The sequence below is a fragment of the Streptomyces camelliae genome, from assembly GCF_027625935.1.
In the GTDB taxonomy this organism is placed as follows: domain Bacteria; phylum Actinomycetota; class Actinomycetes; order Streptomycetales; family Streptomycetaceae; genus Streptomyces; species Streptomyces camelliae.
This window is the reverse complement of the sequence record NZ_CP115300.1, coordinates 9154742-9210289: the sequence shown is the minus strand read 5'-3', so window position 1 is coordinate 9210289 and position 55548 is coordinate 9154742. Positions and strand designations below refer to the sequence as shown.

Below are 55548 nucleotides of genomic sequence, written 5' to 3'. Positions count from 1 at the left end.
CGAACGGGTGGGAAACGACGGAACCCGCCCGCCAGGAGGCCGGCCCGGGATCCAGGGCCCGTGCAGCCACGCCGGTGAGCCCGCCGACCGCCAGCCGACCCGGCCTGCCGGCCACGTCCGCAAACACGCCGGGTATCCGAGGGCGCCACCGGATCCATAGCCCCACCGCTGACCTGAGCTGACGGCGACCGGGGCACGGCCAGGCACACCTCCACGTCCCGGCCGACGGCGCGTTGACAGACGGCTCCGGTAGGTGCCTCCGGGTGCCGCATGGCCGAAGGCGGCTGTACCCCACACGCCGTCACCGCAGACGCGAGCTGCCAGCAGCCCGGGCATGGGCAGCGGCCTCCAGGCCGAGGACGGCTCTACCCGATCGGCCGGTGGCTTTGAGAGCCGGCCTGTCGTGATCGCCGCCGTCCAGGATCCGGTCGTGACAGAGGTCCCCTATGAATTGATCATGCCTGAACGTTCCGCCGAACAGGAGCGGGCGAAGCTCGCGAGCCTGGCCGGCGGCGACTACGACGCGCAGTGGGTCCGCTGGCGCGAAGTAGCCGAGGCCGCGCAGGCGGCCGTCACCGCACACGCCGCTGAAGCCGTCGGTTCCCTTGTAGGGAGGCGGGATGTAGGGGGCCGCCGTGGCGGAGACCGTGCCAGCAAAAGAGTGGGGCCTTCGCATCGGGTGCAAGGCGGAGGGGTGTCGAGTCGGAGGTGGAATCTCCTCGTTGCCGGCGTTCGGATCGGTCACGCGACTCCTTGCCATGCGTCGGGCCCGAATGATCCCTTGATGTCGGAGGCGATCGTGGTGGCATTCACGGTGGCCTGCAATCGGTAGACGATCGTCTTCTGTACTCCGCGAACGAAGAGGTGGACCGGGTTCTCGCCGGGGTGGGCCCCTACGATCCGGCTGAGTTCCTTGAGCGCGGGCTCGTTGATGCGGTGGTAGGGCAACGTGAGCACTACGGGTGCCGCTCCGGTGCGTTCTGCTGAGGTGACGTCGAGTACCTGCAGTTCCTGGCCGAAGATGCTGATCGATCCGTCGCGGTCGTTGATGCGGCCCTGGACGGACACCACGCTGTCTTCGACCAGGGCGCCTGCGACGAGCTGGTACGTGGCGGGGAAGAAGAGGACTTCGATCGTGCCGTCCCGGTCGGCGAGGTTGACGATCGCCCAGTTGTTGCCCTGCTTGGTGATCTTCAGCTGTACGCCGGTGATCAGGCCGGACAGGCGCACGATGCCCTCGGTGCGGCCGGAGGACAGCAGGTCGACGATCGTGGTGTCGCGGTTGGCCGCGAGGATGTTCTCGGTGCCGTCCAGTGGATGAGCGGAGACGTACAAGCCGAGCATCTCGCGCTCGATGGACAGCAGCTGCTTGCGCGGCCACTCCTCCTCACCGATCTTCATGTCGAGACCCAGCCCGGCGTCGCCGCCGCCATCTGCGCCACCCAGACCGGCGAACAGGTCATCCTGCCCGTACGCGGCGGCCTTCTTCAGCGGCACGACCGCGTCGACTGCCATCTCGTGCACAGTGGCCAGACCCTTGCGGGTGTGGCCAAGGGAGTCGAACGCGCCGGCCTTGATGAGCGAGTCGATGGCCCGCTTGTTCAACGCGGGCAGGTCGACCTTGTCGAGGAAGTCCTGGAACGAGGTGAACTTCCCCTTGGACTTCCGTGCCATGGTGATCGACTCGATCACGTTCTCGCCGACGTTGCGCACCGAGAGCAGGCCGAAGCGGACGTCGTCGCCGACGGCCGCGAACTCGGCCAGGGATTCGTTGACGTCGGGTGCAAGGACGGTGACGCCGAGCTTGCGGGCGTCGGCCAGGTAGACGCCGGCCTTGTCCTTGTCGTCGCCGACGGAGGTGAGCAGGGCGGCCATGTACTCGGCCGGGTAGTTGGCCTTCAGGTAGGCGGTCCAGTAGGAGACGAGCCCGTAGCCGGCGGTGTGGGACTTGTTGAAGGCGTAGCCGGAGAACGGGAGCATGACGTCCCAGATCGCCTTGGTGGCTTCTTCCGAGTAGCCGTTGCCCGTCATACCGGCATGGAAGTTCTTCCACTCCGCGGCCAGGACCTCGGGTTTCTTCTTGCCCATCGCGCGGCGCAGCATGTCGGCGCCGCCGAGGGTGTACCCGGCCAGCGTCCGGGCGATGGCCATGATCTGCTCCTGGAAGATGAGCAGGTGGTGGGTGGATCCGAGGATCGGGTCGAGGACGTCCTTCAGCTCCGGGTGGATGGGGTCGGGGTCCTGCTTGCCGTTCTGACGCAGCGCGTAGTTGGTGTGCGCGTTGGCCGCCATAGGGCCGGGCCGGTACAGCGCCAGGGCTGCCGCGATGTCCTCGAATCGGGATGGCTCCATCAGCTTCAGGAGCGCGCGCATACCGCCGCCGTCGAGCTGGAACACACCGAAGGTGTCGCCTCGGCCCAGCAGTTCGAAGGTCTTCCGGTCATCCAGGGGGATGACGACGGTGTCCTTGTCGCCGTTCATCGGATCGACGGTGGCGAGTTTGACGCCGCGGTTCTCCCTGATGTTCTGCAGCGCGTGGTCGATGACGCCCAGGTTCCGCAGCCCCAGGAAGTCCATCTTGATCAGACCCATGGCTTCGCACGACGGATAGTCGAAGCCGGTGATCTTCACGCCGTCGGAGGCCCGCATGTGCAGCGGGATGCGGTCCGTCAGCTTGGTCTTGGACAGAATGACCGCGGCCGCGTGGACGCCCGTGCCCCGGGTCAGGCCCTCGACACCTTTGGCGGTGTCCATGACCTTCTTCACGTCCGGCTCGTTCTCGTACATCTGCCGGATCTCGCCGGCCTCGCCGTAGCGCGGGTGCTCCGGGTCGAAGATGCCGGACAACGGGATCGACTTGCCCATGATGTCCGGCGGCAGCGCCTTCGTGATGCGCTCACCGTGGGAGAAGGGGTAGCCCAGGATCCGGGAGGAGTCCTTGATCGCGTTCTTGGCCTTGATCTTGCCGAACGTGTTCACCATGGCGGTGTACGCGTCGCCGTACTTCTCGGTGACGTAGCGCACCATCTTGTCGCGCTGGCGGTCGTCGAAGTCCAGGTCGACGTCCGGCGGGTTGATGCGCTCGGGGTTGAGGAACCGCTCGAACAGCAGGCCGTGCTCCAGCGGGCACAGCTCGGTGATCCGAGTCGCGTACGCGACGATCGAGCCGGTGGCCGAACCACGTCCCGGTCCCACAGGGACACCGTTGTCGCGGGCGTACTTGCAGATGTCGGCGACCACGAGGAAGTACGAGGAGAACCCCATGGGGCCGATGACCGACATCTCGGTCTCGAAGCGCTCCAGCACTTCCGCGGGGATCGGATCGCCGTAACGCATGGCGAGCCCCTTGCGCACCTCCTTGCGCAGCCAGGACTCCTGCGTCTCCCCCTCAGGCACATCAGGGAACTGGGGCATCTCGTCGACGTAGTCGAAGACCTCGTCATACGAACCGATCCGCTCGGCGATCAGCAACGTGTTCTCACACGCCTCCGGCAACTCGGCGAACAGAGACCGCATCTCCTCGGCGGTCTTCAGGTAGTAGCCGCTGCCCTGGAACCGGAACCGCTTCTCGTCGGCCTTGTTCTTGCCGACACCGATGCACAGCAGGTTGTCGTGCGCGTCGGCCTGGTCCTCGTGGACGTAGTGCGCGTCGTTCGTGGCCAGCACCGGGATGTCCAGCTCCTTGGCGAGCCGCAGCAGCCCGTCCCGGACCTCCCGCTCGATGGACAGCCCGTGGTCCATCAGCTCCAGGAAGTAGTTCTCCTTGCCGAAGATGTCCTGGTAGGCAGCGGCGACCCCGCGGGCCTCGTCGTACTGGTTCAGCCGCAGCCGGGTCTGAATCGCGCCGGACGGGCACCCGGTCGTCGCGATGATGCCCTCCGCGTGCTCACTGATCAGCTCCATGTCCATACGGGGCTTGCCCGCCGGGAACTGGCCGGTGTAGCTGGCCTCCGTCGAGAGGTAGAAGAGGTTGCGCAGACCCTGCGCGCCGGTCGCCCACATCGTCATATGGGTGAAGCGGCCACCGCCGGAGACATCCTTCGAGCCCTCACCGTCGTCCGACATGGCGCGCTGCCCGCCCGGCCCCCAGAACTCCTGCTTCCGGTTACGCCGCGACGAAGGAGCGACATACGCCTCGATCCCGATGATCGGCTTCACGCCGTCGAAGCCCTTGGCCACCTGGTGGAACTCGTACGCACCGAACATATTGCCGTGGTCACTCATCGCGACGGCCGGCATGCCTTGCTTCGCGACCTCGGCGAACATCGGCTTGAGCTTCTGAGCGCCGTCGAGCATCGAGTACTCGGTGTGGTTGTGCAGGTGAACAAAGGACCGGGACACCGGGTGCGCACCTCCGCGAGGGGTCAAGAGGAAGGCCTCAGGCTACCCCTCGCCCCCTCAGTTCCAAGTCCCCTCACTCCTGTGAACGAGCCTTGTTTTCAAGGGAGTTCATTGATCACATACCCGCCGTGCCAGGGCATTTCGGATCTGCCGAGGGGCAACCATTCGGCGTGTCGGAGCGCACCGACCGCGTCGTCATGGCGGTGGGCAAGAAGGGCACTGGCTACTGTGCGGACTTCCTCCTCGGCCCGTCCGGCAGATAGAAGGAGAACTCTCCGTGCACGGCAGGAGGACGTGGTGGCCGCACCGGGTGATCGCTCCGCGGTTGCAGTCAGTAGTCCTCAGGGGCGCGAGGGGCAGCGGTGCCGGCTCGGGCGTAGAGCTCGCGGATCGCGTCGACGAGGTCAGGGTGATCCGCCAAGTCGACGTTGTCACTGTCGATGGCGTAGCCGACGAGGCTGAACATCTGGTGGATCAGGCGGGCGTACTTGACCGGGGTCATCGGTGAGGGCGGCGGGGCCGTCGGATCCCGGTTGGGATCCGCAGCGTACTGTCGCTGAGCCGCTTCGGCCTCGCGGTGAGACTTCTCCATCGTCAGGACCTCGACGCCGTCACCGCCGGCCCCACCCTCCCTTGAAGTTCCGGGGTGGTCGAAGGACACGTGAACCGGGTGAAAACACTCAAGAGGGCGATGTATGGCCGGGCCTCGTTCGAACTTCTCCGGACGCGCATCCTCACCCAGCCGTGAAGCTCCGGGAATGATCGTGGTAAGCAAGGCGAATGCTTGGCCGACTTCCTCTCAGTGAGCAACTCGACGGCTTGCGATCCGTGCTTTCCCAGAACGAGATCTTGACTGACGTGATGACCAGGGCGGCAACACTGGAGTTGCCCGGCTGGTACGTGACGGCGGGCTGCCTGTTCCAGACGGTGTGGAACGTGGCCACCGGCAGGCCCCCGGCCAACGGCATCAAGGACTACGACGTCTTCTACTTCGACGACAGCGAACTCTCCTGGGAAGCGGAGGATGCCGTGATCAAGGCGGGTCAGGAAGTGTTCGCTGACCTGCCGGCCGAGGTGGAGATCCGCAACGAAGCCCGCGTGCATCTTTGGTATGAGCGGAAGTTCGGGGTGCCCTGTCCGCCGCACGAGTCCACCGAGGCCGCGATCGACTGCTTCGCTGCGACGACGTGCTGTCTGGGTGTCCGGCTGGAACCCGATGGAGAATGGCGTGTCTATGCGCCTCATGGGCTCTCCGACGTGTTCAACCTTCTCGTTCGACCCAACCCGGTCCTTGCCCCGCGGGAGGTCTATGAGACCAAGGCGGCCCGATGGAAGAATGAGTGGCCAGAGCTCACAGTCCTGCCATGGCCAAACTGATGGCCTTCACGGAACTGGAACTGCTGACAGAGCCATTTTCAAATAGCCCCATCACGGGTGCGGGAACAACTTGGTCTCTCCCTTGGTCTGGCGGAGCAGGAAAGAGCTACCCCCGCGGGTGCGGGGACGACGGTGAAGAAGCTCCCGATCGGGCTGACGACGTAGAGCTACCCCCGCGGGTGCGGGGACGACGCGGGCGTAGGCGCGCTCCACCAGTTCCACGAGGAGCTACCCCCGCAGGTGCGGGGACGAAAGCCGGACCGCGTCGTGTCGTGCCAGGTTGTTGCGAACCTCGGTCGCCCCGGAGCGTCATTCGCCGCAGCACGACGGTGATGCCCCTCTACACACTGATGCTCGGCCTGCTCGCCCTGCTCGGGTTCATGGCGATCGCGGCCGGAGTGAAGGTCACCAACGGGCAGTTGGCGATCCCTCAGCTGTTCGAGAACATGTTCCCGGACTGGTTCGCGGGCGTGGCCTTCGCAGCCATCGGCATCGGCGCGCTGGTCCCGGCGGCCATCATGTCGATCGCGGCGGCGAACCTCTTCACCCGCAACATCTACCGGGACTTCATCAAGCCGGACGCCACGCCGAAGCAGGAGGCCCAGGTCTCCAAGTTCGTGTCGCTCCTGGTGAAGGTCGGCGCCCTGGTCTTCGTCCTCACCATGGACAAGACGGTCGCCATCAACTTCCAGCTCCTGGGCGGCATCTGGATCCTGCAGACCTTCCCGGCCCTGGTCGGCGGCCTGTTCACCCGCTGGTTCCACCGCTGGGCCCTGCTCGCCGGCTGGGCGGCCGGCATGATCTACGGCACGTTCGCCGCGTACGGGGTCGCCTCCCCGGCCCAGAAGCACTTCGGCGGCTCGGCGAAGGAGATCCCCGGCATCGGCGAGATCGGCTACATCGGCATGACGGCGTTCGTGCTGAATGTCGCCGTCACCGTGGGGCTGACTCTCGTTCTGAAGGCGCTGAAGGCCCCGGAGGGCGTCGACGAGACCAGTCCGGAGGACTACACGGCCGACAGTCAGAACGCAGTTCCGCAAGAACGGGAGGGACTGTCCGGCGATTCGCTTGCGCCGGCCACCAGTTGATGAGGCGACGTCGTGGGAACAGGCCGTGACCGGTGCAGCTGCCCCCCCCCCGCCCCGGCCCCCCCCCCCCCCCCCCCCCCCCCCCCCACGACGGATCTCCCTCAGGCGGCGGCCGGTCGGCCGATTGATTCCAGCGCCGCGGACACCGTCCTGTGCAGTGCCTCGGCATCGGCGCCTGCGCGCGAGCGCAGGTTCACGCCATAGGCGAGCAAGGCCAGCAGGTCGGCTGCCGCCCCCGGGTCGGCCCCGGCGGCCAGCTGCCCCTCGGCCTCGGCCGTGACGAGCGCCGCGTACATCGCGTCCCGCAGCTCCTGATGGTGCCGGTCGAGGATGGCGCGGACGCCGGGATCGCTGTTCTCCGCTCCGGCGTGCGCGTTGGAGACCATGCAGCCCCAGCGGGCGTACTCGCCCGAACACCTTGCTTTGATCAGGCCGTCGAAGAACTCGGCGATGGCGGGCAGCCCGCGTTCGTCCTCCGTGAGCCGGCGGAACATCGGCTGGGACCGCTGTTCGAGGTAGCGGCGCAGCGCGGCAAGGTAGAGCTCCTGCTTGCCGCCGAAGGTGGCATACAAGCTGGACCGGTTGAGGCCGGTCGCGGTCACAATGTCCTGGACGCCAGTGGTGGCCACACCCCGCTGCCAGAACAGCCGCACCACAGTGTCCAGGGTCGCGTCCGGGTCGAAGTGCTTGATGTCCGGCATGTTTCACCCCGCCATCTTGAAATAATAGTTCCAAGATACTCCGCGTACACGGCACGGCAAGTCTTTCGCCTCTACTACCAGCTTTACGCCGACCACAGGGGGCAACCGCCGCGTCCAGGATCGTCCACGATGCGCCCGACCACGCCGCCCGGGCGCCATCCTGCGGCCATGAATCGCATACCAGCACTGTGGACGGCCGCATACGGCCCACAAGCGCCACCGACCCTTCGCTTCCTTGCCCGCAAGGCGGTACGCCTGGCCGACTTCGTGCGCATGCTCGCCCTGGCGGACCACCATCCCTTCACCACCCTCTGAAAGCCGATACCGCTCCTGGCCTGGCGCCGGCCGCACCCTGCCGCTATCTTGGAACGATCGTTTCATGAATTGGCCGGGCAACGACCCCGCGCCAGGCGTCATCAGGAGGAACGGCACCGTGACCAGCCTCAACGCTGAACTTCGCGTCTTCTACGAAGCCCGCCAACAGCAGATCCCCGCCGAAGTGCGGCAGGTCATGCAGCGGGCCGGCCAGGAACTCGCTGACTCCGGACAGGTCGACCGCGCCCTCACCGCCGGCGAACGAGCTCCCGGTTTCCGGCTGCCTTCAGTCACCGGACAGACGGTCGCGCTGGAGGGCCTGATCGCCGAAGGCCCGGTGGTGCTGACGTTCTACCGCGGCGCCTGGTGCCCGTACTGCAACATCGCCCTGCGCGCCCTCCAGCAGCACCACACCGACATCACCGCACGCGACGCCCGTCTGGTCGCCGTATCCCCGCAAATCCCCGACGAATCCCTCAGCCTCGCCGAGAAGCACAGCCTGACCTTCGACGTCCTCAGCGACATCGGCTCCGACACCGCCAAGCAGTACGGTCTGGCCTTCGACCTCCCTGACGACCTCGCCGCAGTCTACGAAAAGCTGGGCTTCGACCTCCAGCGCGTCAACGACGGCCATCCGCGCACACTGCCCCTACCCGCCACCTACGTCATCGATCGTGAGGGCGTGATCCGCTGGGCCTTCGTCAACAGCGACTACACCAAGCGCGCCGAACCGTCGGACATCATCGCCGCCCTCGACGCACTGAGCTGAGACGCAGCAAGGGCGCGTTGGCGATCCGGTCTCCAGCCGGACATAGACGGGTCATCGTCCCTGGGTCACTTGACGATGACCCGCTCCGCACAGTGGCCGATCGCGCACTCTGAGTGGGCGGTTCGTGGGTCTTTGAGCGGGCGGACGACAAGACCGCTGGCTGGGTCTTCAACGACCTCTACGACCTGTACGACCTGCACATCGAAGCGGACGCTGACCAGCCGCCGACCGAGCGCATCGCCGGACGTCGCCGCGCTTCTTGAACGGTGGTGTGACGCGACTGAGGACGAGAACGACGCCTCTCCCTGGTCTAGCGGCCCGTTGATCCGCGAGGCCAGGGGGCCGCTGATCTACTTCCCGATGAGCTGGAGGATGCCTGAGGAAGCCTCCGCTTTCGCCGCTTCCTTGGCCCGGTCCATGGAGCTGGTGTGCTTCGACCCTCAGCAGAACAGGCTCAGGCCCTGACGGTCTTCGTCAGGTGCCGGTACCCGATCAGGGACGCTGCAAGGCCAACGAAGCCGAGGAAGTGCTCCGCCTTGCGCTCGTAGCGGCGTGCAGTCGACGGCACCCGGTCAGCCAGGACACCGTGCGTTCGACCACCCAGCGGTGCCGACCAAGTCGTGCGGAGGTGTCGAGACCTTTGCGGACGAACCGACGGTGTCGGACGGCCTGCTGGGCGCTGTGGGCACCGGCCTGGGGATGATCGGGCTGTTCTTCATCCCCGCCGCCTGCTCACGCCAGCTGCTGGACGTCATTCGTCGACGCTCGGCCCAGGCGCCGGGAACCTGGGGCCGTAGTCCGTGCGGAGCGCGGGGCGCTGTCCCGCCGGCGGAACCACATCAGCCATGACCGTCTGTACCACCGGGCGGGAGGCACTGCTCGCCGCGCCGGCCGCGCACGCGAGCAACGCGATCAGCAAGGGCGTCGACGCGAAGCCCAGGGCTGCAGCCCGGCTGCTGCCAACTACGTGGTCAGCAGCGCGGCACGCCGCCCCACCCGGTCGGTCAGCATTCCGCCCACCAGCGAAGCCGCCGCGCCACCGGCGCCGAAGAGCGCCGCTACCATTCCCGCGAAGCTCGCCGAGTAGCCGCGTTCCGCCGTTAGATACAGGACCAGGAAAGGGGCGACGAAGGAGCCGAGGCGACTGATCAGAGTGCTCGTCCACAGCCACCGAAAGGGGCGCGGCAGCCCGGAAGCGGCCTGTCTCATCTGTCGGTGGCCCCGGCGAGGTGAGAGGCACCGGCCGCGGGGGGGTCCGCGTCTGTGGGTGACAGCTTGCTCGCCCCGATGCCGCCGCTGTCGAGGAGGTCTCGGCGCCATGCGGCTTCCTCGGCCAGAGTGCCGGCCTGCCGATACTGTCGGACCTGTGGCGCATCGGACAGAGCCTCGGCGGCTTCGGCGACCGGCACGGAGTGGAAGCCGAGCCGCTCCCACCAGGGTCCGGCGCCCGTGGAGAACACATACACCGAACGTCCTCCCCACGCGGCGGCTTCCGTGAGGACCCGCTCGACCAGCCGCCGGGCGGCTCCGAGTCCCCGAAGATCGGGACGGACCGCGACGCTGCGCAGCAGCACGCAGTGACCCTGCCGCTCCAGACCCACGGTCACAGCCGGGCCGGCCGCGTCCCTGGTGAGCCAGTACCGGGTGCCGGGCGCGAGGACGTCCTGGGGCGAGAGGCCCTGGCCCGCGAGGAAGGCCGCGAGCTCCTGCCGGTCCTGCGGCCGAGCCTCGGGCAGCGACAGGGGCTTGGCGTAGCAGCGGCTCAGCGTCTTGTCCTGGTACGGGGGATAGTTGGGGATCGGTGTGTAGCCGGCGCGCGTGTACAGCGCGATGGCTTCGGGCTGGTGAACGGCCGTCTCCAGACGTACCTCCGGGTGGCCGAGGGTGGCGGCAGTGTGTTCCGCCTCAGCCAGGAGACGAGCGGCGATTCCCTGGCCGCGGGCCTGCGGTACGACGTACATGCGCTTCAGTTCGGCGGCCGTGTCCGGGGACGGGAAGGGCTGTACGGCGCAGCAGCCGACCGGCCGGCCGTCAACTTCGGCGAGCAGGAAGCGGATCTCGGGGTGGATGTGGGCGCCGCCGGTGCACGGCTCGTCGGGATAACGGGCCGCGAGGTCGGCGTCGAGGTCGCGCACCAGTCGCAGGATCCTCGGGTCGTCGGCCGCTACGGCGGTGATGCTGGGGTCGGGCGAGGTCACAGGCTGCGGTTCCCTTCGAGGATCAGGTCGAGCTGGGTTTCCAGGACGCGCCGTTGGATGTCGGGGGGATAGGCGTCCGGGTCGGTCACGGCGTTCAGCGCGAGCCCGTCCAGACACGCCACGAGGCTGCGCACCCGGGTTTCGAGCTCCCCGCGTTCCAGGCGGTTCGGGCTGGCGGCCCGCACCAGAGCGGTCAGGCGGTCGATCCAGGAAGCGTGACTGCGGGTGTGCTCGGCGAGCAGGGCGGGGTCGTTGCGGGTGCTGAGGAGGAACTGGGACCAGACGACGGCCTCCAGGTACCGCTCGTCGTCCAGCGGCAGGGCCTGCTCGGCCACGATGTACAGGGCGTCGCGGGCGCTCTCGCCGGCGGGAAGGGTGTCGATCCGAGCCGCCATCCGACGGTGCATCTCGGTGCGGGCATGGGCCAGCAGCTCCTTCTTGCCGGCGAAGTAGTGCGTGACCATCCCCGTGGTGCAGCCGGCCGCGGTCGCGACCGCGCGAAGCGTCAGTCCCTCCAGGCCACTGTCCGAGACGACCTGCCACACAGCTTGCGAGATCGCCTCTCGCCGTTCTTCGTGGTCCACCTGTCGGGGCATCCGCCATCCTTTTGCATAACAACTGTTGCGTAACTGACGTTACGCTACCATGGGCTGCCTGCGGGTGGGCTTGACTGCCCTCAGTGGCCGTACTCACACCGTCTTCGTGTCGGGGTCGCGAGGCACGCTCGGCGAGAGGACGGGCTCCGCTACGGCGTCGACATGGGCGCGGTGGACTGGTTCGGCCCCGGTCATGGCGGCAGTGTTCCGCTTTACGCCGCTGCGGTGGGCGCGCTCGAAGGCCTGGCCCCAGTAGGTGCCGACCACCGAGGCTGAGCTCGTCGCAGGTCAGCGAGGCCACCTTGAGTGACGATCAGGCCGAGGGCAGCCGATCGCGGAGATGACATACCGGGCGAACGGCACAACCAGGAACGGCAGGGCGGAGGTGGCTGTCTTCGCCGAGAAGTAACTGGAACCCCAGGCGATCGCAACAAGGAGAAGTACCAGGTCGGCACGACGGGCAGGGCTTCGACGAAGTCGCGTGGCGTCAAGTTCCTGATGGCCCGTCAGGTCAGTGGCGCGCTCGGAACGTGACAGGCACGGCGTCCAAGATCATGGAGTTCTCGACGCCCCGTGATCCGAGTGGAAGACCGTGCCTGCCGACGCGTCATCGATGATCCCGCTTGCCCTTGACCAGATCCGCGAGCACCCCGAGGTCGTATGCGAGGAGGTCCCGAGCCTTCTGCAACGGTTGGCCGAGGTACCGGACCCGCGTGATCCACGCGGGGTGCGTCACCGGTGGCCGTCGTCCTGGCACTCACCGCGTGCGCGGTGCCGGCCGGTGCGACCTTGCTGCTGGCGGTCGGCGAGTGGATCGCCGACGCTCCGGCGCATGTGCTGGAACAAGTCGGCGCCCGCCCCGATCCGCTGCTGCCCAGGCGGGTCCTGCCCGCCGAGACAACAGTCCGTCGGCTGCGGGCCCGTATCGACGGCGACGCACTGGACCAGGCGGTCGGACGCTGGCTCGCGGACCGCAGACCGAAGGCGACCGGGACCGCCAGGCTCCGCGGCCTGGCCGTGGACGGCAAGAGCTTGCGCGGCGCGGCGAAGGCGAAGGGCCGGAAGATCCACCTGCTCGCCGCGCTGGAACACACCACCGGCCTGGTCCTCGCCAAGCTGGACGTCGGCGGGAAGGCGAACGAGACCGGCACCGGCTCCTACCGCCTGGCCGGCACCCGGGCGCGGGCCGAAGCCCCCGCCAAGACCGGCTGACCGCTGCATGGTTCAGCTTGACGGTTCTCCACCCCAAGGATCGTCAAGCACTGTTTCGGGGATGTTCGCCGTGAGCATTTCGTCGATGCAGCTGCGCAGCCCGGCGCCATTGTGGTCGACCCAGGTGAGCCATGGCACCGGCTGGAGCAGGTCGTCGTATTGACGGCTGCCGGGGTCGGTGAGGAGGGCGCGGAGCTCGTCGGGGGCGGGGTCGGTGGCCAGGCACAGCCAGGCCAGGCCGGCGCCGATGCGGACCTCGGGCGGTCGTCCGGGATCCGACCACAGATCGTGGGCCCATTTGGGAGCGTGTCCATCTTGGTGTTCGCGGGCGAGTTGGGCGATCGCCAGGATCAGGCTCACGCGGACTGCCGCATCGTCTTCCTTCGCCAGCCTGGTTTGCAGTGCAGAGGAGGCGTGTGAAAGCTCGCCGGTCGCCGCCGCCAGGACGTAGGCGCTCACGGAGCGGACCTCGGGGTCGGGGTCGGAGAGAAGCGGGAGCAGAAGGTGCAGGTCGTCCGTGACGGCTTGACGGGCGGCCTGGATCGTCCAGTCCACCGGGCACATCGTGCTGCCCTCGATCATCAACGGCTCCTCGGCGACCTGGAGCAGGCTTTCCCGTGATCCGTCCCCCATGTGCTGGCACCGGCCGATCTCGGCGATCAAGCGAAGGGTCTGGGCTCGGAGTTCGGGGCGCCCGGCCGCCGCGATCCGGAGCAGAAACGGCACCGCCAGTGCTCCCACCGCGATCGTGCCGCCCTGATGATGAAGATTCGTCCAAAGCTGCTGCAAGGCTCTGTCTGCAGCTTCGGCGTCCCCGGACGCGAGCGTGGCGAGCAGGCCGGGAATCTCCTCGCCCGGGCCGTAGAAGTGCCGGAACCGCTGCCAAGGGACCTCGTCATACCTGAACCCGTCCTTGACCTCCCGCGGGATCGCGCCCACGGCCGTCCGCACGTCGCAGTCCGTGCCGGTCCATCGTTCCGGCCAGCCGACCCAAAAGTCATCGTCCACGGCTTGGCCTTCCGGTCCACCGACAGCACCCGAACCCCCGGGAGTCTAACGACCGGTGATCAAGGGACGGCCTTTCTGCCGCACTCCGGTGGCACCGCACCACGGCGACGTCATTTCTCGTGAGCATCTGCAGCACTCAAGATCGCCAACTGCTGCCCAACCCGCTGATCAAACGCTGCTACTTCACGGGTTCTGGCTCAACTTCCGTGATCCGGTAACGCTGAGTCATCTCGTCAGAGATCGAACAGTGCGTCTCCCTGAAGACCAGACGGGGGTGCAAGGACGGCGCGAAGGCGTCTGATGCTCCGCCGCCACTGTGGGCCATCGGGTGTCTCGTCCCAGAGTTCGGCGAGTTCGGAATCCTCGGCGACCACTCGGTCGAGTGCGTCGACCGCAAGCGGCCGAAGATCTTCGGAGAAGGTCGGAAGGGCTTCGTTGGGCCCGTAGCTTGTTTTGATCGGTTCCCCGCGCGGGCATTGCGCCGCAATGAGGGCAGCGGCTGCGACAGTCTCTGCGCCTTCGGGGCTTTCGAGGTAGTCCTGAGTCTGGATGGTGCGGGTGAGCGTCGAACGCACGAGGTCCTCACGCTTGTCCTGGGCCGTCTCGTCCAGGGTGCAAGCGAAGTCCGCGGCCATGTCGTTCTCGAAGGGGCCGACATCCCAAGTGCCCATGATGATCTCCTCACGTCGATGTGTGGTGATCATCGCAGCGGCCACCGACATCGGCTGTCACGAAGAAGGCAGGACGCGTTTCCGTAGAAGCTCAAAGCCTGCACGGCCGAACATCTGGCGCTTGAGCATCTTGATCCGGTTGACATGGCCTTCGACGACGCCGGAGTTCCAGGGCAGGGTGAGTCCGGCGATCACGGCGTCGCGGTCGCGCTCGATACCTGCGGCGAGGGTGTGGAGGCTGGGGAGGTCGTCCTGCCGGACGGCCTCGAGCCAGTCCGGCAGCCGCTCTCCCTGCCGACCGGTCAGCATGGCCGCGAAGGACCGGACGTGGCGGGTGAGGGCGTCGAGTTCGGGGCAGTGCGTCCGGATGGCCTTGAGCTGGAGCTGCTCGGATTCGGTGAGGGTGTCCGGGTGCCGGAGAATCCAGCCGGCGACGGCCCGGGGCGAGGGTGGCCGTGCGGTCACCGGTCGTGGTGAGGTGCGCTTGTCGTGCAGGTAGGCGCGAACGCGCTGGTAGCTTCCCTTATAGCCGAGCGGCACGATCTCCTCCCACAGCTTCCACGCGTTGGTGAAGCCCTCGCTCCAGCGGCCGTCCAGGTAAGGCTTGTAGTCATCCAGGATCGAGGGCCTGTTCTGCCACTGGCCGGTGAACAGTTCCTCCGCCCTGGCAGCGTCGGCGAACCGTTTGACGGTGTGCCAGCTCATCCCGAGCTGCGTGCCGGGCTCGGGTCCGGTCGGCGAACCGGTGCCCTCGCGGCCAGGGCGAAGCGAACGGGTCTTGGGCCGCGACGGTCTCGGGTTCGGGCTGAGGTGCTGCTGGCGTCAGGACCCGCAGGCTGCGGCGGTGCTGGGCAACGGTCCGCTCAGCGGCCTCGCTCAGGTTGTGCCAGAGATGCCATCTGTCGGCGACCTGGACCGCCTGGGCGCTCCGGCGGTGGCGCCTTCTGCGAAGAACGGGGCGCGGTCCCGGCAGACGACCTCGGCGCCGGGCCGCTGGGCGAGCCACTCGGCCAGGCTGGACGCCTCCCGGTCTGAGAGCAGATCGACCGGGCGACGGGTTTCGACGTCCACCAGGATAGTGCCGTAATGGCGGCCCTTGCGGGTGGCGTACTCGTCGACGCCAACCACCCGCGGCGCCGGTACCTCCGGCTCGGGTAGAGCGTTGACCAGACGCAAGACCGTGCTCCGGCTCACGGACACGCCGAGGGCGGCAGCCGGCCGAGCACCGGCCCGGCCGGCCAGGGCGAGCCCGACTGCGGCCAGGGCCGAACGCAGCGCCTCGGTGCGCTGGCCATACCTGCGGGTCAGGCCAGCAATCTGCTCCACGAAGGTAAGGCGCGGGCACATGCTGTTCCCGCACCGGAACCGCCGTACCCGGAGCTGGAGTACGACTCTTCGTCCGGCGCTCGGTACGTCGGCGGGAAACCGTAGGTAGGAGCTGTGAACCCGGGTCGCCCAGGCTCCGCATCCCGGGCAGGCGGCGCCGACCGTGGTGCAATGTGCGTCAACGCGCACTATCTCGACATTCACGTCCACCGACAGCACCGCGATGTCCTCGATCGACGGGAACAACAGCTCCTTCAGCCGGAGCACGCCCTCATCCACGGCCCGGACTTTGAGCCCAACCGCCTTGCTGACGGCTCATTTTCGGGCGACTTCGGTACCGACCTGAGAGGCTCAATCGTCACTCAGAGTGGCCGCTGCACGGAGGCTGCGCCAGAGCCACTTCACGTGAACGAAGCCACGAGGTCGATGACCAAGTCGAGAATGCCCCGCTCGTGGCCGTCACGGTCCGACAGCACCCTGACCGCGTCGGCGTCGTCTGTCCCAGACGGCCTGGAGATATGCGACGGCAGTGAGGATCTCGTCATGCGTCATGTCGGCCGCCGTCATGAGCCAGCGGCCTTTTCGGCCGTGGCCGCGTCGTGGGCGGCCCGGGCCGCCCACGCAGTGCACACGTCGATGGCGGGCAGCGGTGACCCACGCCCGATGCCGCGAGGCAGTCCCCCGCCGTTGGCGGCCGACGATCCGGCGGGCCATCGCCGGGTCAGCCACGCCCACTCGGCTTGCGCATCCTCGGGTGCATCCTCGGTGTCCGGCCCGAGGCGTCGGCCCGACTCGTACAAGAAGTCGCACACCACCAGTGACACCATCAAGAGACGCGCCCGTGGCGTCTTCGCCCTGATCGAGCAGACCCTGACCGAGCAGCGCAACGGGCAGGCGATGGCCGGCGGAGTGCGGGTCGAAGTACTGCTCGACGAACCGGGTCACGTAAGGCTGCCCAACAAGGACGACGAGATCGTGGCCCGGGCCTGCCACCTGAAGCAGGCCATCATGCCCACCCCGGTCACCGTGCTCACCGGGGACAACGGCATGCGGGCCCGAGCGCTCGCCTGGGGCCTAGAGGCAGACCAACTGCCAGAGAAGTACCGAATTGAGCGAACCGGCTGTTGGCTGCCGTTCAAAATCGTGATGGCTTTGCCACTCACGATGGTGACGTGCGGGGATGAAGAGAGCCCGGTGGTGGCGTTCCAGCGGGCTGTTTGATCTTCATGGTGTCACTGGGATGTTGATGGTGCCCAGGGTGGGCGCGGTCGTCATTCGGCGTTGACTTCGGCGACGGCGGCGCGGGCGCTTGTCTCGTCGACGATGGGCTTGCCCTCGGCGTAGGCGGAGAGCAGGGCCTGGACGGCGAGGTTGTTGACGGCGCGGGGATAGCCGCGGGCGGTGTCGTGGATGAGGGTGATCGCGTCGTCGGTGAAGAGAGTGTCGGTTCGGCCGGCGAGCCCGAGGTGGTGGACCAGGTAGGAGGCCGTTTCCTCGCCGGTCATGGACGGTCATGTTGTAGCGGACCTGGATCCGTTGGTCGACGGCGGCCAGGACGCCGAGCTTGATCTTGTGTCGCAGGGTCGGCTGGCCGATCAGCAGGCAGGCCAGCGGGCTGTTGGAGTCCATCTCGTCGTTGGTCAGCATCCGGATTGCTTCCAGCTGCTCGTGGTCGAGCAGGTGGGCTTCCTCGATGATCAGGATGGGGACGCGGCCGCGTTCGTTGTTCTCGGTGGCCAGCAGGTCGGTGGCCTGCGGGATCAGCGTGGACTTGTGCGGGCGCGGGACGCCGCCGAGCGAGGTGACGATCGCGTGGTGGATCCCGGCGACGCCGACGGCTGGGTTGGCCAGGTAGATGACCTTGTGGGGGGGGTGGTCCAGCTGGGACAGCGACGCTCTGACCGCGACGGTCTTGCCCGCGCCGACCTCGCCGGTGATGACGCCGAGTGCGCGTTCGCCGATGCACCAGGTGATGCGGGCGACGGCCTGCGCGTGGGCGGAGTGCCGGTGCAGCATCGAGGGGGCCAGGGCCTTGCCGAACGGCATCCGTGTGAAGCCCCAGTGCGCCGTCAGTTTGTCTATCAACGTTCGTTGTTCCTCTCCAAGCAGGCGATCGTGTCGTCCCGTTCGGCCGCGGCGTGTCCGGCCCTCGGGTGGAAGCGGACCGCGAACCGCAGGCTGTGCGGCCGCAGCGACGACCAAGTAGCGTGTGCACTCATGACCGACCATCCGAAGACCGGCCTGGGTGACGTGCTGGCCCACGTGGTGAACTGCGACCACGATGGCGAAGAGCCCGACCTCAGCGGCGGTCGACGAGTCGAATACGTCGTGACCGGGATCCGTGGAGCGCTCGTCGACGCCCATGCCGTCGACGACCCGGCGAGGAAATACGTGAGCCCGGCCGCCGTTCTCGCGCAGAACCTCAAGACCGAGGTCGGTTCGTTGCTCGGGTGCCACTTCAGTTGCCGTGTCGTGCCTGGCAACCCCGGCACCTTTTTCGTCGATTTCCAGATGACCCCGGAGCCAGACGACCAAGCGCTCGCGTGATCAGCGCGTGAGACAACCCGGTCCTGGACCGGGCGGCCTCTGGTCACGCGTCATCGCCGCTCAGGTCGACGGCCGGGGTCGGCTGGTCCTGGCCGGGCAGGAACACCTCGTAGTTGATCCGCAGCCCGAGCTCCTTCGTGCGCTCGGTGTCGATGAGCCGCAGGTAGTCGATCCCGGTCGGCGCCGGCGGGGCCGCAACCGGAGTCTCCGGCTTCGCCTTCGGGTGCGCGTGCCGAGTGATCAGGTGCGGGATCGCCTTGCCGAACGAGCGGCCGCCGAAGCGGACGTCGATGTCGGTCAGGTCGAACGGGTCGAAGACCAGCTCGACCTGCCGGCCGACCAGCGACGCGTCGACGTTGTAGGTGTTGGACTGGAGCGAGACCGTGGCAGTCTTGGCGACCTTCCGCAGCTCGGACCAGCGAAAAGCCTCCCTCAGCGCGTCCGGCGTCGGGGTGGGGAACGGCGCCCCGGCCAGCCAGCGTTCCAGCGGCTGCTGGCCGGTCTCGGAGTGGACCCGCCGGTGATAGACCTGCTCGACCCATGCCGTGAAGAGCCTGTTCAGCGTGGCCAGGTCGGTGACCTTCTCCGTGTCGACCTCGACCAGAAACTGTTCCCGGACTGTTCGGAAGAACCGTTCGATTTTGCCTCTGCCCTGTGGGCGTCCCGGGGTGGAGTGGATCAGCTTGATCCCGAGCCTCGCGCATGCCCTGAGCAGGGCGGAGTCCACGAAAGCGGAGCCGTTGTCCACGTAGACGCCCTCGGGTGTCGGCGTACTCGCTTATGTGCATAGCCACGTACGGATGAACGTGCAGAGCAAGCGGCCGCTCGAAGAGCTCGCGTCGTGGTTCGAGATGATGGGGCGGTGTCTCTTCGCTACTTCAATCAGACCGGCTGGACTGCCATCTTCAACGGCACTGACACCGAGATCGGTCGCATGGTGCGCGTAGAAGGCTGGGACCAGGCGACTGGGACTGCACTGGTCGTCGATCCCAAGCGTGGTGCCCTGCGCCCGGTGACGGACTACGAAGACTTCTCTCATCTGGAGCGGGCCGAGCAGGTCGTGGCCGCGGTGCCTGGTGGAGGGTGGCGGGTGCACTGGAACGATGAGGGTCCAGGAGGAACACCGCTGACGGAACAGGTGCTGGCCTGGCTCATCACGTCGCAGGGGCGGGCGACGGCCATCACGGTCGACGCCCACGGGCATGTCGAGGATGCTGATAGCGCCGACGCCTTCATCCCGCCGGGCGAGGAGCCTGGGTAGGAACCGGAGCCGGGTCAGGCCACGTCGGTTTCTCGCTCGATGGCCTTGAGGCGGTTCTTCAGCCGGTAGCTGGGGCCGTTGATGGAGATGACCTCGCAGTGGTGGAGGAGGCGGTCGAGGATGGCGGTGGCGAGGACTTCATCGTGAGTTGCTGCTGCCACCTCAGATCTTCAAGGGGTTCCACCGGTTCCTGCAGGCCCGCAAGGCCGCCGAGATCGAGGCAGCGTTCGGTGTCCGGCTGGTCTGCCCGGTCGACGAGTTCAACGCCTCCCGGCGTGTCGGCGACGACTCCCCGGCCCTGGTGCCGCCGCCGGCACCGGAACGGGTAGCGAAGTTCTTCGACTTCATGAAGCAGCGGATTGCGACCGCGAGGAAGTACGGGCCCGCCGCCCGGGACTATGCGATGTTCCGAACCCTGTATCACGCCGGGCTCCGCTCGGAGGAGGCATCGTTGTTGGACAAGCCCGATGTGCACTTCACCCGCGGTCCGTTCGGCAAACTCCATGTCCGCTTCGGCAAAGGGGCTCACACCTCCGGGCCCCGGCCCCACTGGGTGCCCATGCTCGACGGCCTGGACCTGGTGCTGCGATGGTTCCTGGACGACGTACGCCCCAAGTTCCCCGATTCACCAGTGCTGTTCGCCGACGAGTCAGGCGAAGCCCTGCATCGCGGAACGATCCGCAACCGGCTGCGCTATCTCATGGAGCTCGAAGGGCGGCCGGCCTCGGAGCGGTTCAGCGCGCATGCCCTGCGGAGGGCCTGCGCGACCCACAACTACGAACGCGGCGTCGACCTGGTGGCGATCCAGCAGATGCTCGGTCACTGGACAGTCAGTTCAACCATGCCTTATGTCCGGCCCTCCGCGACGTTCATCGAGGACGCCTATCAGCGGGCGGTCGCCGGCACTCTGGCCGAGCTGACCGGGAAGGACACCACGGCATGAAGATCCGATGGCGGCTGCGGATGGCCGCCGCCCAGCGCGAGGTGTGGACCGGGACCGAGCTGCGACGGCTGCTGGCCGAGAAGGCCGGCCTGGAGCTCTCCTCGGCGTCGGTGTCCGCGCTGTTCACCAAGGAACCCTCGCAGGTGAAGATGACCACCCTGGCCGCGTTGTGCACCGCGCTGGAGTGCACCCCCAACGACCTGATCGAGATCGACACCACCCCGTCGAGCGGCCTGCGGCTCCTCCCCGGCCCATCGCCGACCTCCCGAAGGCCGTCGGTTCCGCCCGGGGCCGGTCGATGCCGCCTCTGTGACCTGCGGACATCTTCATGAGCAAGAAACAGCGGGACTGCGTCACCTGCGGCGGGCCGGTCGGCTATCGCGACCGCGAGCACTGCTGCCGGTGCTGGCACCGGATGAAAGAACAGGCAGCGAAGACGATGTGTCCGTCCTGCGGCAAGGCCGGGTCCTCCAGGAGGACACCGGCCGGTGCATCACCTGCTCGCGCGTCTGCGACCAGTGCGGCCAATCCGTCCGTGCGGCCCACAACCGGCTCTGCGGAGTCTGCCGGCGAAAGGCCGAGCGGCTCGCCGACCAGCAGCCCTGCCCTCGCTGCGGCAAGCAGGGATATCTCCGCGAGGAGACCGGCTGGTGCGGACACTGCTCCCGGCCCCGACAGGACAAGCAGCCCCCACGGACCTGCCGCGAGTGCGGGCAACTGCGACGGCATGCCGGCCTGGGCCTATGCCCAGCCTGCTGGCAGAAACATCCCGGCCGTCCCTTCATCCGCGGCGAACACCTCCACGACCAACTCGCCAACCCGCCGGCGTGGCTGGACGACTTCGTCGAACATGTCGCGTCCCGTTTCTGCGTCTCCCGGGCCTGCGGCCTGATCACCGGCCTCGGCCGCCTCCTACAGGACGAGCACCCCAACTCACCCCAGGCACTTCTGGAACGGTCCCGACGACCAGGACGATCGATGGGCACCTTCGCCCGCGCGCTTGAGGACTTCTTCACCCATCGTGGCCTGGCCCTGCCCACCGATCAGGCCGAACGGCTCGCCGCCGGGCGGCGCAAGCGCCGCATCGATGCCGTCCCCGGGCCCCTCAGGCCAGCCGTTACCACCTTCGACGCCTTCCGCATGCGAGCCCAGGACCGGCCCGCCGGGCCGGCACCCGCCCCCGCAGCAACCACACCCTGGAAACCGCCCTGTCCATCCTGCGGGATCTGGCTCGCTTCCTCACCGAGCATCGCGGCAAGGACGACTGGGCCCTGGTCGACGTGCACGACGTCGAAGCCTTCCTGGCCACCTCGCCCAAGGCCCGCAAGCGCCGACTGGTGGTGCTGCGGCAGTTCTTCCGCTTCGCCCGCTCCCAGCGCATCGTGCTGATCGACCCGACTCGCACTCTGATCGTGAAGGAACGCAACGGCTTCCGCGGCCGCACCCTCACCCTCGACCAGCAGCGCGAGCTCTTCCGTCGATGGACGACCGACGATCAGGTTCACCCCCACGAGGCTCTGCTCGGCATGCTCGCTCTGCTGCACAGAGCCTCCAGCACGGAGGTCCGGACATTGAAGATCACCGACATCGACGCTGCGGCCCAGAGCGTCCGGCTCGGCAAGCGACCCCATCCCGTCCCGCTGGATCCCGCCTCCTGGACCGTGCTGGAACGCGGCTTGAACCACCGCGCGGAGTGGCCGACGGCCAACCCGCATGTGATGGTCACCAAAGGAACCAAGGCCGGGCAGAGCCCGGCCTCAACCGCCTATCTCTCCCACGCCCTTGACGACTGCGGATACCCGCCCCGGATGATCCGCAGCACCCGCCTCGTCGACCTGGTGAACACCATGGACCCCAAGCTCGTCGCCGCCGCCTTCGGCATGGACCCGCAGGCCACCCTCATCTACCTTGCTGATCACATCGACCCAGGACGCCTGCCCGACCAGCATCAGTAGAGGAACTTGCATGCGGCACCTCATCCCCCCATTCGCTCTCTCTGCCCTCCAGCGCGGACGGCAGATCGAGCAGTTCCTCGGCAGGGTCGAACGCGACGGTCACCAAGGGCTTCGCTGGATCGCCCTCAGCCCCGGCCCTTCCGGCGTCACGATCTATTTGAGTGACGTCGAAGACGTTGGCACTGACAACTTCTTCGATATCACCGAGTTCCCGCCCCTGGACCCCGAGGAGGAGACGTGGGGACGGGAGATCGCGGTCCTGCCCACCCCCGAGGAAGCCTTGCACCTGGCCGAGCGTGACCTCGCCGCAGACCCCCAACGCTGGGTCAACCAGGGCATCGTCTGCGACGAGTACCAGGACTTCCGCAAGATGAACCCGTGATGTTTCGGCGCCGCCTGGCACGTGTTCGCCGGAACATGTGCGCTTTGCCAAAAGCCTCATTGGAGGCGATGGCGACACTGTTCTTCTCCTCACGCTCCGTCAGAACCTGGAAGAGCAATTCAGCACCGTGCTTGTCGAGCTCCATGTAGCCGAGTTCGTCAATGCACAAAAGATCGACACGGCCATAGCGGGCGATCGTCTTGGTCAGCCGAGTTGTGAGGACCGTGCGGTGTCGCTGCCGGGGTGGCGCGGTGGCCGGGACGGGAACGGGAACGGTACGGGAACCGGGGCGTGGACAGTGGTGGGCAGTCTGGGCCAGGTCTCTGTGTCCAGGCCCGCCGTCATGGCGATACGACCCGGCGCCGTCCGCCGCGCCCACGACCCTCAAAGGAGCGTCAACGTGCCTGTGATCACCGTTGATTGGTGGCAGGGGAACGACCGGGAACGCCGGGCGGACCTCGTGTCCGAGCTGGCCGCCACCGCCTCCCGGGTGACCGGGTGTCCGATCGACGACGTGACCGTCATCGTGCGGGACTGCGAGCCCGGCCATGCCTCCGGGCTGCGCGACGGCCGCTCCAGAACCGCGTGCCCCGGTGCGAACGGCTTCGGTGAGATGGGCCTGGGGCAGGGCAGTCCCTGCTGAGATGCGCCGCGGTACTGGTCTTCGGCGCCGATCGGCGTGGGCCCGGGGATCCGAGCGGTAACGAGCCCGGACTCGTTCGGGAACGGCTGACGGCAGGTTGATGCCTGTCGCAGTCATCCGAACGAGGGGGCACCCGATGAGCATCACTTGGTACCGGACGGCCGGGGTTCTGTCGGCGGTCGCGATTGCGGCGGCCGGGGGATTCGGGACGCAGGCGGGGCGGGGTCACCTGGCGACCGACGGCCGCACCGCGGCATACCAGGTGCTCGGCTCCGGGGAAGGACCGGCGAACGTGGTAACGGCTCCGAGCTCGGGCGAAGGACCGGCCCTCACGAGCTGACCCGGGCCGACCATCACGAGCCGAGCCGGCCGACCATCACGAGCCGAGCCGGCCGACCATCACAAGCTGAGCCGGGCCGCCGACTCGTTCATCGCATTCAGCAGCTCGGCCGCCTCGCTCCGGTGGGCCTCGGCGGCCACGGTGTCTCCCTGCGCCGCCAGCACATCGGCCAAGCCGCTCAGAGCTCGCACGACCTCGATACGGTAGCCCACAGCCGACGCGATCCGGTCGCGCCCTCGGGGGCGGTGCCAAGAAAGCCCAGCAAGATCGCCTCCCGGTGTTCTAGGCCGCTCGCCGCCAGATCGTTGAGGACAGCGTTGACGGTAGTCCAACAAAGGTCGGCGGTACCGAAGTCCGCACTGTGTTTGACTCGCTTCTCGGCAAGGGGATGGGCCGGGTTGCGGTAGGTCCGCAGCAGGTCCGAGGCCAGAGGAAGCTGTCCGCGTGGGGTGCGAGCATGCAGCGCCCCGAGACCGGACGGGTCGACCCCCATGAGGTCGAGGGCAATGAGACACCGTATAATTTGAGCCCGAACAACTCTCATGTCCCATGGCTTCTCAGGCGGCCCGAAGGAGCGTACTCGTGCCCGGCCATCGATCCATCGCCGAAGCCGAGAAACTGGCAGCGGCCAGGCTCGGCGGTATCCCCGTCCGGCATGACCAGATGGCAGTTGTCGCCAACATCTATCGCGCCGCCTCGGCGGTGCGCCAGCACCTGGAGAACTCCGTGCTGCGCGGCGTCGACCTGACCTGGACCGCCTTCGTGGTGCTCTGGGTCATCTGGATCTGGGGCGAGTCGGAGACGCGGCACGTGGCCGAAGAAGCCGGAATTTCCAAGGGCACGCTCACGGGGGTTGCCCGGACGTTGGAAAGACGAGGGCTTGTGCAGCGAGCAGACCATCCCACCGACGGGAGGCTGGTGCTCCTGAGCCTGACCGACGAAGGGGAGGAGTTGATGCAGCGCCTCTTTCCGGCGTTCAACGAGGAGGAATCCTTCGTCACCGGGCGGCTCAGCGACGCGGACTGCCGTACCGTCGCCGACGGACTGCGCCGGGTGGTGCTGCAGGTGGAGGAGAACGGCGAGGAGCGCCGCCAGGATCTGTTGGGCGGTGCTGCCCCCGCGCCACGCCGCAGCGGCCGCCGTAAGGCCTGAGCCGCGACAGTCCCGGACGAGGGAGCCCGGATCGCTACAGGTCGAATTGCTCGCCTGCGAAGGTCCCTGGCATCTGGGCTGGAACCAGCGGCACCTCGGTCCAGATGGTCTTGCCCGTTGGCGTGTATCGGGTTCCCCACCGCTGCGTGAGTTGCGCGACCAGGAACAGACCTCGGCCGCCCTCGTCCTCCATCGCGGCCCGCCGCAGGTGGGGCGAGGTGTGGCCGCCGTCGGAGACCTCGACAATGAGGCCACGTTCCCGGATGAGTCGTAGACACACCGGCGCGCCGCCGTAGCGGATCGCGTTGGTGACCAGCTCGCTGACGACGAGCTCGACAACGAACGACGCGGCTTCGTCGACTCCCCACGCGGCCAGCTGGTTGCAGGCCAGCGATCGCGCTCTTGCCACTTCTCCGGCGTCGGAGGCCACGTCCCATGTCACCACCAGATTCTCAGCCAGGGCGTGGACGCGGAGCAGGAGCAGTGCGGCGTCGTCCTCGGGGGCCTGGGGCAGGAGTCTGGTGATGACCCTGTCGCATGTCTTGTCCAGTTGGCCGTCCTCGGGCCCGGCGAGTGCGGTGCAGAGAGCGCGGACTCCGGCGTCGATGTCCGTGTGACGGTTTTCGACGAGTCCGTCGGTGTAGAGAGCGAGCATGGCGCCTTCCGGCAGCTCGATGTCGGCGCATTCGAACGGCAGGCCGCCAAGGCCGAGAGGCGGTCCGGCGGGAAGGTCCACAAGTTCGGCGTGTCCGTCGGGGGTAAGGAGCACGGGCGGCAGGTGGCCCGCCCGCGCCATGACGCAGTGCCGGGAGACCGGATCATAGATCGCGTACAGGCAGGTGACTCCCAGTGCCTGGTCCTCGGCCTCGGCGGGCCCGGAAGGCGGGGCGCCGGTGCGCGCCACGAGGTCGTCGAGCCGGGCGAGCAGTTCGTCCGGTGCGAGGTCGAGTGCGGCGAGCGCCGCGACGGTCGTGCGCACCCGGCCCATGGTGGCGGCCGCGCTCGTACCGTGTCCGGCGACGTCGCCCACCACCAGCCCGACGCGTGCCCCGGAGAGGGGGATGACGTCGTACCAGTCCCCTCCGACGCCGGCGGGCCCGGCCGCGGGCAGATAGCGGTGAGCGACCTCCACACCCGGTTGCTGGGGCAGGGTGCGCGGGAGTAGATCACGCTGGAGCGTGAGCGCGGTCGCGTGTTCTCGGGTGTAGCGGCGGGCGTTGTCCAGGCAGACCGCGGTGCGGGAGACGAGCTCTTCCGCGAGCTGGATCTCCTCGTGGTCGAAGGGGTCGGCGTGTCGGGAGCGTGCGAAGGCCACCGCGCCCAGGGTGGCGCCTCGGGCCTTGAGGGGAAGGGCGAGCGCATGGGTGGCCGTGTCGGTGGCCGGCGCGTTCTCGGCCAGGCACCGCAGGCGGACGGTGTCCAGTGCGCCGTACGCGGTGTCCTTGGCCGCGGCGTGATGGGTGCGGTGAGCCACCTGGCACAGGGTGGGGTGGGTGGCGAAGTGTTGTGGTTCCTGCCCACCCAGGACGGCTTCGACGATGTCCACGGTGACGGCGTCGGCGAACTCGGGGACCACGAGTTCCGCCAGATCTTGGGCCGTGCGCCGGATGTCCAGGGTCCTTCCGATACTGCCGCTGGCCCGGCTGAGCAAGGCGAGACGCTGGCGCGCCACATAGCGGTCGGTGATATCGAGGCCGGCCTCACAGACGCCGACCGCACGGCCGACGTCGTCCCGCAGCAGGAAGTAGGAGAGGGACCAGACGTGCTGGTGGTGGGGGTCGAGGCGGGTCGGGCTGCGGTAGCGGACGTCGATCACCGGCTCACCGGTGCGCACGACCTGGAGGATGGGCCTCTCGACGTCCTTCACCGCCCGACCGTCTTCGGTCAACAGCACCCCCTCCGGCAGAATGTCGCGCACGAACCGCCCAGCGGCTTCCTCCAGCGTCACACCGAACTGCTTCTCGATGGCCGTGTTGATCCACCGGACGCGGGCGTCGGTGTCGTAGACGACCAACTGGATCGGTGACTGGCGGTAGAGCCCGGCGAGCATGGCTCGGTCTATGGCGCGCTGCCGCAGCAACTCCACGCTCATCGCCACCACCAGCCAGGCAGCGCCGCTTGCGCCGTGTGCGAGCGGGTTGACGGCCAAGGCCACGGGCACCGGTCGGCCGTCGCCACGGCGCACCGACCGGATGTCGTATGTGCCGGGGCTGTCGGCGGTCGGGAGGAGTCCGGCGCCCGTCACGGTGTCGGTCAGGATCGCGTCGGCGGAGCGGCCCAGGACCTCGTCCGGCCGGTGTCCGAACAGTGCCTCTGCCTCGGGGCTCCAGCCGATGAACCGCATCCGCTCGTCCAGCACGGCGGTCGCACGCCCAGCCGTCAGCGAGCCGGGGCCGATGCCTTGGCCGGGTCGGGACCGTCCCTGTTCCGGTTGTTCCGGCCCCGCTTCGTGCGAGCGGGTGAGACCTGTCATGGCGCGCACCAGTCGTATGCATTCCCGATCAGTTCAATGTACCGCCGGACGGCGCCGACGGCGTCTGTGGGCGGTGCGCCGCAAGGAGCCGACGCAGCGCTTCGACACCCTCTTCGGTGTGCCGCGGATCACCCGAGGTGACCTGGTGGAAGACCAGGCCGTCCAGGGCCGCGAAGACGATCTCTGCCAGTTCCCGGGACACGTCGAAGCAGGCCAGTGCCTCTCGGACGGCATCGCGGTAGGCGTCGTAGAGGGCGTCGACATGCCGCTGCAGTTCGGGCCTGCGGCTCGCCTCCAGTTTCAGTTCGTACTGGAAGGCCTGCAGATCCGGATCGGCGGCGATGAACGCGGCCAGCGTCGCGGCGAAGTCCTCCAGCCGGCCACTGGTGGGCACCAGCGACGACGTCTCGATGCTGCGCCGCACAGCCCAGCCCAAAGCCTCTTCGAGCAAGGCGTCACGTGATCCGAAGTGGTGGACCACGAGGCCGTGGGTCACACCGGCCTCGGCAGCCACGGACCGGTACGTCAGCTTCCGCAGGCCCCCTCGCGCGACGACCTTGATGGCCGCGGCCATCAAAGCTTCCCGTCCCTGACCGTATCCCGGCCGATTGTCCTGGCCGCCGGTCCCCTCATCGACCACCGCCTCGGTCATGCACCCCCCTTCCTCTCCCCCTGCGCACCCTGACAAGCAAATCTATCCTATTGACAAGTTATCCGAATGGATAGATTCTCGGCGGTGCCTCACTTCCTCCGCCTCACTGGAGTTCCTATGGCCCTGCCCGAAGGACTGCGCAGCACCCCGTTCTCCCCGCGGTACGACGACCGCGTCGAGGAGTGGATGGACGTCTACGGCCATGCCGTGCCCCTGTTCATCACGGACCCGGCCGAGGAGTACGAGGCATTCCGCACCGCCGCCGGTGCGCTGGACTACTCGATGCTCTACAAGTGGCACGTCGAGGGCGAGGACGCCGTCGCCACCGTCGACGCCGTCTTCTCGCGGAGCGTCCACGGGCTCGGCGCCGGTCGTATCGCCTACGGCGTGGTCGTCGACACGGACGGCTTCATGATCGACGACGTGACTGTGGCCGTCCTCGCGCCCGGCCATGTGGTCGTCACCGGCGGCAACCCCGCCACCCAGCAATCGCTGACCGCGCACGCCCCCGACGGCACCACGGTCACCGAGCGTCGCGACGAGTTCGCCGTGCTGACCTTGCAGGGACCGCGCAGCCGCGAGGTTCTCCAGCGGCTCACGCACGTCGACGTCTCCAACTCCGCCTTCCCCTATTACACGTTCGTCCGGGACGTCCTGGTCGCGGGTATCGGTGCGCAGGTCAGCCGGATCGGGTTCACCGCCGAACTCGGTTACGAGATCCAGGTGCCGCGCGAGCGTGCGCTGGACCTGTGGGACGCGGTCCTCGAAGCGGGGGCTGACCTCGGGGTGAAGGCCGCCGGCGCGCTCGCCCTGCTGACGTGCCGCACCGAGGCCGGAATGATCATGGGTGAGCTGGAGTACGACCACACCGTCACCCCGTTCGAGTGCCGGATGGGCTGGGCGATCGACTTCGACAAGGGCCCCTTCCAGGGCCGCGACGCGCTGCTCGCCAAGAAGGGCACCGCGCCGGGGCGTGTGGTCAGCGTCGTCGTGGACGCCGCACCCGAGGCGGCCGAGGGCGCGCGGCTGGAGCTGGACGGACGGGACGTCGGCTACGTGACGATGGCCGTGCCCTCACCCGTACTCGACGCCGCCACCCTGGGGCTCGCCCGTGTGCACCGCGACGCGGTGAAGCCGGGGACCGCGCTGACCGCGGTCGCCGCCGACGGTTCCAAGGCCGACGCCACGGTGAAGCCCACCCCCGTGTACGACCCCGAGCGCACCCGCGTACGGGCCTGAGCCGGAAGGCACCGCAGCCATGCAGCGCTACATCCTGACCGTCAGCTGCCCCGACCAGCCGGGCATCGTGCACGCCCTGTCCGGTGGCATCACCGAGGCCAAGGGCAACATTCTGGAGAGCGCCCAGTTCTCCGATCCCGGCACCGGCACGTTCACCATCCGGGTGCTCCTGGAGACACCGCAGGCCGACGTCGAGAGCCTGCGGGACGAGCTCTCCCTGCGCCTGGCGCGCTTCGACCCCGTGCTGTCCCTGCGGCCGGAGCAGCAGCGGCGCCGGGTCCTGCTGATGGTGTCGAAGTTCGACCACTGCCTGGTCGACCTCCTCTACCGCTGGCACTTGGGCGAACTGCCCGTCGACATCCCGCTCATCGTTTCCAACCACCCCGACCTGGCGCCCGTCGCGCAGCGCTACGGCATCCCGTTCATCCACCTCCCTGTCACCCGCGACACCAAGCCGGAGGCGGAGGCCGAGCTGGTGCGGCTGGTCGCCGAGCACCGGGTCGACTTCGTGGTCCTCGCCCGCTACATGCAGGTTCTCTCCGACGACCTGTGCCGCAAGCTGTCGGGGCGGGTCATCAACATCCACCACTCGTTCCTGCCGGGCTTCAAGGGCGCCAAGCCGTACCACCAGGCCCACGACCGGGGCGTCAAACTCATCGGCGCCACCGCCCACTTCGTCACCGCCGACCTGGACGAGGGCCCGATCATCGAGCAGGACGTCGTGCGCGTCGGACACCGGCACACCGCGCCGGAGCTGGTCGCCATCGGCCGGGACGTCGAACGGGTCGTCCTGGCGCGGGCGGTGCGCCTGCACGCCGAGGACCGGGTCGTGCTGACCGGCTCCCGCACCGTCGTGTTCTCCTGACCCGAGAGGTTCGTACGACCATGACCACCGCGACGCTGCTCGACGGCAAGGCCGCGGCAGCCGAGATCAAGGCCGAACTCGCCGCCCGGGTCCAGGCGTTGAAGACACGGGGCGTCACCCCGGGCCTGGGGACCATCCTGGTCGGCGACGACCCGGCCAGCCACTCCTACGTCGGCGGCAAGCACCGCGACTGTGCCCAGGTCGGCATCGCGTCGATCCGGGTGGAGCTGCCCGCCACCGCCTCCCAGGCCGACGTCGAGGCCGCCGTGCTCCGGCTCAACGCGGACCCGGCCTGCGCCGGTTTCATCGTCCAGCTGCCGCTGCCGGCCCACATCGACACCCACGCCGTGCTGGAGCTCATCGATCCCACCAAGGACGCCGACGGGCTGCACCCGACGAACCTCGGGCGCCTCGTGCTCGGCATTCCCGGGCCGCTGCCCTGCACGCCCCGCGGCATCATCGACCTGCTCCGCCGCAACCAGGTGGCCATCACCGGCAGACAGTTCTGCGTGATCGGCTGCGGCATCACGGTGGGCCGTCCGCTGGGCCTGATGCTGACCCGAAGCACCGAATACGCAACAGTCACCCTGTGCCACGAGGCCACCCAGGACACCGCGGCCCACGCCCGGGTCGCCGACGTGGTCGTGGCCGCGGCAGGCGTGGCCCACCTCGTCGGGCCCGACTGGATCAAGCCGGGCGCCACGGTCCTGTCCGTGGGCATCACCCGGACCGTGGAGGGCATCCTCGGGGACGTCCACCCGGACGTCGACCAGGTCGCCGGCTCCCTGGCCCCACCGGTGGGCGGAGTGGGGCCGATGACCCGGGCCATGCTGCTGACCAACATCGTCGAAGCCGCCGAGCGCGGCCGGCCCTGACGGGGAAGCTGCGGGGCCGAGCCTGTTCGGGCTCGGCCCCACAGCCGTGTGCGCGCCGGCGGGAAAGGCACCGGCGGCGCCGGGGCCGGGCAGGCAGTACGCGCGCATGCTCGCCGTCTGCCCCAGCCCACAGGCCCGGCGAGCCGTACGCACGATCACAGGCGGCCGGCGTAGAAGGTGTAGCGCTCCAGCGGTTCTCCCTCGTGGCCCCATGGCCAGGGCGTCACCAGGCCGTCGATCGCGGTGAACACCGGGCGTGCGTCCCCGGTGCGGCCGGCGCGGACCAGACAGTAGGCAAGCAGCCCGAGGTCGGCGACGGCGGCGGCCTGGCGCAGGTGACCGGGGCTCAGCCAGGAGGTCAGAGCCTGATCCACCCATCGCGCGACGTGCGGTTGTGTCCAGTAGCGGCTCGCCCCCAGCGCCCGGACTCCTCCACCGTCCAGGTCGCGGTGGTACTGCCTCACGGCGGCCGTGGGCGGCGGGCATGCCGCCGGAGCGTCCGGCGGCATGACGGCGACGACGTCGTCGAGGAAGTCCCGCAACGCGCTCTGGCTCCCCTGCTCCTCCGGGGAGAGATAGCCCAGGATCTGCAGATGCGCCTCCCGGTGCCACGGATCACGCGCGCGGATCTCCTCCCAGAGCGGTGCGAGCTCGGCACGGGGCCGCCCCAGCGACCGCAGCGCCGCCAGCGCGGCCACCCAGGGCGTCGGATCGCCCGGACGCGCCTCGGCGGCGAGGCGGCAGAACGCCAGGGCACCCCAGGGATCCGTGGCCAGTTCGGCCCACCCGGCGAGAACCAGCGCGTCCGCATCGCGCGGCCGGAGCTTGTGCCACCCGCGGGCCAGCGCGGGAGCAGCCTGTGCGAGCACGGAGACACGGTGGCAACGGCGGTCCCAGTCGGGCCCGGTGTCCCGCAGGAGCTGCTCGATCCGGGTGATGGCGAGGTCCTGTGGGCCCGGGCCCCGGGAAGAGGCGATACCCCTGAGTACCCTGCCGAGGGCGGCGGCGTCGAGTTCCGGGGCCGGCCGGGGCTTTGGCCGCCTGGTGCTGCCGGAGAATGCCATGCCGGTGTCAGCGTCCGTGGTGGGCGGCTCGGACGAGGGCGTCGAACAGCCCCTGCTGGGCGGGGTCCTCGTGGGCGGTGTCCTCCGGGTGCCACTGGACAGCGGTGAACCATCCGTGGACTCCGGGGAGTTCGAGCCCCTCCACGGTGCCGTCGGCCGCGCGCGCGGTGACCGCGAGTCCCACGCCGGCACGGTGGACGCGCTGGTGGTGGTAGCAGGACGCCTCGACCTTCTGCGCGCCGGTGGCCTGCTCCAGCAAGGTGCCGGGCTGGATCGCCACAGGGTGGACGACATGCCGGTGCTCGCGTTCCGGGCCACCCATGTCCTGCTCCAGGGTGCCGCCGAGGGCGACGTTGACGACCTGGAGTCCTCGGCAGACCGCCAGCAGCGGCAGGCCCGAGCCGATGGCCTGGCGGGCGACCTCGATGTCGAAGTCGTCCTGGAGGTCGTCGACGTCGTAGACGCTCTCGTGAGTGTCGGTTGCGCCGTAGCGGTGCGGGGCGAGGTCTCCGCCGCCGGGGAGCAGGACGCCGTCGAAGCGGGCGAGACGCCCGGCCACGTCTCCGGAGGCGGGGTGGATGCTCGCCGGCTCGCCGCCCGCCCGCCACACCGCCTCGATCAGCGCGCGGGCGTTGACCTCGGCGGCGTAGCGCAGCGCGGAGGTGGTGGCGGAGAAGCGGGCGGGGACGGCGATCAGGGGGCGGACTGGGGTACGGCTCACAGCTGGATCCAGGTGGTCTTCAGTTCGGTGTACTTCTCGATGGCGTGGGCGGACTTGTCTCGGCCGTTGCCGGACTGCTTCATGCCGCCGAAGGGGACGGTCAGGTCGCCCTCCTCGTAGCAGTTGACCCAGACGGTTCCGGCCCTGAGCGTGCGGGCGACCTGGTGGGCGGTGGACAGGTCGGAGGTCCACAGGCCCGCGGCGAGGCCGTACTCCGTGTCGTTGGCCACCCGGACCGCCTCGTCCAGATCGTCGAACGTCAGCACTGACAGGACGGGGCCGAAGATCTCCTCGCGGGCCAGCCGCATGCCGGGGCGCACGTGGTCGAAGACGGTGGGGCGCAGGAAACTGCCGCCGGTCTCGGCCAGGGTGCGGCCGCCGCCGACGCGCAGGCGGGCGCCTTCCTCAAGGCCGGTCTCGATGTGGCCGAGGACCCGATCGAGGTGCCTCCCACCGGCCATCGCACCCATCTCGGTTGCCGGGTCGAGCGGATCCCCGACGATGAGTTCCCGGGCCCGCGCCACGATCGCGTCGGTGACCTGGCCGGCGATCGAGGAGTGCACCAGCAGCCGGGAGGGGGCGGTGCACATCTCGCCCTGGTTGAAGAAGATGCCCCAGGCGGCGGTGGCGGCGGCCTTCTCCAGGTCGGGCGCATCCGGGAAGATGATGTTGGGGGACTTGCCGCCGAGTTCGAGCCAGACCCGCTTGAGGTTGGAGTCGGCCGCGTAGTGCAGGAAGTGACGGCCCACGGCGGTCGAGCCGGTGAAGGCCAGGACGTCGACATCGGGGTGGAGACCGAGGGCTCGCCCGGCGACGGGGCCCTTGCCGTTGACCACGTTCAGCACACCCGGCGGCAGGCCGGCCTCGGTGGCGAGCCGGCCGAGCAGCAGGGCGGAGAGCGGGGAGTTCTCCGACGGCTTCAGTACGACGGTGCAGCCCGCCGCCAGTGCCGGGGCCACCTTCCAACCGGCCAGCGTCAGGGGGAAGTTCCACGGCACTACCGCGCCCACGACACCGGTCGGCTCCCGGGTGACCAGCGCCAGGGCATCGGGGGCGGTGTGGGGCGACTCGTCGGTGAGTTTGTCGGCCAGCTGCCCGTACCAGCGGAACGTGCTGATGACGGCGCGCAGTTCGATCTCGTACGCGTCCGTGATCGGCTTGCCCATCTCCAGGCTGACGGTCAACGCCAGTTCCTCGCGGTGCTCTTCGAGCAGGTCGGCGATGCGCAGCAGGATCCGGCCGCGGTCGGCCGGTGCGAGGCGGGGCCAGGGGCCGGAGTCGAAGGCCCGGCGGGCGGCGGCCACGGCCACGTCCACTTCCTCCGCGCCTCCGTCGGCAACCTGGGTCAGCACCTGGCCGTCGCGGGGCGAGACGGCGGCGAAGGTCGCCTCTCCCCCGCCCTCGTCGACGCCGTCGATGTGATGCGCGCCGACCAGGTCCAGTGCCTTGGCTCGGCGCAGCCATTCCTCGTGGGTGATGTCCAGCATGCGGAACCTCCGGATACTTTATTTGATTCCAAACGATATGGTGTGGGCTCAGCCGTCACAAGAGTTCACGGATCGATCCGACGGGTCCGTGAACCCGGGAGGGAGCCCACCGTGCGCGCGCTCGTCATCCAGCACGACCACGTGACCGACCCCGGTCCGGTCGGGGCCCGGCTCGTGCAGCGCGGATACGACCTGAGCGTCGTGACCGTCGTACCCGAACACCGCCACCACGCGCCGGACGTGGCCTTCGACTTCCCGGCCGCCGACGACTGGGACCTGATCGTGTCGCTCGGCGCGCCCTGGTCGGTGTACGACGAGACGGCCGTGGGTTCCTGGATCGGCGGAGAGCTGGCGCTGTTGCGCAAGGCCCATCACCTCGGCGTTCCGGTGCTCGGGGTCTGTTTCGGCGCTCAGGCACTGGCCACCGCGCTCGGGGGCTCGGTCGAGGCGTCGCCGCGCCCGGAGATCGGCTGGGTCGGGGTCGACACCGACGATCCCGAACTGATCGGCCCGGGCCCGTGGTTCCAGTGGCACTACGACCGCTGCCTCCTGCCCCCCGGAGCCGAGGAGGTGGCCCGCGACTCCGTGTGCACCCAGGCGTTCCGGCTCGGGCGGAGCCTGGGGGTGCAGTTCCATCCGGAGATCACGCCCACCACCGTGCGCCGGTACCTGGAGCTCGGCGGCGCCGAGCAGTGCCTGCACCACGGCGTGGACCCCGGTGAGCTGCTCACCCGGACAAGGGACCTGGCGACGACGACCCGCGCGAACGCCCGCCGCCTTGTCGACGGGTTTCTCGACCGGGTGGCGAACACGCCCGGCTGACCGTCTCATGCGGGCAGCACCAGCGCGGCGACCTCGTCGACCAGCGCCTTCTGGTACGGCGCGAGGTCGTGTCCCGTCATCCCGCCGACGTGCACGGAGAGGGTCAGGACGTCGGGCTCGTCCCAGAAGACGGACTGGGCGCCGTTGCCGTGGTGGACGCCCCCGTCGACCACCGCGGCCCGCCGCACGCCCAGGGCGGCACGGGTGTGCACGACCGCGTTCGCCACGTTGTTGAGCATGCAGAACCCCATGCCGGTGTGCGCCGGGGCGTGGTGCCCGCATGGGTGGACGAGCGCGTAACCTTTGTCCACCCGTCCGGTGACGACCGCTTCGACCAGTTCGATCGCAGTGCCGGCGGCGAGCGCGGCGATCTCGTAACCGCCCCTGGGCAGGGTGCTCTCACGCCGCAGTCGGCCGACGTGTTCGGGGGTGTGGACCCGCAGTACCTCTTCCTCCGTGGCGTGTCGAGCCTCGACTCGTTCCAGATGGTCGATCAGGCCGGACACGGTGACGAGCTCGTGCAGCCGCCGCTTGGTGTCGGCGTGTGCCACATGGTGGCCGATCGGCTGGAGTCCGGCGGCCGGATCGACGGGGAACAGCCCACCGCTGCCGCTGTCGGCCCAGCCGAACAGCTCGTGCCACACGTATCCCGTGCTCAATGAATCCTCCGTGCGCGGGTGGGAGCCGGACATGGCCGGCCCGGTCCCGGGGGGAGCGGGAACCGGACCGGTCACACCGTGAGAAGCGGCGTCCTCAGGCCTCGTCCGTCGCCCGGTCACGCGTCACGCGGGCGGCGACGACGCCGAGGACCAGGACCGCCGGGACGGCGAGTTCGAGCCAGGTCGCCGTGGTCGAGTCGCCGCCGATGAGGGTCGTGAAGTTGGCCATGATCAGCCAGATCGCACCGGCGATGCCGAGCGCGCCCAGGATGGGGGCGATCAGAGTGTTCCAGGGGCGGGCATCCAGCCGCTCGCGCCGGAAGAACACCACCACCGACACGGAGGTCAGCAGGTACAGGAGCATGATCCCCAGCACAGCCACCCCGCTGAACCACGAGAAGAGGGTCAGCACCGGGTCCTTGCCCAGCAGCGCGAAGGGCATGACGAGCAGCAGAGCGACCACGGTCTGCACGCTGCCCGCCACCCACGGCGAGTGACGCCGGTTGATCGCGGTCAGCCCGTGGGGCAGCAGGCCGTCGCGGCCCAGGGAGAAGAGGTAGCGGTTGGCGGAGTTGTGGAAGGCCAGGATGCCGGCGAAGAGGGAGGTCGCCAGGAGGATCGGCAGGACGTCGCCCACCCAGGCGCCGAACTGCGCGGTGATCGGTGCGAAGACCCATGCCGTGGCGTCACCGCTCGCCAGCGCCTTGCCCGCCTCGGCGGTGGCGCGGGAGGCACCGTGGGCGGAGACCAGCATCCACGAGGTGAAGGCGAAGAAGCCGGTGATCACGGCGACGGAGAGGTACGTCGCCCGGGGCACGGTCTTACGGGGCTCGCGCGCCTCCTCGCCGTAGATGGCGGTGGCCTCGAAGCCGAACATCGACGCCACGGCGAACATCAGGGCCACGCCGGGAGCACCCTGGAGCGCGGCGTGGGGCGAGAAGCTGTCGGTGAAGCCCAGCCCCTCGGGGCCGCCGCCCTTGAAGAGGGTGACCAGGGCGAAGACGAGCAGGATGCTGAACTCGGCCAGGACGAACACGGCCAGCACCCTGGCGCCCATCTCGATGCCCGCCGCACCGAGGGCCTGGACGATCGCCATGGTGACCAGGGCCCAGACCCACCAGGGGGCGTTCAGGCCGGTGTAGTGGTCGACCAGGCCGCTGACGATGGATCCGTACAGCCCGTACATGGCGGCCTGGACCGCGCAGTAGGCGAAGAGCGCGACACTCGCGCTGCCGGACCCGGTGGGACGGCCGAGCCCCTTGCCGATGTACGTGTAGAAGGCGCCGGCGTCCACGACGTGGCGTCCCATGGCGACGAAGCCGACAGAGAACAGCAGGATCACGACGCCGGCCCCGGCGTAGGCGGCGGGCGCCCCCGCGCCGTTGCCGATGGCCACGGCAATGGGCACGGCCCCGGCAATGCCGGTCAGGGGCGCCTGCGCGGAGAGGACGAAGAAGAGGATGCCGAGGACGCCGAGGGAGTTGGGCTTGAGTCGGCCAGCGGTGGGTTCGTCCTGCACGGTCTGGTTTCTCTGGACCGTTTGACTGTCCACGCGGATCACCTGCCTGGGGAGGGGAGCGAAGGAGGTTTATTTTGGAGCCAAACGAGTTGCCTCATAGTGGGGCTGAACTATCCATACGACAAGGGGTTGGGCGATGATTTTTCGCCACCGCCCCCGCTTCTTACGAAGCCGTAACCCGGCTACTCGTGGACCGTGATGGCCTGCAGTGGGCAGACTTCCGCAGCCTCGTGCACCTCGTCGGCGTTCGCCGCGTCCACCTCCGCCGCGTACAGTTCGGTGGCCTCGTTCCGCAGGGACAGGCGCCCCTGCTCGTCGAGGGCGAAGAGGCCGGGGGCGGCGTAGACGCACTGGCCGTGGTCCTGGCACTTCTTGAGGTCGACTTCGACGCGCATGGTGGCTCCTGAGTGTGGTGCTGTGCTGTGTGCTGGGGGAGGAACGGCCGGCGTGCGGTCAGCGCAGCCGGATCGGCAGGTGGGCGATGCTGCGCAGGAACTCGGTGTGGGTGAAGGTCGGCTCACCGGCGAGTTCGATCGTGCTGAAGCGGTTGACCAGCGTGGTGAAGACGACGTCGGCCTGTGCGCGGGCGAGCACCTGTCCCGCGCAGCCGTGCTGGCCGGAGCCGAAGGCCAGGTGCTGGCTCGCGGCGGCCGGACGGTTGTGGTCGAAGCGGTCCGGGTCGGGGAAGGCTTCCGGGTCGCGGTTGGCGGAGCCGATGAGCAGGACGAGGACCTCGCCGGCGGGCACGGTCGTGTCGCCGATGACCGTTTCCTGGGTGGTGAGGCGGGAGACCATCTGCTCGGGGGTCTCGATGCGCAGCACCTCGTTGATGAAGCCGGGCCGGATGTCCGGCTGGTCGCGGTAGATCCCGATGTACTCGGGGTGTTCGGCCATGTGCCGGATGCCCTGCACGATGAGGTGCTTGATGTCCAGGTGACCGACGGCGAAGAAGAGCAGGATCGAGAAGATGACCTCGTTCTCGGTCATGTTCCCCGCGTCCTGCTCGGCGAGGAAGTGGTCGATCAGTCCGCTGCCGGGGTGGGCGCGCTTGTGGTCGATGAGTGCGCGGTTGTGCTGCTCGTACCATTCGAAGGCCTCGCCGGTGACCCGCCAGTCGTCTTCGTCGGACCCGGGCCCGAGGCTGACGCCGATGTCGTAGGTGGCCTTCTGGATCTCCAGCATCTTCGTGGGCTCGACGCCGAAGATGTGACAGATGGTTTCGAAGGTGGAGCGCAGGGCGAGGTCGTCCACCGCGTCGAGCGTGCCGCCCGCCTCGACCGCCTTGTCGAGTACGGCGTCCACGGACGCCTGCATCACCTTGGACCACTCCTCGACCGCCTTGGGCGTGAACCAGCGGTTGGTGATGCGGCGCAGCCGGGTGTGGTCGGGGGCGTCCTGGCCGAGCACCGTGTCGTGCAGCGGGTCGGCCACGCCGAAATCGAGCTTGCGGACGCTGAGGGTGGGGTTGCGGATCAGCTTCGCGACGTCCTCGTAACGGGACACCACGTACACGCCGATCGGATGCCGGTAGACGGGCGCCTCCGCACGGAGCCGGGCGTAGTACGGAGCGGGGTCCGCCCGGTAGCCGGGGTCGCGGAACGGAAGCAGCTCGGCTGCGGGAGCCTCGATGGTCATGGGGATCTCCTAGGGATGCATGGCGGCCGCGGACGGGTCCCTGCCATGCAGGCGAGAATTATCCATCTGGAAAGCTGCGTCAATGTTTCCGGCGGCCGTAACCAACTCTTTACTCGTACGGAATCAAACGAGATCATGGCGCCGAACGGCGAAAGGCTCCGGACGCGGAACGTCCGGAGCCTTGGAACAAGCAGGTCAGAGGGGTTTTCAGCCGTCCTCGGCGGTACGGTCGCCAGCAGCGTCACCGTTGGCGTCGAGGAACCGCAGCAAGGAGCGCAGCTCTTCCAGTGCGGCATCCGTGACCTCGGGCTCACCGAGGACGAGCTGGTGCAGTACGAGGCCGTCGAGCGCGGCGAAGACCAGCCGGGTCAGTGCCTTGTCCGCGCCGCCGGGCAGCATGCGGGTCAGTTCGCGCTGGGTGGCGTCGAAGTACTCGTCGTACAACGCGCGGATCTGGGGCAGCAGCTCCGGGCGGCGGCGCGATTCGAGCAGCAGCTCGTACTGGAACGCCTGGACGTCCGGATCCGCCGTGACCATCTCCGACAGCCCCGCCGAGAAGTCCGCGACCCTGCCGGTGCCCGGTTCGAGCGCGCTGGTGTTCAGCGAGGTTCGGATGGTGTGGGCGAGGGTCTCCTCGATCAGCGCGTCGCGCGAACCGAAGTGGTGCACCACGAGGCCGTGCGTGACCCCGGCCTCCTCCGCGACGGCCCGGTAGGTGAGCCTGCGCAGGCCTCCCCGCGCCACCACACGGACGGCGGCGTTCAGCAGGGCTTCGCGGCCCTCGCCGTAGTGCAGGCGCTTGCGTGAGGGCCGGCTCTTGGGGGCGTCGGTGGACTCGGTCATGGGGGCGACCTTACCTGGGCGGGCGGCCGCACCGGACGCCTCGGTCGGCAGGTCCGGTGCGGCGCCGTCTCATGGGCGTCCGTCAGCGCCTGGGCGGGCGGATGCCGCGGAACTCCCAGTCGCCGCCGAGCGCGGTTGACAGGACCTCCTCGGACTCGGTGGGCTGGGCGCCGACGTCGGTACGGACCGGGGTCGGGCCGGTCACGATGTGGTTCGTCAGCCTGCCGAGCCCCTCCACCTCCACCTCGACCACATCCCCCGGCTGGACGGGCCGGGAGTTGGCGGGGGTGCCGGAGAGCAGGACGTCACCGGGGTAGAGGGTGATGGTGCGGGCGATGTCGGCGACGAGGTAGTGCATGTCCCACTTCATCTCGTCGGTCGAACCGTCCTGCACCACCTCACCGTTGACGTAGGTGCGCAGGCTCTTGCCGTGGAAGTCCCAGTCGGTGACGAGACCGGGGCCGAGGGGGCAGAGGGTGTCGGAGCCTTTGACGCGGAGCATGGACCCGGCGTCGGTGTCGCGGAAGTCGTGCAGGCCGTAGTCGTTGGCGATCGTGTAACCGGCGATGTACTCCCCCGCCTCGGCCGGGGAGATGTTCCGCGCGGTCTTGCCGATGACGATGGCGACCTCGCCCTCGTAGTTGAGCCACTTGCAGCCCTCGGGGCGGACGACGGCGCCCTTGTGGGAGTTGAGGGAGGAGGTCGGCTTGTGGAAGTACGTGGGAGTGTCGGGCAGGTCGATCCGGAACTCGTCGACGCGGCTGCGGTGGTTGAGGTGGACGGCGATCACTTTGGACGGCACGACCGGCGGCAGGTGCTGGGCCTCGTCGGTCTTGACGCGGCGGCCGTCCCCGGCGACCAGTTCGTCGCCGTCGACGGTGACCCGGACGGCGGCGCCGTCCAGCAGGATGCGGCGGTATTCGGGCATGGCGGGCCTTTCTAGATACGGCTGTGAGGGGTGCGCGGGGAGGGCAGGCCGGCGCCGGTCCAGCCGTCGGCCGGGCGGTCGAACCAGAGGTGGACCTGACCGGTGCCGATGGAGTTCTCGTACTCGCCGTACTGGCGGCCCTTGGCGACGCACGCCTGTTCGCCGAGGGCGCCGGCCATCATCAGGTAGTGGAAGAACTTCGCCTCCGGCTTGTACTTCCAGAAGGCGTCCATGGTGTCGAGGACCTTGTCGTGGCGGCCCTCCTTGAACCAGGCGATCCGCTCCTGGTCGGCCTCGCGTGCCTCGGGCGTGAAGATGTGCACCGGGTCGCTCGACTCGTGGTCGCGCAGCTCGCGCAGCGGCCAGAAGGTGTGTGACAGCGCACCGGAGGCGATGAGCAGGACCCGGCGGCCCGGGGTGGCGGCGATGCCGTCGGCCAGCGCCCGGCCGAGGCGCAGGTGGTCCTCCATGTCGCCGGTCTGGCACACCCCGATGGTCACCCATCGCTTGTCGGGCAGCCCCTCCCCGAGGAACTTCCAGAGGTTGATGGTGGCGTAGTAGATCGGCAGGTACTCGTCGTCGATCGCGGTGATCCAGGTGCCGTGCTTGTCCGCGAACTTCTCGATGTTGTGGGCGAGTTCGGGGTCGCCCGGGAAGTCGTACGGCATCCGGCACATGCCGCGCGGCAGCTCCTCGGAGGTGAACAGCCCCGCACGCCGCTGCTGGGCGGTGACGACGAACTCGACCGTCGTCGCCCAGTGGGAGTCCAGGACGACGACGGTGTCGTAGTCGTCGCGCTCGAAGACGTCCTTACGCAGCTGGTGCAGGCCGGTGACGAGGGTGATCTCCTTGCCCTCGTTGAGCTCCAGCCGGGTCTCCTGCGGAAGCACGATGGTGGGGACGTGGGCGAGCAGGCCCGCCCCGACGATCTCACCCATGGTTCCTCCACCCGTTCGGCGCGGTCACGGTGTTCTTCACGTCGCAGTAGAAGTCGAAGCTCCAGGTGCCGCCCTCGCGGCCGACTCCGGAGTGGCGGGAGCCACCGAAGGGCGCCTGCAGGTCGCGGACGAAGAAGCAGTTGGTCCAGACCGTGCCTGCGACCAGCTGGGCGGTGACGCGTTCGGCGCGCTCCGGGTCACCGGTGGCGAGCGTGGCGGCCAGCCCGAAGCGGGTGTCGTTGGCGAGGCGGACGGCCTCGTCCTCGGTGGCGAAGGTCTGCAGTGTCAGGACCGGGCCGAAGACCTCCTCCTGCACGATCTCCGAGTCCTGGGCGACGTCGGTGAGGAGGGTCGGCGCGTAGTACTGGCCGTCCTTGCGGTGGCCGCCGATGACCGCGCGGGCCCCGGCCGCGATTGCCCGCTGCACGAACCCGTCGATCTTCTCCAGCTGGCGCGGGTGGATGTTCGGCCCGATGTCGGTGGCCTCGTCACGCGGGTCGCCCTGGGTGAGCTGCCCGGCCTTCTCGACGAAGCGGCGGGTGAACTCCTCGGCGACCGACTCCTGGACCAGGAAGCGCGTTGCGGCCAGGCACACCTGCCCGGCGTTGTCGTACTGCTCCACCGCCAGGTCGACTGCGAGGTCCAGGTCGGCGTCGGCGAACACCAACAGGGGGGACTTGCCGCCGAGTTCGAGACTGAGCGGGGTCAGGTTCGCGGCAGCCGAGGCCGAGATCCGCTTCGCCGTCGGCACCGAACCGGTGAAGCTGATCCGCCGCACGTCAGGGTGCGAGGTCAGGGCGTCACCGATCTCCGAGCCGTACCCCTGCACGACGTTCAGCACCCCGGCCGGCAACCCGGCCTCGGCGGCGATGTCGGCCAGCAGGGAGGCGGTCAGCGGGGTCCACTCGGCGGGCTTGAGGATGACCGTGTTGCCGGCCGCGAGAGCCGGGGCGACCTTCCACGTGGCCAGCATCAGGGGGGCGTTCCAGGGGGTGATCAGAACGCAGGGGCCCGCCGGGTCCCAGCTGACGTGGTTGGTGTGCCCGCGCGTCTCGAAGTCCTCGTGCTCCAGCTTCAGCAGCCAGTCCGCGAAGAAGCGGAAGTTGTGGGCGACGCGGGGCATGACGCCCCGGCGGTGGGAGCGGAGCAGGGCGCCGTTGTCGCAGGTCTCGACGATGGCGAGCTCTTCCAGCCGCTTCTCGACGCCGTCGGCGACGGCGTGCAGGATACGGGCCCGTTCGGCGCGGGGGGTGGCGGCCCAGGCGGGGAAGGCGGCCTTCGCCGCGGCCACCGCGGCCGCAGCCTCCATCGCGGTCCCCCGGGAGATCTCCCCCAGAAGGCTGCCGTCGATCGGCGAGACATCGGTGAACGTTTCGGTGGAGGCGACGCGCTCGCCGCCGATCCAGTGCCGGGTGTCGACGGCGACCCCGGCCACCGTGAGGGTGTGCTCGGTCATGTCCGGTCTCCAAGTCCTGTGGTGCGTACGGGGTTACTCGGCGCCGGACGTGCCGGACTCCAGCAGCCGGCCGCCGTCCCAGACGACGCCGACCTGCCGGTAGTAGGCGGCGATCGGTTCGCGGATCTCCAGGCGTGCCAGTTCCTCGGTGGGCGCCTCGAACAGCTCCAGCTCGGCGTCACCGCGCCACGGCTGCCCGCCCTCGAAGGAGGCGGCGCCGGACTCGATCAGCTCGTCGAGCGCCAGGCCCTTGCCCTTCTCGATGGAGGGCAGCCAGCGGTGGTGGGCCATGGGGTGGGCGTTGACGAAACCGTTGGTCTCCGACGGCTCACGCAGGGTGACCACGGCCTGGGCGAGGCGCCGGTCGGCGGCGGCGAGGGTCGCCCCGAAGCGGGCGCCGGCCTCGATGCGCGGTGCGGGCCCGTAGGGGTGCGGGCGGGTCTGGTGGATCGAGCCGAGCTTCTTCGGATAGCCCTGGTGCAGCCCGCGCGCAATCGCGAAGTCCTTGTCGACCCAGATGTACACGCAGCGGGTGTAGGTCTGCCCCCGGTACTTGCAGCGCACGACCGCGAACGCCTCCTTGTACTGGGCCAGTACCGGGTCCAACAGCTCCTGACCAGAACCCGAGCAGGACTGCCAATCGGCCCAGATCAGCGCCACGGCGCCCGGGTCCTCGTCCGCCAACTCCAGCGGCTCGGGAAGCAGTTCACGCACCCGCGCGGGATCCGTGCGGTACTCGACGGTCAGCAGGTCGCCGGAGTAGCGCCACGGCGGGGACGGGATCAGCGAGGAGGCACCGCTCGCTGTCTTGGGGTGGAAGTAACCACGGACAGTGGACATGAAGGGATTCCTTACGCGGTGAGGGCGGGCTGCTTGAGCAACTGGGCGCGATAGCGGGCGGCGCCCATCGCGGCGGCCTGACCGCCGAGCGCGACGACGCCGACGAGCCGGCCACCGGTGTGATATCCGACCAGCACGTCACCGTCGGGGTCGCCGTCCAGGACCCGTACGTCGTCCTTGCCCAGGACGGGCGCGCCGAAGGACTGCAGCCGGAAGTCGTGCTGGTCGCTCCAGAACGTCTGCAGCGGGGCGAAGGGCGCCAACTCCGCGTCCGTACCGGTGAGATGGGCGACGAGGGCCTTCGCGGCGTGCTTGGCCGTGTCGGTGGGGATCGACCAGTGCTCGACACGCCGGGGTACGCCGTCGTAGCGGGCGTTGGGGAAGCGGGCGACGTCACCGACCGCGACGACCTCCGGCCGTCCCCCGACCCGCAGCTGCTCGCAGGTGAGGACGCCGTCACTGAGGTCGAGGCCGTTGCCCTCCAGCCACTCGACGTTGGCCACGGAGCCGACCGACTCCACGACCACATCGGCGGGCAGCACAGTGCCGTCGCTCAGCACGACCCTGGTGACCCGGTCCTCGCCCTCGAAACCGGACACTCCGGTGCCCAGCGCGAAGCGCACCCCGCGCTCCTCGTGCCGCTTCAGCAGCGCGCGACCCAGCAGTTCGCCGAGCGGGCCGACCATGGGCAGGGGGAACGGATCGACGACGGTCACCTCGCGGACGCCGAGGCCCACGGCGGTGGCGGCGACCTCGCAGCCGATGAAGCCGGCGCCGACCACGACCACGCGGGCACCAGGGCGGGTCAGCTCGTCGCGCAGGCCCTGGGCGTCGGCCAGGGTGCGGACGGTGTGGCGGCCGGTGAGCGGTCCGGGGCAGCGCAGGCGCCGGGGCCGCATGCCGGTGGCGACGACCAGTCCGTCGTACGAGATCGCCGCGCCGTCGTCGAGTTCGACGACGCGCCGGTCGAGGTCGGCCGCGACGACCCTCGTGCCCAGCCGCCACTCCACGTCGGCGGCGGCTGCCTTCGGCGTGAAGGCGAGCGACTCGAAGGGTGCCTTGCCGGCCAGCACCTCCTTGGACAGCGGGGGGCGGTTGTAGGGCATGTGGGGCTCGTCGCCGATGACGGTGATCGTCCCGGTCCAGCCCGCGGCGCGCAGTTGTTCGGCGGCGCGCAGGCCGCCCATGGAGGCGCCGGCGACGACGACACGTCCGGTCGTGGGTGCGGTCATGGCGGTCATCCCTCGATCCGGATGGCCTGCAACGGACACACGTCGGCGGCTTCTTCGACCTCGTCGCGCAGCGCGTCATCGGGGTCGGACACGTACACCAGGTGTCCGTCGTCGTCCATCGAGAAGACGTCGGGGGCGGCGAAGACGCACTGGCCGTGGTCCTGGCACTTGTTCATGTCGACGACGACCTTCATGGCGGTCCTCCTGAGGGGTGAGGCGTCGGAGCAAGGAAGAGGGGGAGGAAGAGACGAGCCCGGCCCGGGTTCAGCCGGGCCCGTCGGCCAAAGGGGGCGAAATCCAGCGGATGCCGCATCCCTTACTCGTTTGGCTTCAAACAAGATAGGAAGCCGCTCGACCCTGGTCAATACCTGTCCAGATGGATAACTTTTTTCTACCAGCCCCTTGCGGGGTGGCAACCCCCTTCATATCGTTCGGGATCAAATGATTAGTCCGGGGCGCGCTTCTCCCCCGCCCCGGCCTCCCTCCGCACCCCCTCCCCAGTGCCCCCGGCACGGGGAGTCCCTTCCTTCCGCCAAGGAGACACCGGTGAGCGCATCCGACACCCCAGACATCCGCCGGCACATGGAGCGGCTCGCCGCCGCGGGCGTCGACGTGGTCCGGGTGGTCTACCCCGACCTGATCGGCACGGACCGCGCCCGCGAGGTGCTGCTGGACCATCTGCCGTCGGCCTGCGAGCACGGCCTGGCCTTCTGCCGCGCCGTCTACCACACCACACCGCAGGGCGACGTCGTCGCGGTCGCCGGCGGTCTGGACGCCGGTCTGCCGGACGTGACCGTACGCCCCGACCTGTCCACCCTGGCCGTCCTGCCCTGGGAGCCGGGGGTCGCCGCCTGCCTGGGCGAGGTCACCGACCCGGCGACCGGTGCCCCGGCGCCCGAGTCCCCCCGCGACCTGCTGCGCACCGTCCTGGCCCGCTGCGCCGAGCAGGGACTGCGCCCCGTCGTCGGCCCCGAGCTGGAGTACTTCCTGCTGGAACCCGCCCCCGGCTCGCCCACCGGCTGGCGCCGCTCACCGCAGACCACCGGCGCCGTCTACACCGCGGGCCTGCGCGCCGACCCCGACAACCACCTGCTGCGCACCCTGCGCGCGCTGCGCGACCTGGGGCTCGGTGTCGTCACCGGCAACCACGAGTTCGACGGCGGTCAGTACGAGATCAACCTCACCCACTCCGCCGCCCTCGACGCCGCCGACCGCGCCTTCCGCTTCAAGGCCGCCGTCAAGGAACTGGCCCGCAAGGAGGGCAACCTCGCCACCTTCATGGCCAAGCCCTTCGGCGACGCGGGCGGCTCCGGCTTCCACCTCCACCTCTCCTGCAACGACGCCGATGGCCACAACGCCTTCGACGACCCGGCGGACTCCTACGGCCTGTCCGCCACGGCCCGGCACGCCATCGCGGGCATTCTCGCCCACGCGCCCGCGCTCGCAGCCCTGGCCAACCCGACCGTGAACTCCTACAAGCGCTTCGGCCCGGACACCCTCGCCCCCTGGCTGATCGACTGGGGGCTCGACAACCGCAGCGCCATGGTCCGCATCCCGCCGGAGCGCGGTGGCGGGGCGCGGCTGGAGCTGCGGCTGGGCGACGCAAGCGCCAACCCGTACCTGCTGATCGCCGGCACGATCGCCGCCGCGCTGCTCGGCGTCCAGGCCGGCGAGGAACCGCCCGCCCCGCTTCAGGGCTACGGCTACGACACCTCCCGTGCCGCCCTGCTGCCCCAGAGTCTGTCGGCCGCGCTCGACGCGCTGGAGTCTGACACCGCCCTGACCGACCTGCTCGGCAAGGACTTCACCACGTCCTTCCTCACCTACAAGCGGGACGAGCTCGAACGCTTCGGGCGGCACGTCACCGACTGGGAGTTCACCGAGTACGCCTACCACCTGTAAGCCCGCCCCGAAACCCTCGCCCGAAGGAACCGCCCCATGACCAGCCCCACCGTTCCCGCCGTCCCCACCACCCGGGCCGAGCTGCGCGCAGCCCTCGACGAGCCCCTGCCGCTCGACCGGGTGGACCTCGCCGACCTCGACAACTTCGCCGACGGCATCACCCCGTGGCGCATGTTCCACACCCTGCGCCACCAGGACCCGGTCCACTGGCAGCCCGAAGAGACCCCCAACTCCGGCTTCTGGGCGGTGACCCGCCACGCCGACATCGCCACCGTCGACCGCGACCCGGAGACCTTCACCTCCACGAGGTTCGTCAACCTCGAAGAACTCGACGACGACCAGATCAAGAAGCGCGCCTCCATCCTGGAGATGGACGGCGTCCGCCACCGCGCCCTGCGCAGCGTGATCCAGCGGCAGTTCGGCGCGAGCGTCATCAACAGCTACAGCGACTTCCTGCGCGGCCTGACCGCAAAGACGCTGGATGCGGCCCTCGCCAAGGGCACCTTCGACTTCGTCGCCGACGTCTCCGCCGACTTCCCCATCAACGTCTTGGCCCGGCTCCTCGACGTCCCGCCGGAGGACAACCAGCAGCTCATCGACTGGGGCAACCGCATCATCGGCAACACCGACCCCGACTACGCGGACGTTCTCCTGCACAGCGCGGAGAGCGAGAAGTACCGCGACCTGCCGTTCCGTTCCCCCGCGTCGATCGAAGTCTTCGAGTACGGCAGGGAGCTGGCGCGGCAGCGGCGCGGCGGCGACGGTACGGACCTGGTCTCGAAGCTGGTCAACACCACGCCGCGCGACGGCGTCCCGCTCTCGGCCCAGGACTTCGACAACTACTTCCTGCTCCTGGTGGTGGCGGGCAACGAGACGACCCGCCACACCATCTCCCACTCCATGCTGGCCCTGCTCCAGCACCCCGAGCAGCTGGCGAAGCTGAAGGACGACCCGTTGCTGATCCCCACGGCGGTCGAGGAGTTCCTGCGCTGGGCCTCCCCCGTCTACCACTTCCGCCGCACCGCCACCCGCGACGTCGAACTCGGCGGCAAGCACATCAAGGAAGGCGACAAGGTCGTCATGTGGTACGCCTCCGGCAACCGCGACGAGCAGGTCTTCGGCAACCCCTACGACTTCGACGTCACCCGGCAGAACAACGACCACGTCACCTTCGGCAAGGGCAGCCCCCACCTGTGCCTGGGCAACCTGCTCGCCCGCACCGAGATCCGCATCATGTTCGAGGAGCTCATCCCGCGCATCGCCGACATCAAGCTCGCCGGCGATGTCCCCCGCGTCCGCTCCAACTTCGTCAACGGCATCAAGAAGCTGCCGGTCGAGGTCACCCTCGCCTGACCGCCGGCCGCAGCCGTCCAGACGGCTGCGGCCGCCCCGGGCGCCCCGGCCAGAACGAGCGGCCGCCCCTCACTTCTGCCCTCAAACACGCCCGCCTTGAGGATCGCCACGATGACCACTCCCCGCATGCAGCTCGTCCTGAGCGAGAACTGGACCATGACCGCAGGCCGCGCGGACCTGCCGACCGTGGTCCGCTGGGCCCGCGAGGCGGAGGACGCCGGATTCGACTCCGTCATGATCAGCGAACACATCGTGCTCGGCCCGGACGCCGGAGCAGGCGGGGTGATGGGCAACCCCCGCGACTACGCCCTGCCGGGCAACCAGGACCCCCACACCCCATGGCCCAACTCCCTCATGCTGCTCAGCGCGATCGCCGCCGTCACCGAGCGCCTGCGCCTCGCCGCGTCGGCGGTCATCGCCCCCCTGCGGCACCCCCTGCTCCTGGCCCGCGAGCTCGGCACCCTCGACCTTCTCTCCGAGGGCCGTCTGATGGTGCTGCCCAACGTCAGCTGGAGCCGGGACGAGTACGCGGCACTCGGTGTCCCGTTCTCCCGGCGCGGCAAGCTCCTCGACGAGCACCTGGAGATCTGGGCGAAGCTGTGGGGCCCCTCCCCCGTGTCCCACGAGAGCGAGTACTACACCTTCCGGGACGTCTACTTCGAGCCCAAGGCCTACCACCCGGACGGCCCCCGGCTCTGCTTCGGCGGCGCGGGCATGCACGACGCGATGGTCCGCAGGATCGTCCAGTACGGCCATGCCTTCAACCCGCTGGGCAAGGTGACGTCCGAGGAGATACAGACGCTGAAGGCCGCGATGGCCGCGGCGGGCCGCGACATCGCCGACCTGGAGATGATCGGCAGCACCCGCGCCGTGTTCCCCGACGACGACTCCTGCGCCGACCTCGCCCAGGCCCTCGAACCCATCCCCGAGCAGATGGCCCAGGGCTTCACCACCTTCTGCATCAAGCCCTCGCAGTTCACCGACGACCCGAACGGAGTGGGCGCCTTCTGCCGCGAGGTGATCCGTCGCGTTCAGTCCCTGACCGCCTGACGGCGCCGGCCGATGTCCCGCATCGCGGCCCGAGCGGCCCGCTGACGACGAACGGCACCGGGCCGCGGAAGAACGAACCGAACGAGCCGAGAACCACAGCATGACGACTTTCGACGAAGCCGCCGGTACCCGTCCCTCCACTCCCGCCGCGGCCACTCGAAACGATCCCCATCGCCTTCCCGATGTGTCCGGCCTGGTCGTCGGCATCCTCGGCGGAACCGGCCCACAGGGGCGTGGCCTCGCCTACCGGCTCACCGGCGCGGGCCAGCAGGTCGTCATCGGGTCACGGAACGCCGCACGGGCCGCCTCCACCGCAGCAGCCATCGGCGATGACGTCCGCGGCGCTGACAACGCCACGACCGCGCGGGAGAGCGATCTGGTGATCGTCGCCACTCCCTGGAAGGGGCATGCCGAGCTACTGACCACACTCCGCGATGAACTCGCCGGCAAGATCGTGGTCGACTGCGTCAACCCGCTCGGCTTCGACAAGAAAGGAGCCTACGCGCTCAGGCCCGAGGAGGGCAGCGCCGCCCAGCAGGCTGCCGCGCTGTTGCCGAACTCCCGGGTGACCGCCGCGGGCTGACATCTACGAACTCTCCATCGCCCTGAATCTATGCGACGGGCTCTCTGACGAAGAGGTTGCAGCGCTACGGTGGCATCTCGGGCTGGGCCCTGAGCCGGAGAGTCTGCGCATCGTCTCCGCATTCCCGACAGTCGTCGAGGAAGAGACCGGCGAACCTGTCGTGGTGGACGAGCCCGTGCCTCTTCTCGCCCAGCAGGGCCAGGCATGGAAGGTGGACGGAGCGCTCGTCTCGGTACTGCTGAGCCCTCAAGACACCTGTTACGGGACATGGGCCCTGACCGTTCGGCAGGAGATCCACCCCGACGAATTCGACAGCACGGGCGAACTGCTCACCTGGCTGGCGTCGAAAGCAGATGACCGGCACCGTACGTCCACCGGCGAGATCCGCCTGGGCTGGACCAGGTTCTGTGACTCGGACTGCTTCGAGCCCTTGGCAGTTCGAAATGGCGAGGTCACGTGGCCCTGAGACACTGTTCCATGGGTTTTGTCCGTGAGTTGTATGAGCGCGTATCGCCCGGCGGGTGTGCGATAGGTTGCCCGCCATGACCGAGCTTGGAGGCTGGACCGTCACCTGACCGCCTGCCCCGATCAGGACCGAACGACTCGTGCTCCGCGAGTCCGAGGCCCAGGACCGTACGGCGTTCATCGAGCTGTTCGCCTCGCCAGAGGTGGGCAGCTACATCGGTGGCCCGCGACCGCGTGATGAGCTTCAGCGCGCAGTGCCTGAGGTGCCCGGGCGGCGCCCTGGCCTTTTCGTGATCGACCTCGACGGTGCCCCGGAGGGCGACCGCCACTGTGGATGGACTCGGCCAACCACCTCTTCAAATACTGGTTGCGATCCTCGGCCGCCCCAGAGGGCGACCGCCACACCTTGAGCAGCGCGAAGGCGATGCCTTCCAGGACGTTGCGATCCTCCGTCGCTCCGGAGAACGACCGCCACGTTCCAGCCCAACGGCCACGGGTACAGCGACTATCAGTTGCGATCCTCGGTCACCCCGGAGCACGACCGCCACCTGGAACCCGGTGGAGGGGTCCTGCCCCTGCTCGTAGTTGCGATCCTCGGTCGCCCCGGAGGGCGACCGCCACTCTGGCTGACCAGCAAGAGCACAGCAGTTCCTGGTTCCTTCAAGGCCCTTCCACCGGGGCAGCTCCCAGAACGACGGCTGGGTGGCCGACACCAGCACCACGGTCACCCCGAAGTGATCGACCAGCCCGCGCAGCACGCTCAAGATCGGAACGAGCAGCCGGTCCGGCAGAGCCTGGACCTCGTCCAGCACGATCACGGAGCCGGCCAGATGGTGCAGACGGCGCATCTGCGACGGCCTGTGGGAGAACAGCGACTCGAACAGCCGCACCGTGGTGGTCACCACGAACGGAGCGTCCCAGTTCTCCGCCGCCAGCCGCGCGGTATGCGCCCGCCGCTCCCACTCATCCCGCTCGGGCTGCGAAAGCCCGTCCAGCGGCACCTGCGTATCGAGATCCACCCCGCTGTGGTGCTCCAGCACCACAGCCTCCTCCCCCGAACCGGGCTCAGCATCCAGAAGACGCCGATAGACCGCCGCGTTCTGCTCCGTGATCGAGATGAACGGCACAGCCAGCACCACACGCCGCATCCCGTGCGCGGCCGCATGCCGCAGGGCGAACCCCCCGGAAGCCAGCGTCTTCGCCCCACCCGTGGGCACATGCAGCACGTACACACCCGGATCCCCCGACGCCGCAGCACACGCCTGCTCATACACCGACTGCCGCACCGCATCCACCGGAGACGACTCCCGACCGGCCAGCATCTTCGCCCGCCGCGCCTCATACCGCTCCACCAGCACACCCATGTCCACAGGCTCACGCACACGCGCCGAAGTGCCCTCGAAGCGCGCGGACGTATCCAGGAAGTCCGCATCCACCACGCAGCTGAACAGCATCCGCAACAGCAGATCCAGACCCAGCCGGCACTCAGGCTTGGGCACCTCCATCAACCATCCCGGCAGCGCGGGGCGCGGCTGCAGATGGATCTGCGGAACCACAGCCTCCACCGCACTGATGGCGTCCTCGACAAGCCTGGCGTGCTCCCCGCCGGGCTGCGCCTTCACCAGCTCGGTCCGCAGCTTGTCCACGTCCGGCAGGCCACCATGGTGACCGAAGACCACCGCACCGAAGGCCAACTGCGTGTAGCGGTCGGCGAGCACGGTGCCGGCGTGCTTATGCGACAGCCCGACCCTGCCGCCACCACGACGCTCCGCCGCCAGGTGACCGCCCTGCCACGAACAAGTCCCCTTGCCCACATCGTGGATCAACGCAAGGTACGCAGCCAGCTCCCCCGAGCCGAACACCTCACCGAACCGCCTCGCCAGCGCCGCCGAACCACGCAGATGCTCCTCCAGCGAATGCCGCATCCCCGACACGGCACTCAGACTGTGCGCATACAACTCATCAACAGACGCCGGCATATCGAATCCCCCAGGACCGAACACGATCTCTGTGTGAACCCTGCGGACCGGAAACGTACACGCCCGCCACCTCTGACAACGGACCCCATGACCGTAGAAGCATCGTGCGGCAGCAGACCGTCATGACTATGCTCTCGGCCGCTCACCAACGCCCGAGAGTCATGCTTCGGAACCCCAAGTGCACACGAGACACGCGATCTACACCGAAGCTGAACAACCCATTTCACCCTGTTTGGGCCGCCTCAGTGGCTTCCCAAGGAGCACCGACTACAGTGATCTCGCTGGTCAGCCAGCGTGGCGGTCGTCCTTCGGGACGGCCGAGGATCGCAACCCGCGAAGGCACGAGAAACCCCCAGGCGGGCAGCCCGGTGGGGCGGTCGTCCTTCGGGACGGCCGAGGATCGCAACAGCATGTCCTCGGACACGATCACAAACTGACCCTTATGGCGGTCGCTCTCCGGGGGGTCGAGGGTCGCAACGGGTTCATGCGGGCCCTGACCAACCACGGAGGCTGAACGGGGCGGTCTTCCGGGACGGCGGGGATCGCAACCCTACGTGCGGCCGGTCACAGGCGTCGACTACGGCCAGGTCGTCACCGAACGGCTGGAGCCCTCGCCGCAGTCAGCGGTCCGCGAGATCCTCGGGGTCCGCCGGCCTTCGGGATGAGTGCTGCAGAAACTGGGCAACGGCCGCGGGGGACGGAGGCAAGCTGAGACTGGTCGGGAAGAGGCCCAGGCACGAGCGATGTCCATGCGTCAAAATGGCGTGGACACCTCATCAGGAGGGGCAAAGTTGGACGGCAGAACCGGCGCGAGTCACTTCTGGCAAGCAGTCGCGGCCGCTGCCGCCGCCCTGGGGGCGCTCGTCGCCCTCGTCGCCTATCTATGGCCGAACTCCAGCACCTCAGGGAGCGCCGACGTCACGACGTCCCAGGCGTCGGTTCTGCCGACGCCTACCCCCCGCAGCGCGGCTCCTCTCAGCGGAACCCCGACGACTACGGCCGCAACGACCCCACAGCAAGCGCCGGTTCTCGCCCAGGCCACTTTGCGGATGTCGGAGTCGAATGTTTCAGGCGTAGACGTCGGCACCCTGCCTCTGGCTGTCAGCACCGGCAGCAGCGTGCAGTCCTTCTGGGTCGGCAGCGGCGAGATCTACGCCGCCAATGGCGAGAGCACCGCCCTGGCGACATGGAACGTGCCAGGCAACCCCACGGTGGACGGCTGCGCGAACCTGCTTCGGACGCAACCGGTCTACTCGCTCCCCAATCACGCAGGCCTGCAATTCTGCACCGAGGGCCTCTATTCGCCACACAGAGTAGCTGCAGCGCAATGTTCTCTCCTACGACGGCACCGTCAGCGAGATCCGCATCACCATTTGGAATGAGCAGATCAGCTAAGCCGCCGACTGCCGAGCATAACGATCAACGACGGCGCCCGCGGACGCTCCAGCGGCCGGGCAGCGCGGAGGCGGCGCCGACGCGCAACACAGCCCCCAGGGCGCCCGATCCCCCCGGCGAGCCAGCCTCTGCCCCAACTGGCTCTGTTCACCAGAACCGGGTTCTGGCACAGATCTTGGGGAGCGGTCGCGGAGGGTCACCGCGGTGTTCGATTGCGAGGGTTCGGGTTCGCGTGAGACCGCGCACACCCTGCCGTCCTACAAGATGCGGTGGTGGGCGTGGGTGCGGTGATAGTGGTCGAGGGCGATCTCGCGCCAGGGCAGGTGACGGACGCGGTCGAACAGACCGGGATGGTTCTTCTTCACGATCGCCAGGTAGTGAGCGTCACGCTCGCGCAGGTAGGTGCCGTGGTTGTGCTGGGTGTGCAGGGCGTCAGCGGTGACCACGGCGCCGGCCAGGTCCACGGTGTCCAGCAGCGGAGCGAAGGCGGGGATCTCGTTGCTCTTGTCGGCAGCCTGCCGCTGAGCGAGCACGCTGCCGGTGTGCTCCATCGCCGCCAGCAGTGCCACGGCCGCCTGGCCTGCGTGGCGCGAGCCGCGCAGTGTCTTACCATCCACCGCAACCGCGCGCCGGCCGGCATCGCGGCCGGTCTTGCGGCACGCTCGGTCAGGAAGGCACCGATCACCTCATCGAGGGCGTCCCCGTCGAGCCGGGCGAGCAGGCGACGCAGCGTGGCCGGATGCGGTGCGGGCACATGGCCGGTGAGTGGGTCGGGCGGGAAACCCAGGCTGCGCAGCGCCCAGCAGGGAGCGTCCGCGATCCACTCGCCGATCGCAACCAGGGATCGGGCGCCAGCCAGCACGCTCGCGGCGGCGGCACCCAGCAGCGCACCAAGCGGGTAGCGGCGGCCACGCCGGCCGCGGGGATCGGGCAGCAGGTCCAGGAAATTCAGCAGGCAGGCGGCGTCGGGAACCGGCGCTGGAGCATCAACCTGGGCCAGGTGCTCCAGCACCGCGGGCCTGGGGGATGATTCAGGGGCAGGCACGGACTCGCTCGATGGCCAACGGACTCGACACCCACATGATCATCGAGGCCGTGTCTGCGCTGCTTCCCGGGCCCGACAGGGGAGATGACGTCGCGTCATGCGTGAACCGGAACCAACCGCCATCACGCACGAGACCCTGGTTTCCGAGTACCCTTTCGTCCGGTCCCGAAGAGGCGAACTCAGAAATAGGCGCGGTTACGATCGCTCCGGAATCCTGCGGTACCTACGGTACGGATGGGCCCGACGCCCCGGCGTCCGGTTGTACGAGCCCGGTCTCGTATGCAAGGACGACCGCCTGGACCCGGTCGCGCAGTTCGAGCTTGGTCAGGAGCCGGGCCACATGCGTTTTCACTGTGGCCTCGCTGAGCGTCAACGAGGCGGCGACCTCGGCGTTGCTCAGGCCACGTGCGACCAGTCCGAGCACCTCGCGCTCTCGCGGTGTGAGAGCGGACAGGTCCCGTCCCCCCGCCGGGGTGCCTCTCGCGGCGGTCGGGACCGTCCCGGGACGCGCCGCGTAGCGGTGGACCAGGCGGCGGGTGATCGACGGGGCCAGCAGCGCGTCGCCGGCGCGGACGAGCTGGACCGAGGCGACCAGCTGCTCGGGGGAGATGTCCTTGAGCAGGAACCCGCTGGCGCCGGCGGCCAGGGCCTCGTAGACGTACTGGTCCAGGTCGAACGTGGTCAGGATGATGATCCGCACTCC

Annotated in this window: 53 protein-coding genes and 10 pseudogenes (1 of these 63 running past the window's edge); 25 read left to right on the top strand and 38 right to left on the bottom strand. The window is 68.9% G+C overall.

The features are described from left to right. Window positions 1-301: 301 nt before the first annotated feature. From O1G22_RS42470 to O1G22_RS42460, 3 genes are all read right to left on the bottom strand, one after another. A complete protein-coding gene (locus tag O1G22_RS42470; RefSeq protein WP_270086191.1) occupies window positions 302-745 on the bottom strand; it encodes a hypothetical protein in 444 nt (147 codons plus the stop codon). Then, complete coding sequence (dnaE, locus tag O1G22_RS42465) at window positions 742-4341, bottom strand: DNA polymerase III subunit alpha (RefSeq protein WP_270086190.1); 3600 nt, start codon at window positions 4339-4341, stop codon at window positions 742-744. The genes O1G22_RS42470 and dnaE overlap by 4 nt, the downstream gene beginning before the upstream one ends. A 331-nt stretch (window positions 4342-4672) precedes the next feature. Then, the gene (locus O1G22_RS42460; protein WP_270086189.1) at window positions 4673-4933 is read right to left on the bottom strand and encodes a hypothetical protein; all 261 of its coding nucleotides are present in this window, start codon (window positions 4931-4933) and stop codon (window positions 4673-4675) included. Between the two features lie 188 nt (window positions 4934-5121). On the opposite strand from O1G22_RS42460, the gene O1G22_RS42455 reads away from it, so the two are divergent. Together O1G22_RS42455 and O1G22_RS42450 are read left to right on the top strand one after the other, a co-directional pair. Next, window positions 5122-5718: a nucleotidyltransferase family protein gene (locus O1G22_RS42455; protein ID WP_270086188.1), complete on the top strand. Its 597-nt coding sequence runs from the start codon at window positions 5122-5124 to the stop codon at window positions 5716-5718. 302 nt (window positions 5719-6020) lie between these two features. Then, window positions 6021-6806 (top strand): annotated as a pseudogene (locus O1G22_RS42450) (sodium:solute symporter family transporter); the annotation flags it as partial. 101 nt (window positions 6807-6907) lie between these two features. Here O1G22_RS42450 and O1G22_RS42445 read toward each other — a convergent pair. After that, window positions 6908-7507, bottom strand: coding sequence for a TetR/AcrR family transcriptional regulator (locus O1G22_RS42445; protein WP_270086187.1), 600 nt, complete (start codon window positions 7505-7507; stop codon window positions 6908-6910). A 168-nt stretch (window positions 7508-7675) separates the two neighbouring features. Here O1G22_RS42445 and O1G22_RS42440 point away from each other — a divergent pair, with 168 nt between their 5' ends. From O1G22_RS42440 to O1G22_RS42430, 3 genes are all read left to right on the top strand, one after another. After that, window positions 7676-7822 (top strand): hypothetical protein, encoded by a 147-nt coding sequence (locus tag O1G22_RS42440; RefSeq protein ID WP_270086186.1) that lies wholly within the window; start codon window positions 7676-7678, stop codon window positions 7820-7822. A 118-nt stretch (window positions 7823-7940) separates the two neighbouring features. After that, the gene (locus O1G22_RS42435; protein WP_270086185.1) at window positions 7941-8591 is read left to right on the top strand and encodes a peroxiredoxin-like family protein; all 651 of its coding nucleotides are present in this window, start codon (window positions 7941-7943) and stop codon (window positions 8589-8591) included. A 113-nt stretch (window positions 8592-8704) separates the two neighbouring features. Beyond that, the gene (locus O1G22_RS42430; RefSeq protein WP_270086184.1) at window positions 8705-8854 is read left to right on the top strand and encodes a hypothetical protein; all 150 of its coding nucleotides are present in this window, start codon (window positions 8705-8707) and stop codon (window positions 8852-8854) included. Window positions 8855-9045: 191 nt separating this feature from the next. Here the strand turns inward: O1G22_RS42430 and O1G22_RS42425 are convergent. From O1G22_RS42425 to O1G22_RS42410, 4 genes and pseudogenes are all read right to left on the bottom strand, one after another. Next, window positions 9046-9245: pseudogene (locus O1G22_RS42425) on the bottom strand (transposase); the annotation flags it as partial. A 309-nt stretch (window positions 9246-9554) separates the two neighbouring features. Further along, window positions 9555-9800, bottom strand: a complete 246-nt coding sequence (locus O1G22_RS42420; protein WP_270086183.1) for an MFS transporter — start codon at window positions 9798-9800, stop codon at window positions 9555-9557. Continuing rightward, window positions 9797-10789 carry a GNAT family N-acetyltransferase gene (locus O1G22_RS42415; RefSeq protein ID WP_270086182.1) on the bottom strand — a complete coding sequence of 331 codons (993 nt, stop codon included), beginning with the start codon at window positions 10787-10789 and terminating at the stop codon, window positions 9797-9799. Before O1G22_RS42415 ends, O1G22_RS42420 begins: the two co-directional genes overlap by 4 nt. After that, window positions 10786-11385, bottom strand: coding sequence for a TetR/AcrR family transcriptional regulator (locus tag O1G22_RS42410; protein ID WP_270086181.1), 600 nt, complete (start codon window positions 11383-11385; stop codon window positions 10786-10788). The genes O1G22_RS42415 and O1G22_RS42410 overlap by 4 nt, the downstream gene beginning before the upstream one ends. Before the next feature lie 738 nt (window positions 11386-12123). On the opposite strand from O1G22_RS42410, the gene O1G22_RS42400 reads away from it, so the two are divergent. After that, window positions 12124-12597, top strand: coding sequence for a transposase family protein (locus O1G22_RS42400; protein ID WP_270086180.1), 474 nt, complete (start codon window positions 12124-12126; stop codon window positions 12595-12597). A gap of 12 nt (window positions 12598-12609) precedes the next feature. On the opposite strand, the gene O1G22_RS42395 is transcribed toward O1G22_RS42400, so the two are convergent. The 3 genes and pseudogenes from O1G22_RS42395 to O1G22_RS45070 form a co-directional block, all read right to left on the bottom strand. Continuing rightward, window positions 12610-13605, bottom strand: a complete 996-nt coding sequence (locus tag O1G22_RS42395) for a hypothetical protein (RefSeq protein WP_270086179.1) — start codon at window positions 13603-13605, stop codon at window positions 12610-12612. A 233-nt stretch (window positions 13606-13838) separates the two neighbouring features. Then, a complete protein-coding gene (locus tag O1G22_RS42390; RefSeq protein ID WP_270086178.1) occupies window positions 13839-14309 on the bottom strand; it encodes a DUF4259 domain-containing protein in 471 nt (156 codons plus the stop codon). A 24-nt stretch (window positions 14310-14333) separates the two neighbouring features. Further along, a pseudogene (locus O1G22_RS45070) lies at window positions 14334-15881 on the bottom strand (ISL3 family transposase). Between the two features lie 264 nt (window positions 15882-16145). Between O1G22_RS45070 and O1G22_RS42375 the strand changes: the two are divergent. Further along, a complete protein-coding gene (locus tag O1G22_RS42375) occupies window positions 16146-16823 on the top strand; it encodes a PIN domain-containing protein (RefSeq protein WP_270086175.1) in 678 nt (225 codons plus the stop codon). 50 nt (window positions 16824-16873) lie between these two features. Here O1G22_RS42375 and O1G22_RS42370 read toward each other — a convergent pair whose 3' ends face one another. Continuing rightward, window positions 16874-17107, bottom strand: coding sequence for a hypothetical protein (locus O1G22_RS42370; protein WP_270086719.1), 234 nt, complete (start codon window positions 17105-17107; stop codon window positions 16874-16876). Window positions 17108-17231: 124 nt separating this feature from the next. Beyond that, a pseudogene (locus tag O1G22_RS42365) lies at window positions 17232-17618 on the bottom strand (AAA family ATPase); the annotation flags it as partial. Between the two features lie 201 nt (window positions 17619-17819). On the opposite strand from O1G22_RS42365, the gene O1G22_RS42360 reads away from it, so the two are divergent. Next, window positions 17820-18149: a hypothetical protein gene (locus O1G22_RS42360; RefSeq protein ID WP_270086174.1), complete on the top strand. Its 330-nt coding sequence runs from the start codon at window positions 17820-17822 to the stop codon at window positions 18147-18149. Between the two features lie 43 nt (window positions 18150-18192). On the opposite strand, the gene O1G22_RS45145 is transcribed toward O1G22_RS42360, so the two are convergent. Both O1G22_RS45145 and O1G22_RS45140 read right to left on the bottom strand, forming a co-directional pair. Beyond that, the gene (locus O1G22_RS45145; RefSeq protein WP_487416696.1) at window positions 18193-18585 is read right to left on the bottom strand and encodes a Mu transposase C-terminal domain-containing protein; all 393 of its coding nucleotides are present in this window, start codon (window positions 18583-18585) and stop codon (window positions 18193-18195) included. A 66-nt stretch (window positions 18586-18651) separates the two neighbouring features. Then, window positions 18652-18903 (bottom strand): annotated as a pseudogene (locus tag O1G22_RS45140) (integrase core domain-containing protein); the annotation flags it as partial. Between the two features lie 108 nt (window positions 18904-19011). On the opposite strand from O1G22_RS45140, the gene O1G22_RS42350 reads away from it, so the two are divergent. Next, window positions 19012-19410 (top strand): hypothetical protein, encoded by a 399-nt coding sequence (locus tag O1G22_RS42350; protein ID WP_270086172.1) that lies wholly within the window; start codon window positions 19012-19014, stop codon window positions 19408-19410. 14 nt (window positions 19411-19424) lie between these two features. Here the strand turns inward: O1G22_RS42350 and O1G22_RS42345 are convergent. Beyond that, a pseudogene (locus O1G22_RS42345) lies at window positions 19425-19553 on the bottom strand (ATP-binding protein); the annotation flags it as partial. 5 nt (window positions 19554-19558) lie between these two features. Here O1G22_RS42345 and O1G22_RS42340 point away from each other — a divergent pair. From O1G22_RS42340 to O1G22_RS42325, 4 genes are all read left to right on the top strand, one after another. Further along, window positions 19559-20353, top strand: a complete 795-nt coding sequence (locus tag O1G22_RS42340) for a tyrosine-type recombinase/integrase (RefSeq protein ID WP_270086171.1) — start codon at window positions 19559-19561, stop codon at window positions 20351-20353. Further along, entirely contained in the window at window positions 20350-20685 is a 336-nt protein-coding gene (locus tag O1G22_RS42335; RefSeq protein WP_270086170.1) for a helix-turn-helix domain-containing protein, read from the top strand. Before O1G22_RS42340 ends, O1G22_RS42335 begins: the two co-directional genes overlap by 4 nt. Window positions 20686-21549: 864 nt before the next feature. Beyond that, a complete protein-coding gene (locus tag O1G22_RS42330; protein WP_333492494.1) occupies window positions 21550-22308 on the top strand; it encodes a hypothetical protein in 759 nt (252 codons plus the stop codon). 10 nt (window positions 22309-22318) lie between these two features. Then, window positions 22319-22690 (top strand): hypothetical protein, encoded by a 372-nt coding sequence (locus O1G22_RS42325; protein WP_270086169.1) that lies wholly within the window; start codon window positions 22319-22321, stop codon window positions 22688-22690. 49 nt (window positions 22691-22739) lie between these two features. Here the strand turns inward: O1G22_RS42325 and O1G22_RS42320 are convergent. Further along, a pseudogene (locus O1G22_RS42320) lies at window positions 22740-22901 on the bottom strand (ATP-binding protein); the annotation flags it as partial. Between the two features lie 189 nt (window positions 22902-23090). Here O1G22_RS42320 and O1G22_RS42315 point away from each other — a divergent pair. Continuing rightward, entirely contained in the window at window positions 23091-23333 is a 243-nt protein-coding gene (locus O1G22_RS42315) for a tautomerase family protein (RefSeq protein WP_270086168.1), read from the top strand. 399 nt (window positions 23334-23732) lie between these two features. Here the strand turns inward: O1G22_RS42315 and O1G22_RS42310 are convergent, their stop codons facing one another. Further along, a complete protein-coding gene (locus tag O1G22_RS42310; RefSeq protein ID WP_270086167.1) occupies window positions 23733-23864 on the bottom strand; it encodes a hypothetical protein in 132 nt (43 codons plus the stop codon). A gap of 391 nt (window positions 23865-24255) precedes the next feature. Between O1G22_RS42310 and O1G22_RS42305 the strand changes: the two genes are divergently transcribed. Continuing rightward, on the top strand, window positions 24256-24825 hold the full coding sequence (locus O1G22_RS42305; protein WP_270086166.1) for a MarR family winged helix-turn-helix transcriptional regulator: 570 nt from the start codon (window positions 24256-24258) through the stop codon (window positions 24823-24825). A 34-nt stretch (window positions 24826-24859) separates the two neighbouring features. On the opposite strand, the gene O1G22_RS42300 is transcribed toward O1G22_RS42305, so the two are convergent. Together O1G22_RS42300 and O1G22_RS42295 are read right to left on the bottom strand one after the other, a co-directional pair. After that, complete coding sequence (locus O1G22_RS42300; protein ID WP_270086165.1) at window positions 24860-27298, bottom strand: SpoIIE family protein phosphatase; 2439 nt, start codon at window positions 27296-27298, stop codon at window positions 24860-24862. A gap of 28 nt (window positions 27299-27326) precedes the next feature. Continuing rightward, a complete protein-coding gene (locus O1G22_RS42295; RefSeq protein ID WP_270086164.1) occupies window positions 27327-27950 on the bottom strand; it encodes a TetR/AcrR family transcriptional regulator in 624 nt (207 codons plus the stop codon). A 117-nt stretch (window positions 27951-28067) separates the two neighbouring features. Between O1G22_RS42295 and O1G22_RS42290 the strand changes: the two genes are divergently transcribed. The 3 genes from O1G22_RS42290 to O1G22_RS42280 are packed head-to-tail and all read left to right on the top strand — an operon-like array spanning window position 28068 to window position 30929. Continuing rightward, window positions 28068-29189: an aminomethyl transferase family protein gene (locus O1G22_RS42290; protein ID WP_270086163.1), complete on the top strand. Its 1122-nt coding sequence runs from the start codon at window positions 28068-28070 to the stop codon at window positions 29187-29189. A 19-nt stretch (window positions 29190-29208) separates the two neighbouring features. After that, entirely contained in the window at window positions 29209-30054 is an 846-nt protein-coding gene (gene purU / locus O1G22_RS42285; protein ID WP_270086162.1) for a formyltetrahydrofolate deformylase, read from the top strand. Between the two features lie 20 nt (window positions 30055-30074). Further along, complete coding sequence (locus tag O1G22_RS42280) at window positions 30075-30929, top strand: bifunctional methylenetetrahydrofolate dehydrogenase/methenyltetrahydrofolate cyclohydrolase (RefSeq protein WP_270086161.1); 855 nt, start codon at window positions 30075-30077, stop codon at window positions 30927-30929. 155 nt (window positions 30930-31084) lie between these two features. On the opposite strand, the gene O1G22_RS42275 is transcribed toward O1G22_RS42280, so the two are convergent. From O1G22_RS42275 to O1G22_RS42265, 3 genes are all read right to left on the bottom strand, one after another. Next, the gene (locus O1G22_RS42275; protein WP_270086160.1) at window positions 31085-31798 is read right to left on the bottom strand and encodes a hypothetical protein; all 714 of its coding nucleotides are present in this window, start codon (window positions 31796-31798) and stop codon (window positions 31085-31087) included. A gap of 202 nt (window positions 31799-32000) precedes the next feature. Continuing rightward, window positions 32001-32714, bottom strand: a complete 714-nt coding sequence (locus O1G22_RS42270) for a gamma-glutamyl-gamma-aminobutyrate hydrolase family protein (protein ID WP_270086159.1) — start codon at window positions 32712-32714, stop codon at window positions 32001-32003. Further along, entirely contained in the window at window positions 32711-34201 is a 1491-nt protein-coding gene (locus O1G22_RS42265; protein WP_270086158.1) for an aldehyde dehydrogenase, read from the bottom strand. The genes O1G22_RS42270 and O1G22_RS42265 overlap by 4 nt, the downstream gene beginning before the upstream one ends. Window positions 34202-34312: 111 nt before the next feature. Here O1G22_RS42265 and O1G22_RS42260 point away from each other — a divergent pair, with 111 nt between their 5' ends. After that, window positions 34313-35023 carry a type 1 glutamine amidotransferase gene (locus O1G22_RS42260; protein WP_270086157.1) on the top strand — a complete coding sequence of 237 codons (711 nt, stop codon included), beginning with the start codon at window positions 34313-34315 and terminating at the stop codon, window positions 35021-35023. A gap of 5 nt (window positions 35024-35028) precedes the next feature. Here O1G22_RS42260 and O1G22_RS42255 read toward each other — a convergent pair whose 3' ends face one another. The 11 genes from O1G22_RS42255 to O1G22_RS42205 all read right to left on the bottom strand — a co-directional run bounded on the left by O1G22_RS42255 (window position 35029) and on the right by O1G22_RS42205 (window position 45267). Beyond that, window positions 35029-35682, bottom strand: coding sequence for an arginase family protein (locus O1G22_RS42255; protein WP_270086156.1), 654 nt, complete (start codon window positions 35680-35682; stop codon window positions 35029-35031). A 94-nt stretch (window positions 35683-35776) separates the two neighbouring features. Beyond that, window positions 35777-37234, bottom strand: coding sequence for an APC family permease (locus O1G22_RS42250; protein WP_270086155.1), 1458 nt, complete (start codon window positions 37232-37234; stop codon window positions 35777-35779). A 149-nt stretch (window positions 37235-37383) separates the two neighbouring features. Continuing rightward, on the bottom strand, window positions 37384-37596 hold the full coding sequence (locus O1G22_RS42245; RefSeq protein WP_270086154.1) for a ferredoxin: 213 nt from the start codon (window positions 37594-37596) through the stop codon (window positions 37384-37386). A gap of 58 nt (window positions 37597-37654) precedes the next feature. Next, window positions 37655-38836, bottom strand: a complete 1182-nt coding sequence (locus tag O1G22_RS42240; protein WP_270086153.1) for a cytochrome P450 — start codon at window positions 38834-38836, stop codon at window positions 37655-37657. Between the two features lie 207 nt (window positions 38837-39043). Continuing rightward, the gene (locus O1G22_RS42235) at window positions 39044-39679 is read right to left on the bottom strand and encodes a TetR/AcrR family transcriptional regulator (RefSeq protein ID WP_270086152.1); all 636 of its coding nucleotides are present in this window, start codon (window positions 39677-39679) and stop codon (window positions 39044-39046) included. A gap of 82 nt (window positions 39680-39761) precedes the next feature. Next, window positions 39762-40607, bottom strand: coding sequence for a fumarylacetoacetate hydrolase family protein (locus tag O1G22_RS42230; RefSeq protein ID WP_270086151.1), 846 nt, complete (start codon window positions 40605-40607; stop codon window positions 39762-39764). Window positions 40608-40618: 11 nt separating this feature from the next. Next, window positions 40619-41545 (bottom strand): 3,4-dihydroxyphenylacetate 2,3-dioxygenase, encoded by a 927-nt coding sequence (locus tag O1G22_RS42225; RefSeq protein WP_270086150.1) that lies wholly within the window; start codon window positions 41543-41545, stop codon window positions 40619-40621. Then, on the bottom strand, window positions 41538-43001 hold the full coding sequence (locus O1G22_RS42220) for an aldehyde dehydrogenase (protein ID WP_270086149.1): 1464 nt from the start codon (window positions 42999-43001) through the stop codon (window positions 41538-41540). The genes O1G22_RS42225 and O1G22_RS42220 overlap by 8 nt, the downstream gene beginning before the upstream one ends. 33 nt (window positions 43002-43034) lie before the next feature. Beyond that, entirely contained in the window at window positions 43035-43841 is an 807-nt protein-coding gene (locus O1G22_RS42215) for an acetoacetate decarboxylase family protein (protein WP_270086148.1), read from the bottom strand. Between the two features lie 11 nt (window positions 43842-43852). Next, window positions 43853-45073 carry an NAD(P)/FAD-dependent oxidoreductase gene (locus tag O1G22_RS42210; RefSeq protein WP_428986464.1) on the bottom strand — a complete coding sequence of 407 codons (1221 nt, stop codon included), beginning with the start codon at window positions 45071-45073 and terminating at the stop codon, window positions 43853-43855. A gap of 5 nt (window positions 45074-45078) precedes the next feature. After that, window positions 45079-45267, bottom strand: a complete 189-nt coding sequence (locus tag O1G22_RS42205) for a ferredoxin (protein WP_067252810.1) — start codon at window positions 45265-45267, stop codon at window positions 45079-45081. A 352-nt stretch (window positions 45268-45619) separates the two neighbouring features. On the opposite strand from O1G22_RS42205, the gene O1G22_RS42200 reads away from it, so the two are divergent. The 6 genes and pseudogenes from O1G22_RS42200 to O1G22_RS42175 form a co-directional block, all read left to right on the top strand. Beyond that, window positions 45620-46975, top strand: a complete 1356-nt coding sequence (locus O1G22_RS42200; RefSeq protein WP_270086146.1) for a glutamine synthetase family protein — start codon at window positions 45620-45622, stop codon at window positions 46973-46975. 36 nt (window positions 46976-47011) lie between these two features. After that, on the top strand, window positions 47012-48328 hold the full coding sequence (locus tag O1G22_RS42195; protein WP_270086145.1) for a cytochrome P450: 1317 nt from the start codon (window positions 47012-47014) through the stop codon (window positions 48326-48328). A 111-nt stretch (window positions 48329-48439) separates the two neighbouring features. Beyond that, on the top strand, window positions 48440-49378 hold the full coding sequence (locus tag O1G22_RS42190; protein WP_270086144.1) for a TIGR03619 family F420-dependent LLM class oxidoreductase: 939 nt from the start codon (window positions 48440-48442) through the stop codon (window positions 49376-49378). A gap of 100 nt (window positions 49379-49478) precedes the next feature. Next, a pseudogene (locus tag O1G22_RS42185) lies at window positions 49479-49955 on the top strand (NAD(P)-binding domain-containing protein); the annotation flags it as partial. Window positions 49956-50124: 169 nt separating this feature from the next. Next, a complete protein-coding gene (locus O1G22_RS42180) occupies window positions 50125-50427 on the top strand; it encodes a hypothetical protein (RefSeq protein ID WP_270086143.1) in 303 nt (100 codons plus the stop codon). Between the two features lie 121 nt (window positions 50428-50548). Continuing rightward, window positions 50549-50746, top strand: a pseudogene (locus O1G22_RS42175) (GNAT family N-acetyltransferase); the annotation flags it as partial. A 36-nt stretch (window positions 50747-50782) separates the two neighbouring features. Here the strand turns inward: O1G22_RS42175 and O1G22_RS42170 are convergent. The 4 genes and pseudogenes from O1G22_RS42170 to O1G22_RS42155 form a co-directional block, all read right to left on the bottom strand. After that, the gene (locus O1G22_RS42170) at window positions 50783-52405 is read right to left on the bottom strand and encodes a CRISPR-associated endonuclease Cas3'' (protein WP_270086142.1); all 1623 of its coding nucleotides are present in this window, start codon (window positions 52403-52405) and stop codon (window positions 50783-50785) included. Window positions 52406-54057: 1652 nt separating this feature from the next. After that, entirely contained in the window at window positions 54058-54417 is a 360-nt protein-coding gene (locus O1G22_RS42165) for an ISAs1 family transposase (RefSeq protein WP_270086141.1), read from the bottom strand. Window positions 54418-54530: 113 nt separating this feature from the next. After that, window positions 54531-54812 (bottom strand): annotated as a pseudogene (locus tag O1G22_RS42160) (transposase family protein); the annotation flags it as partial. Window positions 54813-55068: 256 nt separating this feature from the next. Then, on the bottom strand, window positions 55069-55548 hold the 3' portion of the coding sequence (locus O1G22_RS42155; RefSeq protein ID WP_270086140.1) for a response regulator. Its footprint extends 231 nt past the window's final position; 480 of the gene's 711 nt are visible here — the last part of the coding sequence; its start codon lies beyond the right edge, outside the window; it ends in the stop codon at window positions 55069-55071.

Coding starts and splice junctions, on each gene's coding strand:
- O1G22_RS42460 (WP_270086189.1), bottom strand. CDS start 4,933: ATGGAGAAGTCTCACCGCGAGGCCGAAGCGGCTCAGCGACAGTACGCT.
- O1G22_RS42455 (WP_270086188.1), top strand. CDS start 5,122: ATGCTTGGCCGACTTCCTCTCAGTGAGCAACTCGACGGCTTGCGATCC.
- O1G22_RS42445 (WP_270086187.1), bottom strand. CDS start 7,507: ATGCCGGACATCAAGCACTTCGACCCGGACGCGACCCTGGACACTGTG.
- O1G22_RS42440 (WP_270086186.1), top strand. CDS start 7,676: ATGAATCGCATACCAGCACTGTGGACGGCCGCATACGGCCCACAAGCG.
- O1G22_RS42420 (WP_270086183.1), bottom strand. CDS start 9,800: ATGAGACAGGCCGCTTCCGGGCTGCCGCGCCCCTTTCGGTGGCTGTGG.
- O1G22_RS42410 (WP_270086181.1), bottom strand. CDS start 11,385: ATGCCCCGACAGGTGGACCACGAAGAACGGCGAGAGGCGATCTCGCAA.
- O1G22_RS42390 (WP_270086178.1), bottom strand. CDS start 14,309: ATGATCACCACACATCGACGTGAGGAGATCATCATGGGCACTTGGGAT.
- O1G22_RS42375 (WP_270086175.1), top strand. CDS start 16,146: ATGCGTCATGTCGGCCGCCGTCATGAGCCAGCGGCCTTTTCGGCCGTG.
- O1G22_RS42370 (WP_270086719.1), bottom strand. CDS start 17,107: ATGACCGGCGAGGAAACGGCCTCCTACCTGGTCCACCACCTCGGGCTC.
- O1G22_RS42360 (WP_270086174.1), top strand. CDS start 17,820: ATGACCGACCATCCGAAGACCGGCCTGGGTGACGTGCTGGCCCACGTG.
- O1G22_RS42335 (WP_270086170.1), top strand. CDS start 20,350: ATGAAGATCCGATGGCGGCTGCGGATGGCCGCCGCCCAGCGCGAGGTG.
- O1G22_RS42325 (WP_270086169.1), top strand. CDS start 22,319: ATGCGGCACCTCATCCCCCCATTCGCTCTCTCTGCCCTCCAGCGCGGA.
- O1G22_RS42300 (WP_270086165.1), bottom strand. CDS start 27,298: ATGACAGGTCTCACCCGCTCGCACGAAGCGGGGCCGGAACAACCGGAA.
- O1G22_RS42295 (WP_270086164.1), bottom strand. CDS start 27,950: ATGACCGAGGCGGTGGTCGATGAGGGGACCGGCGGCCAGGACAATCGG.
- O1G22_RS42290 (WP_270086163.1), top strand. CDS start 28,068: ATGGCCCTGCCCGAAGGACTGCGCAGCACCCCGTTCTCCCCGCGGTAC.
- purU (WP_270086162.1), top strand. CDS start 29,209: ATGCAGCGCTACATCCTGACCGTCAGCTGCCCCGACCAGCCGGGCATC.
- O1G22_RS42280 (WP_270086161.1), top strand. CDS start 30,075: ATGACCACCGCGACGCTGCTCGACGGCAAGGCCGCGGCAGCCGAGATC.
- O1G22_RS42265 (WP_270086158.1), bottom strand. CDS start 34,201: ATGCTGGACATCACCCACGAGGAATGGCTGCGCCGAGCCAAGGCACTG.
- O1G22_RS42245 (WP_270086154.1), bottom strand. CDS start 37,596: ATGCGCGTCGAAGTCGACCTCAAGAAGTGCCAGGACCACGGCCAGTGC.
- O1G22_RS42240 (WP_270086153.1), bottom strand. CDS start 38,836: ATGACCATCGAGGCTCCCGCAGCCGAGCTGCTTCCGTTCCGCGACCCC.
- O1G22_RS42235 (WP_270086152.1), bottom strand. CDS start 39,679: ATGACCGAGTCCACCGACGCCCCCAAGAGCCGGCCCTCACGCAAGCGC.
- O1G22_RS42230 (WP_270086151.1), bottom strand. CDS start 40,607: ATGCCCGAATACCGCCGCATCCTGCTGGACGGCGCCGCCGTCCGGGTC.
- O1G22_RS42225 (WP_270086150.1), bottom strand. CDS start 41,545: ATGGGTGAGATCGTCGGGGCGGGCCTGCTCGCCCACGTCCCCACCATC.
- O1G22_RS42220 (WP_270086149.1), bottom strand. CDS start 43,001: ATGACCGAGCACACCCTCACGGTGGCCGGGGTCGCCGTCGACACCCGG.
- O1G22_RS42215 (WP_270086148.1), bottom strand. CDS start 43,841: ATGTCCACTGTCCGTGGTTACTTCCACCCCAAGACAGCGAGCGGTGCC.
- O1G22_RS42210 (WP_428986464.1), bottom strand. CDS start 45,073: ATGACCGCACCCACGACCGGACGTGTCGTCGTCGCCGGCGCCTCCATG.
- O1G22_RS42205 (WP_067252810.1), bottom strand. CDS start 45,267: ATGAAGGTCGTCGTCGACATGAACAAGTGCCAGGACCACGGCCAGTGC.
- O1G22_RS42195 (WP_270086145.1), top strand. CDS start 47,012: ATGACCAGCCCCACCGTTCCCGCCGTCCCCACCACCCGGGCCGAGCTG.
- O1G22_RS42190 (WP_270086144.1), top strand. CDS start 48,440: ATGACCACTCCCCGCATGCAGCTCGTCCTGAGCGAGAACTGGACCATG.
- O1G22_RS42170 (WP_270086142.1), bottom strand. CDS start 52,405: ATGCCGGCGTCTGTTGATGAGTTGTATGCGCACAGTCTGAGTGCCGTG.